The organism is Azospirillum doebereinerae, from assembly GCF_003989665.1.
GTDB classification, from domain to species: Bacteria; Pseudomonadota; Alphaproteobacteria; order Azospirillales; family Azospirillaceae; genus Azospirillum; species Azospirillum doebereinerae.
The window spans coordinates 1-55,960 of sequence record NZ_RZIJ01000007.1 but is presented as its reverse complement, the minus strand read 5'-3'; the positions used below and the strand labels follow the sequence as shown (position 1 = coordinate 55,960).

The following is a 55,960-nucleotide window of genomic DNA, read 5'->3' as shown; positions in this document are numbered from 1 at the left end:
CAGGAAATCCAGCGCTGCTACGACCTGGGGGCGAACGTCTACATCACCAAGCCGGTGAACTACGAAAGCTTCGCCAACGCCATCCGGCAGTTGGGGCTGTTCTTCTCCGTCATCCAGCTCCCCGAGGCGGAGGCATGACGGAGCCCGCCGTTCGAGTCCTCTACATCGACGACGACGTTGCCCTGGCGCGGTTGGTGCAGAGGAATCTCGAGCGGCGCGGCTACGCGGTGGAGCACGCGAAGAACGGGCAGGAGGGGGTCGCCCGGTTGGAGCAGGGCGGCATCGCGGTGATCGGCCTGGATCACGACATGCCCGAGGCGATGGGGCTGGACGTCCTGCCCGTCCTGCTGGCGCGCCCCGATGCGCCGCCGATCATCTACGTCACCGGCGCCGGCGACACCCGGGTCGCCGTCGCGGCGCTGAAGGCGGGCGCGGACGACTACGTCCCCAAGGAAACCGGAGACGGCTTCTTCGATCTGTTCGTGGCGGCCATCGAGCAGGCTCTCGAAAAGGCCCGCCTGCGCCGGGAGCGGGAGCTGGCGGAGCAGGAGGTGCGCGCCGCGCGGGACCGGGCGGAGCTGCTGCTGCGCGAGGTCAACCACCGCGTCGCCAACAGCCTGGCCCTGGTGGCGGCCTTCGTGCAGATGCAGAAATCCGGCCTGTCCGACCCCGAGGCCCGCGCCGCGCTGGAAGAGACCCAGGCGCGCATCACCGCGATCGCCGGCATCCACCGCAGCCTCTACACGTCGGGCGACGTGCGCTCCGTCCGGATCGACACGTATCTGAAGACTTTGCTGGCCGAGATGCACATCGCGATGGCGTCCGCCCGCCGCCCGGACGCGTTCGTGGTCACCGCCGACGCCATCCTGGTGCCGACCGACACGGCGGTGTCCCTGGCGGTGATCGTGACCGAACTGGTCACCAACGCCTGCAAATACGCCTACCCCGACGACCGTCAGGGAAGCATCCGCATCCGGGCGGTGCACGCCCAGGGCCGGTTGTCGGTGAGCGTGGAGGACGACGGCATCGGCTGGACCGGCGAAGGCCCCCCTCAGGGAACCGGTCTCGGCACCCGCATCGTCCAGGCGATGGCGGCCAGCCTGGGGGCGATGCTGCACCACGACCCGCAGCACGCGGGCACGCGGGTCACGCTGTCGATGCCGTTTCAGCCGTTGCGATGAGACGATGAGGCGGGCTCCCCGGTTCAGGTGACGATCGGGAAGCGGACCTCCACGGTGGCGCCGCGCTCGACCGGCGGCCGCGTCACCGTCCCGCCGATCTGTCCCGCCAATCCGTTGATCAGCCGCGTGCCCAGGCTGCCCGGACGCGGCGGCCCCATCCCCACCCCGTCGTCGGCCACCGACAGCGTGGCCTCCTTCGTCGTCTGGTCGCAGCGCAAAGCGATCCGGATCGTGCCGACGCCGTCGGGAAAGGCGTATTTCACCGCGTTGGTCATCAGTTCGTTGACGATCAGCCCCAGCGGCACCGCATGGTCGAGCGGCACCGTGATCGCCTCGATGCCGGTTTCGATCCGGACGCCGCTGTGCTGCAGGCCGAGGTTCTCCGCAAGGCGGCCCACATAGGGCGCCAGCTCCACCAGGGCGTCCTCCTGATGGGCACTGAGCTGTTCGTGCGCCAAGCCGATGGCGGTCACCCGGTCCATCAGGCCGCGCAACCGTTCCTTGACGTAGGCGTCGCCGTGCTGGTGCTGCTCCAGCATCAGTATGGAGGAGACGAGCGCCAGATTGTTCTTCATCCGGTGCTGCATCTCGCTCAGACGCAGCGTCTGCGCCTCCGTTTCCTCCGATGCCGCCGCCTTCGCCCGGGCGACGGCCGCCCGGGCGGCCTCCTGGTCGGACGCCCGCTCGATCGCCACGCCCAGGATGTTGCCCATGGCCAGAAGGAAGCGCTCGTCGTCGGCGTCGAAGCGGCCGGGTTCCGTGCTGCCCATCTCCAGCAGGCCCCAAACCGCGCCGCCGCTGATGACGGGGACGACGACCAGCGACCGGACCCCATGCTCGCGCAGAAGGTCGGGCGTGCGAAGCTCGGCGCTGTCCACCAGATCGAGGACGCAGGTGGGAATCCGGGTCTGGTAGGTGCGGCCGGAAGGCGAGGCGGCGTCGATGACGAAGCGGGAGGTCCCGGTGCTCCCCGCCCGCCATCCGGTGCCGGCCTCCATCACGAGGTCGCCGCGGTCGCCGTCGAAGCGCAGAACCATGCTGTGGGTGACGCCGGCCCCGCGCACCAGCCGATAGGCGGTGAGGGGCAACAAATTCGCGAGCGGTATGTAGCTTGCCAGAAGACGGCTGTAGTCCTGGAGAGCGTGATGGTGATGCCTCAGCTTGGCGATGGTCGCGTCGGGGTTGAGCACTTGCTTTGACACCCTAAGGATCCTCCGCCCGGCCGAAATGGCCCGGCGCCTCGCTCGGATCAGAATTTAATAAGACGCACGTCATAGGTCGCGTCAATACCATGTGATAAGCGCAATCCGGCGCGCGATCCTGTAAGCTCGCCGCCTGCGCCACATTCCACGGTTTTGGAAATCCATGGCCCCGCTCGACCGCCTGCCCACCGGCATCGCCTCGCTCGACCTGATCCTCAAAGGCGGGTTGCTGCGCGGTGGTGCCTACATCGTTCAAGGGCATCCCGGCGCCGGCAAGACCGTGCTGGCCAACCAGATCGCCAGCCATCGCATCGGCCAGGGCGGGCGGGTCGTCTACCTCACGCTGTTGTCCGAGGGCCATGACCGGATGATGGCCCATCTTGCCCAGATGAGCTTCTTCCATCCCGAAGCCCTGGTGGGCCACCTCATCTACATCAGCGGCTACACCGAACTCGAAACGAACGGGCTGAGCGGCCTGTCGCGGCTGGTGCGGACGGAGGTCGAGCGGCACGGCGCCGAACTGGTCGTGCTCGACGGTCTGTTCGCCGTCGAGGAAACGGCGTCCTCCAGCCACGCCTTCCGCCGCCTCGTCCATGAGCTGCAGGCCCATGCCCATGTCACCGGCCAGACGATGCTGCTGCTCACCAACTCCCGGCACAATCCGGCAAGCCCGGAATACACCATGGTCGACGGCTGGATCGAGATGGCCGATGTCCGGGCCGAAGGTCGGGTCGTCCGCGAATTGGAGGTGCACAAATTTCGGGGGAGCGACGTCATCCGGGGCCGCCATCGCTACAGGATCACCCACCAGGGCATCGAGGTCTATCCACGCCTGGAAAGTCTGTCCGGCCTCCAACCGGCTCCCCCCCTCGACACCGCCTTCGCCAGCTCCGGCATGCCCAAGCTGGACCTCATGCTGCGCGGCGGCTTCGCCGCCGGATCGGCGACGCTCCTCGTGGGGCCGTCGGGAACCGGCAAGACCGTCGCCTCCCTTCACTTCGCCGGGACCGCCACGCCCGAGAACCCCTGCCTGTTTCTCGGCTTTTACGAGAGCCCCGAGCGGCTGCGGCACAAGGCTTCCGGAATCGGGGTGGATTTGGCGGCGCTGGAAACCGCCGGGGCGCTTCGTCTGCACTGGCGGTCGCCGGCCGAGATGCTGGTGGACGAGGTCGCGCGCTGGCTGCTGGACGAGATCGAGCGGACCGGGGCGCGGCGTCTGGTGGTGGACGGACTCGCCGGCTTCCAGCAGAACCTGATCGAAAGCGGGCGCATGGGCCGCTTCCTGACGGCGCTGGGCAACGAGTTGCGGGCGTTGCGGGTCACCACCCTCTACACCTCGGCGATGACCGGCAACGGGCAGTCCGCCGCCCCGGAGGCGCAGGGTGTTGCGGAATTGTCGCCGCTGATCGACAGCGTGATCTCGATGCGTCTGGTGGAGCGCAACGAGGCGATGAGCAAGCTGTTGTCCATCCTGAAGGTACCGGACCGCGACTTCGACGCGCGGATCACCACCTACACCATAGGGCCGGGCGGCATCGCCCTGGCCGGCTGAGGGGAACCCCGCGTGGCCAAAATCCTGCTGGCCGAGGATGAGGCCGTCATCCGGATGCTGCTTGTCGAGATGCTCGTCGACGATGGCCATCAGGTGATCGAAGCGGCGGACGGCGCGCAGGCTTTGGCGCTTCTGGAGTCCGATGTGGCCGTGCTGATCAGCGACGTGATGATGCCGCGCCTGACCGGGGACGAATGGGTTACCGCAGCGCGTGGCCGTCCGGGAATGGACATGGTTCCGGTCGTCTTCATGAGCGCCCTGCCCTTGCCGCCGGCGGCGAAGGCGCTGGCGACGGCGGTCCTTCAGAAACCCTTCCGTCCGACGGTTTTGGTGAAGCTCGTCCAGGAGATCCTGACGGGCGACACGCCGACGCCACACGCCGGTTCCGCGTTGCCGTGACCCTGGCGGCCCTCTTCTAAGGAGGGCGGCGAAGGCCGCTTCCCGATGGCCGCGCCGGCCCTGCGCATATGGGATTTCTTGGGGCGAGATGGCGTCTCTTTCCGCTTTTATAACAATCGGTTGTGCGGGTTTTAAATGTTAACGATATCACGAGAACACGCGAAAAATATGCGCAGGAATATCAGATGCTTGAGAACTAGTTTCGGATGGACTCGCTCCCCGGCTAAATCGACCGAAAAGTGAAGGGCCGCCCACCCGGCGCGTCCCTGTCGTGCGCGGGGGCGGAGTCATCGCCAGTGCGGAGAGGTCATGGCGCTCTCTCCTTCTTTGGCGGTCAGGCAGTGCGGATCGTCAGGCTTCCGACGCGAAAGCTCTTCGGGTCACCGCGAAAGGCGATGGTGGGTCCTTTCGGGCAAAGAAAAAGCCCGCTGGGGAAGGCGGGCTGCGAATGGGTTGGAGTTTTGTCGCTGTGATGCGATACGGCCCTTTAAGTATTGTTTTTCTTATCCAAGAGCAGACCAACACTGATCGCCGTTCTCCCATTTGGCAATGGGTGCGCGCCGTCAAACTGACAATCCCAGAACGACCGGAACTCGTGCGTTTCAGAAAGCATTTCCATCCAAATATTGAGGGCACAAACCCTTATAGGGAATTGCCAATTATGTGGATTGCCGACATTCTGTATACAATACATATCGGAAGTGTATTTCATATTATTTGGGTGCATGATTGGCAAGCGGTTTATAATCAGCTTCAAATGTTGGATGTTTGACATTTTTCTAAAAAGACCCTTAGGGTCATCAAGATAGTGAAGCGATCCGCTTGCCAAAATTAAATGATAGTTATCGTCAGCATCATCTAAGGACTCAAAGAACCTAAGGGCCCCTCCATTCGCGTGTTGATTTCCCGCCTTTACAAGCTCCGGCATTTCAATAACGTGCCAAGCATCTATTTGTAAATTATTACATATTTCCATAATCCTCTTATAATGGACCCCGCTCCCTCCCCCGAAGTCCAGGACGCGAAGCCCCCCACTATAGGATCCCGAAACCGACATAATGCCCATTGCAATCTGAGCTTCCGTCTCGCTGATTTTCACATTTTTCTGTGAAGCCGACGAGAAGTCATCTGTGACTTGCCTCCCCAAGTCAGTTACCATTTTCTCGTATGCCTCTTTATTGCAATTTTCCATTGCATCATGGATACTTTTGTAATTTCCGCTATATCTGTTCATCTCATTTGCCAGTTTGTGTGGTTTCTATTTTCACCCAGCGGTGTGGGGAAAATTATGCCATCCGCCCTATTGGTTGTCGATGTGAAGAGCGTCAAAAGGGCAATCAGGACCAACCGAAGGTAATGTCCACGGCCAGCACCTTGGACGCTGTCTCGACCGCTTCGATGGCGGCGATCAAGTCCAACCCGCGCTCAAAGCACGCATGGACATGGTCTGATACAGCGTCCCCGATGCCGATGACCTCGGCGCTGGTCAGCGTCACCTCGGCACCGTCTGCGCCCTTCCATCGGTGCAGGCGGTCTGGGTATTTCTCGGCCGTCCGGTATTTGCCATTGAGGAGGGTCTTGGATCGGTCGTCGGTGGCGATGATCTGCCGTCGGGCAAACCGATGCCACCGGTCTCCTTCTCCCAGCGCAGCGCTTCAAGGGCATTCTTGCGCGCGGCCCTGATTTCCTCCATCGGGATTGGCTCAACGTCTCAGGCGCGGACGATCCTGTTGTTGGCCAGGTCCGGCGTGTCGGTGTAGGTGGCGACCTGCCGGTGCGTGGCCGCGCCGAAGGTTGGAGTTTTTAAGATTTCCATGGGTCGCCTCAGAATGGGGTAAATCCGGCGGGGGGCGCGTAAATCAACCCAGTATTGATGCGCATGGAGACAGCGCCTCCAGCTGCGCCATCCAAATAGCAGGCTGGATAATAGACATATCCGCTTTGAATGCTGAATGTCGGGCTAGTGCCCATCGCGGGGTCGCCGCCGCCTTGCCAAACTCCATTCTTAGAAAACCAGATCATATTGGTGGTAGTATTGACGGCAACGCCGACTACATCTCCCGATGTGAACGTTGCTCCAAAGGTGTTGGCGGAAGCGTTATTGGCCTTGGTGCCGTTGCTGTTGTAGCCATAGCCCCGCACATCGCCGACGAAAGACGTGTGAGTCAGGGTCGCGCCCGCGACGCAGATGCCGGCTGTTCGCCCGCCCGTGCCGGCCGAAACATCGGTCAGCTCGAAATACTTGGATCCGGAGATGGCGTTCAACCCAAGTACAGATCCGTAATCTGCCGATGACACTGTTTTATAGGCATCCGACAATACAAGACCGGTGCCGATTTGAGCCGGGTCCCACGTCCAATTGCCGTCCGTGGCGGGGATGCCAATGGTCTGCCAGCCCGCGCCGTCGCAAACGAGGATCACCGACGCACGCTGCATAACGTTGAGCGCCGCGCCGCCATTGACGGTCTCGCTGCCAGCCGGATCGACCGTAATTGTCCCGTAGGCCGTATTCTTGAGGGTAATCGCGAAGCCGGCCTTGGCGGTCGCAACGGTTGGCAGTCCCAGTGTCCAGGTCCCAGACGCCAAGATGAGGGCTCCAGCGTCGGCGGTGGTGACCGTGTAAGCTGAGGCCTTGGTCGAGACGGCCGAGAAGTTGAGGCCCGTAGGCGCCGCACCTGCCGCGCGGGTGTAGGCGATACACCGCCAGTTGCCGCCACCCAAGCTCTCGAACAGCGCCGCATCGCCGGCCGCCGTCGTGATGTTGGCCACGCCCGGCAGGATGAGCGACGCCGCGTTGTGGGTCAGGGTCAGCGCCCCTGAGAACGTGACCCGCCGGAGCGCGCCAGCCTGCGCCGTCCCGAGCGCCGTGATCGTCGTGGTACCGGTCACCCGGACCGCGTTGCCCGCCGCGCCGCCGATGTCGGTCGTCGCCGCGCTCGCCACCGTCACGGCAGTCTCGTTGAGCGCACCCGTCAGGTTGCCACCGGTCATCTTCAGGAACGTCGCCGTCGCGCCGGCGGGAGTGACGGCCTTGGTGCTCGACGCCCCTGCTGAGGTTTCCGAACTCGACGCCGCCGGCAGACCGTCGCTCAGGAGGCGCCAGGAAGACCCGTCATAGGTGACAACGTATTTGGTCCCGGCGGCGACCTCACCACCGGTCAGCGCCGTCCCGTCCGCCTTGCGGACCGCCGTCGCTGCCGTACTGCCCACCGCCAAGGTCAGGGCACTGGTGTTGGAATGGCCGGCGATCCATTCCGCCGACGCACCGGCCGTGAGCGCGGAGAGCGACGCCGGAAGCACTTGCGCGTTGGCCGAACCGGAGGACGTGCCACCCCAAACAGGCCCCGGGCCCTGCGCGCCCGTCGCACCCTGAGGACCGGTTTCGCCCTGAGGACCGACAGGCCCCTGTGGACCCGCATCGCCCTGCGGCCCCTGCAAGCCGGTCGGCCCCGCCGGCCCCTGTGGGCCAATCTCACCCTGGGGGCCGATTTCACCCGAAACACCCTGCGGGCCGGTCGGTCCCATGTCGCCCTGCGGACCAATGGCGCCTTGCGGTCCCTGTGGTCCCGCTTCACCCTGGACGCCCTGGAGGCCGATAGGACCCGTTGCTCCCTGAAGGCCGATGTTATCCTGCGGCCCCTGGGGACCAACCTCGCCCTGGGGGCCTTGCGGACCGATCGGTCCGGTCGCGCCCTGGGGACCGACGGATCCCTGCTGACCTTGCGGGCCAGCAACACCCTGCGACCCCTGGGGACCGGCGGGACCAGCCTCACCCTGCGGACCAGTTTCGCCCGGAAGGCCTTGCGGTCCGGTCTCGCCCTGGGTACCACGAGGGCCGGGCAGGCCGGTCTGACCGCTGACGCCGATCAGCCAGGACGACGGGGTGCCGCCGCCGCGCACGTCCTCGATCTCGATCATCAGGGCGCCGGTCGAGGGATTATAGTCCACCACACGGCCAGCCATCGTGTTGGCGGCGTTGGCGGCATCGCTGGCGATGACCCACATGGAAGGTTCAAAGCCCTTCTTCATGTCCGCCATCAGCAGCTTCGGCCCGAGGCCCAGGGTCACGCTGCTGGTCAGGGATCGCGCGCTGAGCAGGCCGTTCGCTGTCACCGGCAGCCCGACGAGGGTAAAGTTATTCTCGTGTAAATCTGATCTCCTCAAAGCATGGGAGTGCCATGGCGATGCGCAAGGCACGGCCTTATGGCGTTCCGTTGAAAAAAGGATGGCGGGAGTGTCGGGTCGGTCGGCCCAATGACCGAGACCCGCTCGGTTGCTGGCTTTCAAAGCCGAACCGATGGGGGAAAATATACCTCGAAAAGTCATTAAAAAAGGTTTATTTGCACATTTTTTCTGCGCCGAAGCCTCCGGGGCACCGGGCATGAAAAAGACCGCACGCGGCGGCCGGGTCGGACTGGGTTGTTGTCGCGGGGGTCAGTCGGGCCAGAGCAGCGCCGGCAGTTTGGCGATCATCTCGGCCGGGGTGAGCGGCGCCCGGCCCTTGGCCTGGAAGCGCGGCACGGACGCCTCGCCGGCATAGGTCAGGCCGTTCGCCATGTTGCGCAGCACCATCACATGCCCACGGCTGGAGTGGCAGCCGAGCCGGCCACCACCTCCCTGCGACAGCGCTAGTGCTGCCGAATAAGTTTCGGGATTTTTTAGGATGCCACAAGATATCACATTGATTAATAAAACTTTTTTCCCCGGCATATATGGGATTTATACGCCAAGGGCCCGCCGTCCCTCCTCGAATTTATATGCGCCTCCGCTGCATCCTCCACAGGCCGGGCACGCCTGCCCCCCGCCGTCCCGCACGCGACAGCGTCGGGACGCGCCTTCCGGAGACCAACCATGCTCGACATCCTTGTCCTGGCGCTGACCGTCGGCTTCTTCGCCGGGTCGGTCGCCTACGTCCACGCCTGCGACCGGCTGTGAGGAGGCATCCATGATCCTCGACCACGCGCTGGCCGGTCTCGTCACCGCCGGCCTGCTGGCGTATCTGGTGTACGCCCTGATCCGCCCCGAACGGTTCTGAGGAGCCTCCCATGACCGTCAACGGCTGGATCCAAATCCTCGTCTTCATCGCGCTGGTCGTCGCCTTGACGCGCCCGCTGGGCGGCTTCATGACCGGCGTCTTCAACGGCGAGCGCAATTTCCTCTCGCCGGTGTTCGGTCCCGTCGAGCACGGCCTCTACCGCGTCGCCGGCGTGAACGCCAAGGCCGAGCAGCATTGGGTGACCTACGCCGTCTCCATGCTGCTGTTCAGCCTGGCCGGCATGCTGCTGCTCTACGTCCTGCAACGCCTTCAGGCGGTCCTGCCGCTCAACCCGCAGGCGATGGCGGCGGTGCCCGCCGACCTCGCCTTCAACACGGCGGCGAGCTTCGTCGCCAACACCAACTGGCAGAGCTACGGCGGCGAAAGCACCATGGGCCATCTGGTCCAGATGGCCGGGCTGACCGTGCAGAACTTCGTCTCCGCCGCCACCGGCATCGCGCTCGCCGTCGCGCTGGTGCGCGGCTTCGCCCGCGCGTCCGCCCGCACGGTGGGCAATTTCTGGGTCGACCTGACCCGCGCCACCCTCTACGTGCTGCTGCCGCTCGCGTTCCTGATCGCGCTGTTCCTGGTCTGGCAGGGCGTGCCGCAGACGCTGGCCGGGGCGGTGGACGCCACCACGCTGGAAGGCGCGAAACTGAACCGCGCCGGGTTTGTCGGAGGCCATTTGGTTTGAGTCACGCCGCGATAGCGACGGCCTCGGTTTGAGCATAGTAGCGCGCTTCAGCCTCGGCGGGCGGAATGTTGGCGATGGGTTCGAGAAGGCGCCGGTTGTTGAACCAATCGCTCCATTCCAGGGTGGCGAACTCGACGGCCTCCAGGGTGCGCCACGGTCCTCGGCGCCGGATCAGTTCGGTCTTGTCGAGGCCGTTGATGGTCTCGGCCAAAGCATTGTCATAGCTGTCGCCGACGCTGTCGACAGACGGTTCGACGCCGGCGTCGGTGAGACGCTCGGTGTACCGGACAGCGACATATTGTTTGCATCCCAGACCCGTCGGATGGCCAAACCCAGCTCCGCGTCGCTTCGCGAGCGGGCCGGCACCCTGGACGGATCGGCCCGCCGGGCGGCATGGGCGTGGTAGGTGGACGGGGTGATCGGCAGCACCTTGCAGATCGGCTCGACCCCGTGGACGGCGCGGTGCGCGTCGATGAAGACGATCATTTCTTGAACGGGCGGTCGAACTCCGCCTGGGCGAAATACGCCGACGCCTTGTGCAGGATCTCGTTCGCCTGGCGCAGTTCCCGAACCTCACGCTCCAGCGCCTTGATCCGCTCCTGCTCGTCCCTGCTCGGGGCGGGTTGCTTGCCTTGGTCGCGCTCAGCCTGCCGGCCCCAGCCCCGCAGCGTCTCGGCCGTGCAGCCGATCTTCGCCGCGATCGAGCCGATCGCCGCCCACTGCGAGGCGTGATCCCCCTCGTGCTCGAACACCATCCGAACCGCGCGCTCGCGGACTTCAGGGGCGTATTTGCGTGATGCCGGTTTCGTCATGATGACCCCATCCTCTCAAGAAACGGGGCCTCCAGGAAACCCGGGGCGGTTCACTGGTCGGCGAGCCGATGCTGGCGCACAAGGCCTCGGCGCAAGGGGCGATGGTGGCGGAAATCGTCGCGGGGCACCGCCGCCGCTTCGACCCGGCCGCCATCCCGGCGGTCTGTTTCACCGAACCGGAGATCGTCAGCGTCGGGCTGACGGCGGCGCAGGCCGCCGAGCGGGGAATCGAGACGGTGACCGGCCATTTCCCCTTCCTGGCGAACGGCCAAGCGCTGAGCATGGACGCGGGCCAGGACGGAGGCTTCGTCCGGACGGTCGCCCGGCGGGACGACGGGCGTTGTCTCGGCGTGCAGGCGGCCGTCGCCCATGCCTCCGAGCTGTCGGGCGCTTTCGTGCTAGCGCTGGAGATGGGCGCCACGCTGGAAGACATCGCCGGCACCATCCACGCCCACCCGGCCTTGGGCGAGGCGTTCCACGAATCCGCCCTGAAGGCTTTGGGGCATGGGAGCCATTTTTAGGAAGAACGCCTCAAGCGCCCAGAGCCTCGGTCACACAGACACGCAGGTCGCCGCGCGTCGCTTCAATACAGGAACAGACAGCCTCCCAGGCCACCGTGTCGGAGCGTAGCCTGCTCAATCAGCACCAGGACCGGGCCGAGATCGATGCCGGAAGCCGATGCATGGACGGATGGTTGCGATACACGACGTTCGCCTCGCGACTTCAACCCGTCCCGTTCGGTGAAGCCGGTCCTAAAGCGAATGCGTATCCTCCCGAGAAACCGGGACAGACAAGCGATGCAATGGCGCAGGTTCGCTGACGGCTGTCGTCATCGAGTGACCCCCTACTCGATCAGGATGATTTGCGACACCAAATCCGCCGCGTTCTTGGCTCCGACCTTTTTCATCACCTGCGCGCGATGGGCCTCGACCGTCCTGTGCGAGATGTTGAGGATGTTGGCGATCTCCTTGGACGTGTGGCCGTTCACGATGTACCGGGCGATTTCCTGCTCCCGCGCCGTCAAGGACACCGACTTCACGACGTTCTCGGCGATGATGACGAAGCTCCATATCATCAGGTCGAACGGCGTTTCCGGCGACAAGGTGACACCGCACGCCCTCACCCAGAAGATGTTGGCGTTCCGCTTCTGCATGAAGCGCTCGTCCTCATAATACTTCTGGGTTTGCAGCGCCTTTTCGCAACGCTCCCCGATCGCGTCGTAGTCCGCCGTGCTTGGGTAGAGCTTGCGGACCGATTGGCCGACCAACTCGGCGCGGGAATAACCGAACATCCGCTCCACGGCCTTGTTGCATTCCATGATGCGCCGCCGGGCCAGCACGAGCTGGGCGGTGGGAGATTCCAGGAAGCCCATCTGCATCATCGAGTCCGACGCGAGAACACTCACGCGATCCTCCCTCACAATCCCACCAACCTCGTAAAACTACGCAGCTCCCTACGTGGAACTACGTAGATTTATAGGTATTTGCACGAATAGAGGCAATCTGTTTTTGGTCGTAAAGATTTGTCATCCAAACAATAGGAGACGGCCAGTGATCAGCCCCGAGGTTTGCATCGTCGGAAGCGGCCACACGGCTTTTGGGAAATTGACCGGGCAAACCCTGGAGGATCTCATCGTCGCTTCGGCGCGGGAGGCCGTCGACGAGGCCGGAATCGATCCTTCGACCATCGACGCCGTGTTCCTCGGGCATTTCAATTCCGGGCTCGTCCCCGACGGTTTCGCGTCCTCCCTTGCCCACCAGCTGTCGCCGTCCCTCCGCTTCAAGCCGGCCGTCCGCTGCGAGAACGCCTGCGCGTCGGGGGCGGCGGCGATCCACGCCGGCCTTCACGCGATCCTGGCCGGGCGGGCGGAAACGGTGCTGGTGGTCGGCGCGGAAAAGATGACGCATCGCTCCACGGCGGACGTCACCCAGTCCCTGGCGGGAGCCGGGTACCAGAACGACGCGACCGAAGCCGCCCTCAGCTTCCCCCAGGTGTTCGGGCTTGCCGCCCGGCAGTACCAGGAACGCTACGCCGACCCGCTGGAAGCGATGGCGCTGATCGCTTCGAAGAACCATACGAACGCGCTGGCGAATCCCCTGGCGCAGATGCGCCGGGCGATGGATTTCGAGACTTGCAACACGGTCAGCGAGAAGAATCCCCTGATCGCTCCGCCGCTGCGCCTGACCGACTGCTCGCTGGTCACCGATGGGGCCGCCGCCCTCGTCCTCACACGGGCCGGCAACGCCACGGCCTTCAAGCGCAGCGTGCGCTTCCGCGCCGCGGTGCATGTCAGCGATTACCTGCCGATGGCCAAGCGCGACTTCCTGGCTTTCGAGGGGCCGGAGCGGGCGATCCGAACCGCCTACCGGGACGCCGGCATCGGCGTGGAGGATCTGCATTTCGCCGAGGTCCACGACTGCTTCACGATCGCCGAGCTGCTGATCTACGAAGCCATGGGGCTTGCGGACAAGGGCAAGGGCATTCGCGCGCTGAAGGACGGCGTGGTCCATCGCGGCGGGCGAACGCCAGTCAACCTCTCGGGCGGCCTGAAGGCGAAGGGGCATCCGGTCGGCGCGACGGGGGTGTCCATGCACGCCATCGCCTACCGCCAGCTCACGGGCCAAGCCGGCGATTTGCAGCAGCCCGGGGCTGGGCTGGGGTTGGTCTTCAACATGGGCGGCGCCGGCGTCGCCAACTACGCCTCCGTCCTGGAAGCCGAGCACGTGTGAGAGACCGCATCATGAACATTGCGACTTGGCTGTACGCCTCCGCCACGGCAACCCCCGACGCGCCGGCCATCTTTCATGGCGAGGCGCTGCACGCAACCTACGGCGCGTTCGCCGAACGCAGCCGACGGCTTGCCGCCGCCCTCACGGAGACCTACGGCGTGAAGCCCGGCGACCGGGTCGCCCTCTTCCTGAAGAACGGCCCGGATTATCTGGAGATCCTCTACGCGGTGTGGTGGGCCGGCGGCGTGACCGTTCCGGTGAACAACAAGCTGCACCCCAAGGAGGTCGCCTGGATCGTCGAAGCCTCCGGGTCGTCGGTGGTCTTCACGGATGACGGTGCGCTTCACGAGGCCTGCACCCTGCCGGGCTCCTGCGCCGAGGTCGGTATCCGGTCGCCCGAGTACCGCGCGATGCTTGAAACCGCCGCGACAGCGGACAAGCCGCACCCAACCCGCAAGGACGATGTGGCGTGGCTCTTCTACACCTCGGGCACCACGGGACGGCCCAAGGGGGTGATGCTGACGCATTGGAACCTGGCGGTCATGACCTTCTGCTACGGGCTCGACGTCGACCGCGTCGAACCGACGGACCAGGCGTTGTACGCGGCTCCTCTGTCCCACGGAGCCGGCCTCTACAACTTCGCCTATGTCCGTGTCGGCGCGCGCCACGTCGTTCCGGTCTCGCAAGGCTTCGATCCGGAGGAGATCATCGGCCTCGCGCGCCATCACCGGCGCCTGTCCTTTTTCGCGGCGCCGACCATGGTCAAGCGGCTGACGGAGACCTCCAGAGCGCTCGGTTACGACGGCGACGGCATCAAGCTGGTCGTCTACGGCGGCGGCCCGATGTACGCGGCCGACATCGACGACGCGTTGTCGGTGCTGGGCCCACGCTTCGTCCAAATCTATGGCCAGGGCGAGAGCCCGATGACGATCAGCGTCCTGCCGCGTCATGTGGTGGCCGACGAGAGCCATCCCCGCTGGCGGGAGCGGCGCGCCTCGGTCGGATACGCCCAGGCCTGCATCGCCATCAGGATTGTGGACGACGACCTGCGCGAGGTCCCGGCCGGAACGCCCGGCGAGATCCTGGTGTCCGGCGACACCGTGATGAAGGGCTACTGGAACAACGAGGAGGCGACCGACCAGACCATCGTCGACGGATGGCTGCGCACCGGGGATATCGGCCGGCTGGACGGGGACGGGTTCCTGACCCTGACCGACCGCTCGAAGGACGTCATCATCTCCGGCGGAACCAACATCTACCCTCGCGAGGTGGAGGAGGTGCTGGCGCGGCACCCGGCGATCCTCGAAGTGTCCGTCATCGGCGTGCCCGAGCCGGAATGGGGCGAGCAGGTCGTCGCGTTCGTCGTCCGTCGCGACGGAATGGCGTGCGGCATCGACGACCTGGAAAGCTGGTGCCGCGCGGAGATCGCCTCCTTCAAGAAACCCAAGCATTACGTGTTCCGCGATGAATTGCCCAAGAACAGCTACGGCAAGATCCTGAAGACCGCCCTGCGTGACGAGTTTTCAAAGCAGCGCCCCCTGACCCGGCACGCCTGAACACACAAGCCCTCGATCGGCATGCCCCTGCTCCGCCCCGATGGGGCGGACATGGATGAGGGCGGACATCATCTTGAGCGTTCCCCGGATCGATGGACATCGGGTTATGCGGCCTGAAGCTCGGCCTGCTCAGGGGTTCTATGGCGCGCAGGTCTCTGTAATCATTGATACAAAAAGAGTCACACAAAAGTCCTAGCATTTTGTCGGCAGGGGACAGCCGTCCCCCTTCGCCATCCCGACGTGGTTCGGTACCGCCCCCTCCGGTGCCATGCCCCAAATCGCTGGAAAGCCGACATGCCTGACCTGTCCACCCTCTCACGCCGGAAGGCCCTGCAACTGCTGGCCGGCGCCCCGATGCTGCCGCTCGCCGCCTCGTCCTCGCTGCTGACCGGGTTCGTCACCGCCGCCACCGCCGCCACGCCGGCGACGGGCGCGCGCTTCGCCTCGGCCGTCTTCACCGGCATGGCCGCCCCGACCCTGAGCGACGCCGCCGCCATGGCGACCACCAGCGTGGGCTCCAGCCTGGCCGTGACGCTGAGCGACGGCAGCACGCAGATCTTCAAGCTGGCCTATCAGCCCTTCTTCATCACCGGCGACATGGTCTCCGACGGCAAGGGCGGCACCATCCTGGCCGGCGGCTACGTCGACATCGACGGCAAGCCCATCATCGACCGATCGGTGCCCGGCAAGGAGCGCCAGATCTTCTCCGATTCGCCGGACGGCACCTCGTTGCTGGCGCTGCCCGAAACGACGGTTCCGGGCATCAAGGGCAAGGCGGTCTTCGCCGTCGTCCAGTTCGAATACACCTCCACCAACCAGGCCGGCGCCGACACCTACGGCACCTTGCCGTCGCCGATCGCGGTGCTGACGCTCGACCAGGACCAGACCACCGGCAAGCTGACGCTGGTGCGATACCACAACGTCGACACCTCGAAGGTCCATGGCCTGTGGATCACCTGCGGCGCCAGCCTGTCGCCGTGGAACACCCACCTGTCGAGCGAGGAGTACGAGCCGGACGCCGCCTTCATCGAGTCGAACAAGACGTTCAAGGCCTACAGCGCCAACCTCTACGGCGACGAGGCCAAGGCCAACCCCTACCATTACGGCCATCTGCCCGAGGTGACGGTCAACCCGGACGGCACCGGATCGATCAAGAAGCACTTCTGCATGGGCCGCATCTCGCACGAGCTGGTGCAGGTGATGCCGGACAACCGCACCGCGCTGATGGGCGACGACGCGACGAACAGCGGCCTGTTCCTGTTCGTCGCCGACCGCGAGACGGATCTGTCGTCGGGCACGCTCTACGTTGCCAAGGTCGGCGAAGGCTTCTCGATCGACCCGGCCGACGCCGGCGCCACGCTGTCCTGGGTCAAGCTGGGCCACGCCACCAGCGCCGAGATCGAGGCGCTGGCCAGCAGCTTGAAGCCCGCCGACATCATGACCGTCCTGAAGGAGGACCCCAACGACGCCTCCTTCACCAGGATCTTCTCCAACGGCGCCGCCAACTGGGTCAAGCTGAAGCCCGGCATGGAAAAGGCGGCCGCCTTCCTGGAAACCCACCGCTACGCCTACCTGATGGGCGGCAGCATGGGCTTCACGAAGATGGAAGGCACCACCGTCAACATCAAGGACAAGGTCGCCTACTCCGCCCTCCAGAACATGGTCGATTCCATGGTCAAGGGCGGCAAGGGCTGGAACGCCGCCAGCGGCATCGCGCTGGAGAAGCCGCTGGTCGCCGGCGGCATCATGGCGCACAGCCTGGCCGGCAGGCAGAAGGACCAGACCGGTGCCGCGATCGACAGCGAATGGGTGCCGGTGCGGACCAGGGCCCTGCTGGTCGGCGAGGACATCCCGGCCGACGCGCTCGGCAACCTGGCGAATCCGGACATGATCGGCAATCCGGACAACCTGAAATTCTCCGAAAAGCTGCGCACGCTGTTCATCGGCGAGGACAGCGGCAGCCACGTCAACAACTTCCTGTGGGCCTACAACGTGGACACCAAGGCGCTGTCGCGCCTGATGTCCATCCCGGCCGGCGGTGAATCGACCGGCCTGCACGCGGTCGACGAACTGAACGGCTGGACCTACATCATGAGCAACTTCCAGCACGCCGGCGACTGGGGCAAGACGCTGCACGGCAAAGTGCAGGCGACCCTCGATCCTCTGGTCCGGGCGAACTACAAGGACCGTTTCGGTGCCGCGGTCGGCTACCTCACCGCCGAAAACACCAGCCTTCAGCTGTCGAAAGCCTGAGCGGGTTCAGAAACACCGCCGGTGATCTCAGCAAGACAGGGTAAAGTTCAACTCATGGAGCCCTTGTCCTTTTGGGACAAGGGCTTCTCTTTGCCGGACTGGAAGCGGGCGGCCCCGCCGACGTGGCGCGCGCCCGCCGTGTCGTGGAAGAAGCCGTTGACCAGCGGGGCGTCGATCAGCCCGTCCAGCTCGGCCGCCACCGCCCGCCCCTCGCGCCGCCCGTCGAGCACGGCGCGGAAGGCTTCGGCGACGCGCACCATGTCGACGGCGTGCGGCGACAGGCGGAAGCGGCCGACGCCCATGGCGGCCAACGCCTCCAGCTCCGCCGCCAGGCAGAGGCAGCCGTGCGAAAGGGTCTGCGTCCCGTTGACGGTCAGGAAGGGCTGGCCGTCCATCGTCGCGACCGGCAGCCCGTCCGGATCGTTGCCGCAGACATACTGGCAGCCGTCCTTGTGCAGCCCGTGGGCGCGCGCGTGGTAGCAGCGGGCGGAGATGGCGAGCGGCGCCCGTCCCCACACCTGCACCTCGACCGCCACCCCGAGGTCGCACCCGGCTTTGGCCAGGGTGGCGACCGAGGCCGCCGGCAGTTCGGCCGGCAGCGAGACCGACACCGCGCCGCGCCCGGCCAGCCACGCCAGCGTCGCCTCGTTGTAGAGATTGATCATCGGGCCGACCGCGTGCGGGCGTCCCGCCAGCCGGGCAAGCGCGCCCATGTCGTTCGCCTCGATCAGGGTCGCCCCGGTCGGAACCGCATCGTCGCCGTCGGCGGCGGTGAGATCGCGCATCGCCGCCAGCTCGCGCTCGCTGCCCACCAGGATCGGGCTGGCGAGCCAGACCGTCTTTCCGGCGGCGGTCAGCCGGTCGACGACCGCGTCCATCGCCGTGGCGAAGAACGGCGCGCGCTTGAAGCAGACGATCTCGCCGAGGATCACGGTGTCGACCGGGGCCTCGTCGGCGATGCGGGCGTAGAAGTCGCGCCAGCGGTCGACCGGCCAGTTGAACAGGACCGGCCCCAGGGTGAGTGACGGTGTCATGCGGTCGTTCTCCTCAGCGCCATGCGCGCTTGTAGGCGCCGGTCGTCTGGGCTCCCCCCTCGACCATCGCCTGCAGGTCGGCGGATCGTGGGACGGGCCGTCCGGCGGCGAAGGCGTCCAGCGCCTCGCGGTAGGCGCGGACGACCGCGCCGATGTAGGCCTTGCCGCGCTGCCGCCCCTCGATCTTCAACGCGCGGACCCCGGCCGCCTTCAGGTCGGGCAGCAGGTCCATGGCGTTGAGGCTGGTCGGCTCCTCGAAGAGGTAGGCCGGGGTGTCGCGGGCGACGAAGCGGCCTTTGCACAGGGTGGGGTAGCCAGCCGGCTCGTCCGCGCCGAAGACGTTGATGGTGAAATCGCCGAGCGTCGAGGCCAACGCCGCGCCGCGCGGCTCGTAGCGGACGTGGCTGGCCGGCGAGCAGACCCCCTGCTTGTTGGGCGATAGTCCGGTCGCGTAGGAGGACAGCGAACAGCGCCCCTCCGCCATCGGGCAGAGGCCGCCGAAGACGAAGACCTCGGTCTCCACGTCGACCTGGGCGTTGAGCCGGGCGATCTCCGGCACGGTCAGCACGCGCGGCAGCACGACCCGCCGCACGCCGAAGGCCTCGCGGTAGAGCTGGATCGCGTCGGCGTTGGCCGCCGACGCCTGGACCGACAGGTGCAGGCGCAGATCGGGGTGGCGCCCGGCGGCGTAGTCCAGCAGCCCGAGGTCGGCCAGGATGACCGCGTCGACCTTCAGCCGCGCCGCGTCGTCGACCGCGCGCCGCCAAGGGCCCAGGCCGCCCGCCTGCGGATAGGTGTTGATCGCGACGAAGACCTCGACCTTGCGGGCGTGGGCGTAGGCCACGGCCTCGGCCACATCCTCGCGGGTGAAGTTCAGGCCGGGGAAGTTGCGGGCGTTGGTCTCGTCGCGGAAGCCCAGATAGACCGCGTCGGCGCCGGCATCGACCGCGGCGCGCAGGGCGGCCGGGGTGCCGGCGGGGCAGATCAGCTCGAACCCGTCCATCGCCCTAGGCCTCCGGCGCCGGCGCGAGGCCGGACAGGCGCGCCTCCACCCGCGCGAGGCCGCGCCGCAAGGGAGAAGGCAGCAACCGGCGCGCCGCGTCGAGCCGGTCGAGGATGGAGCCGGCGTTGCGGCGCAGCACCGGCAGCGCGTGGGCCAGCGGCCCCGCGAAGGACATGGCGTCGGCCAGCAGGTCCATCTCCTCTCCGTCCAGCGTGTTGCGCAGGGCGAGGATCAGCGCGGTGTCGCCCACGATGGTCAGTTCGCGCCGGAAGAACAGGGCGTCGCCGTCGATGCGGCCTTCCAGCAGATCGAGCAGCTGGGCGTAGGGGCCCCGGACCACGGCGTCGGCCGTGACCCCGCCAACGTCGCCGGGCGCCGCCGCCCCGCGCCGGAGCGCGCGCAGGGACAGGTTCGGCCCGACGCGCAGCAGGAAGGCCATCGGTGTGTCCACCGGCTCGATCAGGAGGCAGGCGTCCGGCATCGCGCGGAAAGCCGTGAAGGCGCGGGGATGGCGGATCGTCAGCAGATGGAGGAGGCGGTCGAACAGCCGGTCGCTCACCCGCCGTCCCATCCTCGGGACGAGTCCGAGCCCCGCGCGGCTCAACTGCGTTTCGATCCGACGGGCGCGCTCGTCGGCTGTGGCATGGGCTGTGGCGTCGGAATCGCGCATGGGCGGTTTCCCTCCTCTCGATCGTTCCACACCCATGAAGCCCAGTCGCCGGCCGCCGCCCTTGATCATGGTCAAGCCCAAGATGGAAAGCGGCGGCGCCAGGGCGAGCGACAGCCTCGAACGCGCCTTGGCCAGCGGCGTCGCGCTGGAGGTGCGCACCACCGTCCATCCCGCACTGCTCGATGCGGGGGCACTCTCCGGCCTGACCGGCGATCTGTTGGGCTTGGGGGTGGTGCGGCCCTGCGCCCTGCAGCCTTCCATGCGCTGGGCTGCGGCGATGCCTCTTTCCTGGCGGCCTCCTCTCCGCCATTCAGCACAGTCCAGCTCATCGGCTTCGGCATGTCGGATTCGCAGCGGCTGGCCGGAATCTTCAACGCCCCGTCACCCGTCCGGAAAACACCCTGCGCTGGCATTGGTCGCCGGGTGACGTGGCGATCGGGGGCAGCGTGCGACAATCCACCGCGCCGTCGCCAAGAAGCCGTGCCTCGCGGCATGACTTGGAATCCCTCGACCGACGGCTTGAACTCAAGCCATGGCTGCGCTTTACACTCCATGACGGCCGTGCAATATCCATCGCCATGCGGGACGTGGAGCACCATGCGCCGGTCGCTTGGCCGGTAAAATTCCATGAGCGGATCGGTGGGCATGCCGATGCCGATGCCTCCCGCATGCGTTTCCGGAACCGCTCCCGATGAGCGGCGGCGGCATCCGTCAAAGGGCGCGCCGTATCGGCTTGACGGCCGGGGCGCTGGCGTTGCTGTTCCAGCTGTTCGCCTGGACGCTGACCATGCCCGCGACCTTCGCTCCGCTCAACGAGATCGCCGTCTGCACCGCCGAGGGGCTGGTTCACCTCGACGTGGAGGGGCCGCCGTCTGGCGCGGAACTGCCAACCGAACATCCGGCCAAACATCCGGATGGGGGAAGCTGCCCGCTGTGCCCGCTGGTCGGCGGGCTTCACCTGCCGCCCCCGCTTCATCTGGTGTCGCAGGACGCCGTGACCCGGCACAGCCCCGTGGCCTTGCCCGGCGCCCTGATCCTGACCGGCTGGTTCCTGTCCACCCTCCAGGCGCGCGCGCCTCCGGCCTGAGTCCGGGATTGCGGGATCGTTGCGCGGCCCGTCCGCGTTGCCGGCCGCGCTTGCCGTTCACCATGGTTTCCAGCCGCCGCATCGACCGCGCATCCGCCGCGCGTCGTGCGTCCGGCTGCCCCCGGATCGAGGTTCTTCATGACGTCGCGTTTTGCTGCGGCCGGCGCCTTGCGCGCGGCCCTGTTGTCGGGTGCTGCCCTGGCCGGGCTGTCGCCCGCCGCTGTTTCGGCCCAGACCATCCAACCACTGTCCACCCAACCGCTGGCTGTCCAATCCCTGCCCACCATCTCCGTGATCGCCAGCCCGGACGACGCCCTGCCCGCCGGCGCCGGCCTGGGCGGCGACGGGCTGGCCGCCCGCCTTCTCACCACCAGCGACGTCGCGGCCCTGCTGCGCGGCCTGCCCGGCGTCAGCCTCTACGGCAACGGCGGCGTATCGAGCCTGCCGGCGCTGAACGGGCTGGGCGCCGACCGCGTCAACGTGCTGGTCGACGGCGCTCCGGTCGCTCCCGCCTGCCCCAATCAGATGAATCCGGCCCTGTCCGCCATCGCCCCCACCCGCGTGGCCAAGGTGGAGGTGCTGGCCGGCATCACGCCGGTCAGCGCCGGCGGCGACAGCCTTTCCGGCACCATCTCCGTCGAAAGCGCCCCTCCGGTCTTCGCCGCGCCGGGCGAGGCCGTGCGCACCGAGGGCAAGCTGTCGGGCTTCTACCGCTCCAACGGCCGTGGCGTGACCGGGGCCGCCGAGGCGTCCGTCGCCGACGACACCTTCAGCCTCGGCTACAACGGATCCTGGAGCCGCGCCGACAACTACAAGGCGGGCAACGGCCAGACCGTCCGCTCGACGCTCTACAACGTGCAGGACAACGCCGTGACGTTCGGCGCGCGGCGCGACGGGCATCAGTTCACCCTGCAGGGCGGCCTCCAGACCATGCCCTACCAGGGCTTCCCCACCCAGCGCATGGACCTGACCGACAACCGCAGCGTCTTCGTCAACGGGCGCTACGAGGGAAGCTTCGACTGGGGAACGCTGGACGCGCGGGCCAACTGGCGGCGGACCCGCCACACCATGAACTTCCTGGACGACAAGGGCGGCTATGCCGCCGGCGGCGGCATGCCGATGGACACGCTGACGACGGACGCCGGCTACTCGGTCAAGGCGACGCTGCAACTGTCGGCGCGCGACACCCTGCGAGTCGGCAACGAGTTCCGCCACACCCACTTGGACGACTGGTGGGACCCGGTGGCGGGCAGCATGATGATGAGCCCGCTGACCTACTGGAACGTCAACGGCGGCACCCGCAACCGCGTGGGAACCTTCGCCGAGTGGGAGGCGGGCTGGTCGCCGGCCTGGACCACACTGCTCGGCGTGCGCAACGACGTGGTGTGGATGGACACCGGGGCGGTGCAGCCCTACTCCTGGCAGAACCCGCTGGGCATGGGCATGATGGCGATGGCCAACCCGGACGCCGCCGACGCCCGCGCCTTCAACGCCCGCGGCCACGCCCGCACCGACGTGAATGTCGATGTGACGGCGCTGGTCCGTTACACCCCCTCGGACACCAGCGCGGTCGAGGCCGGCTACGCCCGCAAGACCCGCTCGCCCAACCTGTACGAACGCTACGCCTGGGGCACGGGCGCCATGTCCAGCAGCATGAACGGCTGGTTCGGCGACGCCAACGGCTATGTCGGCAACCCCGACCTCAAGCCCGAGGTGGCCAACACCGTCAGCGCCACCCTGTCCCTGCACGACGCCACCCACAAGGGGTGGGAGGTCAAGCTGACGCCCTACTACACCTATGTGCAGAACTTCATCGACGTCGAGAGGATCGGCGCGCTGAGCAACGGCTTCGTCAAGCTGCGCTTCGCCAACCACGACGCGATCCTCTTCGGCGCCAACCTGTCGGCGGCGGCGAACGTCTATCAGGACGAGCACGTCGGCGCGTTCCGTCTGTCCGGCGTGGTCGGCTGGGTGCAGGGCCGCAACCTCGACACCGGCGACGCGCTGTACCACATCATGCCGCTCAACGCCCTGCTGACCGCCGAACACCGTCTGGGCGGCTGGTCCAGCGCCGTCGAGCTTCAGGCGACCGCCCGCAAGGAGCGGGTGCAAGCGCTGCGCAACGAGCCGGAGACGCCGAGCTACGCGCTCGTCAACCTGAGGACGGGGTACGAGTGGGGCGACGTCCGGATCGACGCCGGCGTCGAGAACCTGTTCGACCGGACCTATTACCCGCCGCTGGGCGGGGTCGGTTACGCCGACTACCGGGCCGGGGGAAGCCAGGGCACGGTTGGACCGTTGCTGGGGGCGGGACGTTCCTTCGTCGCCGGCATGACCGTAAAGTTCTGAAAACAGCCGCCCCCTCCCGGACCGGTCAGTCCGCGACGGGCAGCGGGGCCGCCGGATCGACCAGCCCGGCCGCGCGCAGGTCACGCCAGAAATCGGCGGGGACCGCCTCCTCCAGGGCGGCGCGATCCTCCGTGATCCGGTCCGGCCGGCTGGCGCCGGGGATCACCGCCGCGACGGCGGGGTTGGCCAGCGCGAACTGCAGCCCCGCCGCCTTCATGCTGACTCCGTGACGGTCGGCGATGCCCTTGATCCGCGCAACCTTGGCCAGGATCGCCGGCGTGGCGGGCGCGTACTCGAAGTTCGGCCCACCGACGAGCGCGCCCGAGCTGTAGGGACCGCCGACGACGATCCCCAGGCCACGCTCCGCCACCGCCGGCATCACGCGCTGCAACGCGCGGCCATGGTCCAGCAGCGTGTAGCGGCCGGCCAGAAGAAAGCCGTCGGGCCGGTGGCCTTCGAGCCCGAGCAGCAGTTCGATCGGCTCAACCCGGTTGACGCCCAGGCCCCAGGCCTTGATCACGCCCTCGTCGCGCAGGCGGTCGAGCGCCGTGAAGGCTCCCTTGCGCGCGCTTTCGAAAACGCCGAGCCACTCGTCTCCATAGAAATCCTGCGCGACGTCGTGGACCCAGACGATCTCGACATGGTCGGTGTTCAGGCGCTTCAGGCTGTCCTCGATGGACCGCAGCGTCGCGTCCGCCGAATAATCGTTCACGATCCTGTTGGGGAGGCCATGCTTGAAGACGTCCCCCTTCTCGCCCTGGTCGCGGGCGGCGACGTCCTCGACCTCGTCGAGAACCAGGCGGCCGACCTTGGTGCTGAGGACGTAGTCGTCGCGCGGCCGCCCCGCCAGCGCCTCGCCCATGCGGATCTCCGCGAGGCCGGCGCCGTAGAAGGGCGCGTTGTCGAAATACCGGATGCCGTCGTTCCAGGCGGCGTTCACCGTGGCCTGCGCTTCCTCCTCGGGAATCGCGCGGAACATGTTGCCCAGCGGAGCCGTGCCGAAGCCGAGGCGACCGGGCAGGATGTCTTTCAGTGCCATTGTCTTATCCTTTGCAGAAAGGGGAACGCAAGATCGGGTCGGCAACGGGACCGGGTCGCCGGAACCGGCGGCCGTCAGAGCAGGCCGAGGACCAGGTTGGCCACGGCGGCCGAGGATTGCGGGTTCTGGCCCGTGACGAGGCGGCCGTCCTTGATGGCGTTGGACGCCCAGTCTGCCGCCGGATGGTGCGTGGCGCCAAGCTCCTTGAGCCGGCTTTCCAGCAGGAAGGGCACCTTGTCCACCCCCTGCACCGCCCGTTCCTCCGCGTCGGTGAAGGCGGCGATGGTGCGGCCGGCGATGAAGGGGGTGCCGTCGGGCCGGCGCATGCCGGCGAAGACGGCGGGCGCGTGGCAGAGGCTGGCGATCACGCGGCCGGTCGCATCGAAGCGGAACAGCAGATCGTGGAGCTTCCGGTTGTAGGGCATGTCGAAAACCGTCCCGTGACCGCCCGGCAGGTGGACGGCATCGAAGCCGTCCGCGTCCAGGGTATCGAAGGCGGGGGTGTCGGCGAGCCGGTCGATGGCGTCCTTCCAGGCGTCCGCCTGCGCAGGCGTCGGGGCGCTCTTCGGATCGACGGGAACCCGGCCGCCGGCCATGGAGGAGACGACCACCTCATGACCGGCCCCGGTGAAGGCAAGCCAAGGCACCGCGTGCTCCTCCAGCCAGAGGCCGGTCGGCTCGCCGTTCAGCATGCGGTCGTGGCTGGTGAGGATGAACAGGATTTTCGACATGGGAGCGTTCCTCGCTGGGATGCCCGATGATGTCCCCGCCCGATTCATTCCGGAAATTTATTTCTTCGATTCCAGATATTCATACAGGATTATAAGTGATGCGCTACGACCTGAACCTGTTGCCGACCTTCCTCGCCCTGATGGAGGAGCGCAGCGTGACCCGCGCCGCCGAACGGCTGGGGATCACGCAGCCGGCGCTCTCGAACGCTTTGGCGCGCCTGCGCACCATGATGCGCGATCCGCTGTTCATCCGGGAACGCTACGGCATGCAGCCGACGCAGAAGGCGCAGGAATTGGCGCCGGCGATCGCCGCGGCGCTGGCCGCGCTCGACGACGTGATCCTGGGCCAGCAGGATTTCGATCCGGCCCAGGCGGAACGGTTGTTCACCATCGCGCCCAACAGCTTCGTCGAATTCGCGCTGATGCCGGCGGTCGTGGCGCGGTTGGGCCGGGAGGCACCCGGCATCAGGCTCCGGCTGACGCCCTTCGGCAGCGACCTGGCCGAAACCGGCGTCATATCCGGCTCCACGGCGCTGGTGCTGGGCCGCGTCGCCGATCCGCCCGACAACCTCGTCGTGCAGCACCTGATGGATGACGGTCTCGCCTGCGTCGTGCGGGCCGACCATCCGCAGATCGGCGACAGCATGTCCCGCGACCAGTACGAGCGGCTGAAGCATGTGAACATGCTGCCGCCCGGCCGGTTGCGCGTCGGCCTGTTCCAGGCGCTGGAGCGGCAGGCCCTGCGGCGGGAGGTCGCCGTCTCGGTGACGCATTTCCTGGCCATCCCGGAACTGATCGCGGTGACGGATTACTGCACGACGCTGCCGCACCTGATCTGCCGCCACTTGGCCCGCGACCCGCGCTTGAAGATCGTGCCCTCCCCCGTCGATCTCGGCCGTTTCCCGGTGGAGATGGCTTGGCATGTCCGTTACCGCCACGATCCGGCCCATCGCTGGCTCCGCTCCCTGATCGGCGAGGTGGCGCGGACGGTGTCCGTGGAGCCCGGCCCGGTTGGGTGAGGCACCCGGCCGACCAGGTCACAGGAGCTTGTCGAGCGTGATCGGGAAGTCCCTCACCCGCCGGCCGGTGGCGTTGTAAACCGCGTTGGCGACGGCGGCCCCCGTGCCGGTGATGCCGATTTCGCCGATGCCGCGCGCGCCCATCGGGGTGTGCGGATCGGGAATGTCGGTCCAGATCACGTCGATCTCCGGCACGTCCAGATGCACGGGCAGGTGATAGTCGGCCAGGGTCCGGTTCATGATCCGGCCCGTCCGCCCATCGACCTGCGTCTCCTCCATCAGGGCCAGCCCCAAACCCATGATGATCCCGCCACGGAACTGGCTCGCGGCCGTTTTCGGGTTGACGATGCGACCGCAGTCGAAGGAGCCCAGGAAGCGGCTGACGCGCGTCTCGCCGGTGACCGCGTTGACGCGCGCCTCGCAGAACATCGCGCCGTGGGAATGCATCGACCAGTGCATCGTCTCCAGCGGCATCGGCGCGCTGCCTTCCACGACCAGTTCGCCACGCCCGGCCCTCCCCAGGATCGAGGCGTAGCTTTCGAAACGGCCGGGATCGTCCAGCTTGCGCAGGCCGGCGTCGGCGCTCTCCACCTCCTCGGCGCCGAGGCCGGCGAGCGGGGAATCGTTGCCGGCCAGCTTCAGCAGTTCGCCCACCAACTCCCGATGGGCCATCATCACCGACAGGCCGACCGACGCCGTCTGCTGCGACCCGCCGGCCAGGATGACGCCGGGCAGCGAGGAGTCGCCGTAGCGGACGGTCACCGCCTCCAGCGGCAGGCCGAGCCGGTCGGCGGCGATCTGCGCCTGGGCGGTCGCGGTGCCCATGCCCATCTCGTGCGCCGCGACGTCGATGCGGGCGCCGCCGGCGTCCAGCGTGATGCGGGCCGCACCGCCCGGCATGCGGTGATAAGGGTAGGTCGCGGTGGCGCAGCCCATGCCGACCAGCCATTCGCCCTCCCGCCGCGACCGGGGCACCGGGTTGCGCCGGTCCCAGCCGAAGCGCTGGGCGCCGAGCCGGTAGGCCACCGCGAGGTTGCGGGAGGAGAAGGGACGACCGGAGACGGGATCCGTCTCCGGCTCGTTGCGGAGCCGCAGTTCGATGGGATCCAGGCCCAGCTGCTCGGCCAGCTCGTCCATCGCGCATTCGAGCGCCACGGTGCCGACCGCCTCGCCGGGCGCCCGCATGAAGGTGTTGGCGACCAGGTCGAGGTCGCAGGTCCGCACCTCCAAGGCGATGGTCTTCGCCGCGTAGGCGCTCTGGGTCGGCAGGATGAAGGGCTCCGGCATCGCGCTGTGGGGCGTCTTCGGCGTCACGCCGCGATGGATGATCGCCGTCAGGCGCCCGTCCGCATCGGCGCCGAGCGCCACCCGCTGCTCGGTCGGGCTGCGGCCGCCGACGACGCGGTAGACACCCTCCCGCGACAGGGCGATGCGCACCGGCCGGTCGGCCAGCCGCGCCGCTGCCGCCGCGAGGATCTGGTGCTGCCACAGCGTCTTGCCGCCGAAGCCGCCACCGACATAGGGGGAGCTGACATGGACCTGGTCCTCCTCCAGGCCGAAGATCCGGGCCAGCGACCAGGCGGTGTGCGCGACCGCCTGGGTGGCGTCGTGGACGAACAGCGCGCCGTCCCGCCAAACCAGCGTGGCGGCGTGCGGTTCCAGGGCGTTGTGGTTGTGGGGTGGCGTGCGGTAGACCGCGTCGACCTTGTGGGGAGCGGCGGCGAAGGCCGCCTCGGCGTCGCCGATCTTGGCGCTCAGCGGCTCGCCCATGAAGGTCCCGACCTCATGCGCGCCAGCCGTTGCCAGGGAGGTCGCCGCCGGCTCCTCCGCGTAGGTGATCCGGATCAGGGAGCGGGCGTGGTCGGCCTGCTCCTGGGTCTCGGCGAGCACCAGAGCGACCGGCTCGCCGTTCCAGCGCACCCGGTCGTCCTGCATGACCGGCACGTCGTCGCCCGCCGCCGCCTTCGCCGCGCTGAGGAAGCGGGGCGGCGGGGCGAGGCGCGGCGCGTTGCGGTGGGTCATCACCAGCACCACGCCCGGCGCCGCCTCGGCCCGGCCGGCGTCGATGGTCAGGATGCGCCCCTTGGCGATGGTGCTGTGGGCGAGCGCGGCGTAGACCATGCCCTCCAGCGCGACCTCCGCCGCGAAGGGGGCGGCGCCCCGCACCTTCAGCGGGCCGTCAACGCGGCTGACCGGCCGGCCGATCTGGCCGTGCTGGCGCCGGATCAGCGGGTCGGGCCGCCCGCCCGGCAGAAGGCTGTCGGGCGCCAGCTCGACGGCCTTCTTCATCACCGACTGCGCGGCGCCCTGGATGGCGCGCTTGCCCTTGCCGACGATGCTCATGCTCCGTCTCCCGTCCGATCATGTCCTGCCAGCTCGCCGAGCACGGCGACGATGGTGCGTTGCGCCAGTTCGATCTTGAAGCCGTTGTCCCGCAGCGGCTGGGCCGCCGCGAGTTCGGCCGCCGCCGCCGCGCGGAAGGCGGCCTCGGTCGCGGGCTGGCCGCGCAGTGCCTGTTCCGCCGTCAAGGCGCGCCAGGGCTTGTGCGCGACGCCGCCGAGCGCCAACCGGACGTCGGTCACGGTCCCGTTCTCGACGGACAGCGCCGCGGCGACCGAGACCAGGGCGAAGGCGTAGCTCGACCGGTCGCGGACCTTCCGGTAGGCCGAGTTCGCGGCCAGCGGAAGGGCCGGCAGCTCCACGGCGGTGATGAGGTCGCCGGGCTCCAGCGCCGTGTCGCGGCCGGGCTCGTCGCCGGGCAGCCGGTGCAGCTCGGTGAAGGGCAGGCGGCGTTCGCCGTCGGCGCCGCTCAGATGGACGGTCGCGTCGAGGGCGGCCAGCGCCACGCACAGATCGGAGGGATGGGTCGCGACGCAGGCCGGCGAGGCGCCGAGGATGGCGTGCATCCGGTTGAAGCCGTCGATGGCGTCGCAGCCCTGGCCGGGCTCCCGCTTGTTGCAGCGCGATCCGGCCCGATCGTAGAAATAGGCGCAGCGCGTGCGCTGGAGGATGTTGCCCGCCACCGTCGCCATGTTGCGGATCTGCGGGGAGGCGCCGGAGACGATGGCGCGCGACAGCATCGGGTAGCGCTGGCGGACCAACCGGTGCTCGGCCAGGGCGGTGTTGCGCACGGCGGCACCGATCAGCAGGCCCCTGTTCCCGTTGGCATCCCCGGTCTCGGCGATCCGGTCGGACAGGCCGGTGACGTCCACCAGCGTGCCGGGCCGCTCGATCGTCTCGCGCATCAGATCGACCAGATTGGTGCCGCCCCCCAGATATTTGGCGGCTGGATGTTCGACACCCGGATGTCCGGCGCCCGGATGCCGGGCATGGACGCCGGCGAGTTGGAGCGCGGTATCCGCGTCGGCCGCCCGCAGATAGCTGAAAGGGGTCATTCGGCGGCCTCCGCGTGGGTGGTTTCGGCGTAGGTTTCGGCGATGGCGTCGATGATGCCGTTGTGGGCGCCGCAGCGGCACAGATTGCCGCTCATCCGCTCGCGCAATTCCTCCCGGCTGTGGGGGATCGCGCCCGCCGCGAGGTCGGCGGTGACGTGGCTGGGCACCCCGCGCCGCAGTTCCCCGATCATGCCGACGGCCGAACAGATCTGTCCGGGCGTGCAGTAGCCGCACTGGAAGCCGTCATGCTCGATGAAGGCGTGTTGCAGTGGGTGCAGCGCGCCATCGGCGCCGAGCCCCTCGACCGTGGTGACGGAACGGCCCTCGCACTGCACCGCGAGGGTGAGGCAGGAAAGGACGCGCTGGCCGTCCAGCAGCACCGTGCAGGCCCCGCAGGCGCCTTGGTCGCAGCCCTTCTTGGTGCCGGAAAGGTGGAGCGTCTCCCGGAGCAGATCGAGCAAGGACACGCGCGGGTCGTCCGGTGGTTTCACGGCGCTTCCATTCACGGCAATACTCATCGGTCCTCTCCCAGCCAGCCTCTGGGGCGGTCGATGATGAACGGCCACCCGCATGAACCGGGTTAACAGGGGATCAACGCTTTCGTGCCGGGTGCCCGTTTGGGGTGATGGGGTGCCGAGATGGGGGGTCGCTGTGCCCCAACTTGGTCACCCTGGAGAAGACGCCATCGGCAACGGGCACGCCGATCCCATTGGAAACGACGCACACAAACCGATAAAGGCCAGCCGTAGTACTAATTGGCGCTCCGCATCAACGCCGCAATCGACACGTTGGCCGACATGCCGACGCGGACGTTGCGCCCTTGTTGTTCCGTCAGTGGCGGCAGATCGACGCGGATGGCGAAGGTGGCGTTTGGAGAGCCGTTGTCCGAAACGGTCGCCTGTTGCGCCACCCAGCCGATGCGGCCCAGCAGAGGACCATCCGCAAGGGCATCGCTGGACACCTCGACATCCTGTCCGACGTGAAGGCGGCCGACGTCCATTTCATCCACCCGCGCCGCCACCGACAAACGCTCCAGGTCGGCCAGGACGAGAAGGATCTGATTGGCGGCCAGCGCCCCGCCGGCTTCGATGGCGGTGGCCGCCGATGGCCCGGACGACGCGCCGGCCGGCGGCTTCAGCGCCAATCCGGACGCCGGCGCCGTCACGGTCGCGCGGTCGAGCAGCGCCTTCAACTCGCCGGCTTTCGCCTTGGCGTTGGCGAGCTCCAGCTCCGCCACGCGCCGGGCGTCCCGGTCGCCCTTCTTCGCGACGACCGCCAGATCCTCCCGTGCCGCTGCCAGATTGGCCGCCTGGGCGGTCGCCTGACGGCGCAGATCCTCGTACTCCTGCCGGGGAATGATGCCCTGGTCGATCAGGGGCTTGGCCTCCCGCAGCCGCTGCTGCGCCTGTTCGGCCTCGCGTTCGGCCGCCGCCGCCTGCCGTCTCGCGCGGGAGACGTCGGCGCCGTTGGCCCAATCCGCCACCTCCTCCAACCGCTGGCCGGCTTTCAGCAAGGCCCCTTCCGCGTCGCGCATCCGCATCTCGAGTTCGAGCCCGTCGAGGACCAGCAGGCGGTCCCCCCGCTCGACCCGCGCGCCATAGTCGAAGCGCTTTTCCTTCACCGTGCCGGCGAAAGGGGCGATGACGTTGACGGTGCGCGACGGTTCGATGACCCCGACCACCGACAGGCGCGTCATCGGCGCCGCCGTCTGAACGGGGGCGGTCGGCGGGGGCGGGGCGGCGGTCGTCGCCGTCGCCACGGCGCCGGGAAGCGCCGCCGCCGCCCATCCCGCCACGGCGATCCCCAAGGCGGCGGTCGCCAGCCAGACCGGGCGCGCCATGACGGAGGGGCGGCGCAGCCATGGGGTCAACAGGATCAGCGCCGTTGAACCGTCCGATCCTCGTCGCGCCGAACCGGGCGGCAGCAGGGTCGCGGCGATGGGGGCGGAGCCGCGCTTCATCCGCAGCGGTGCGGTCGTCGTCGTCGCGCCGGGTCGCAGGACCAGCCGGTCGAGCGCCGCGCCGAAAGCCGGGTCGCCGATCCATCGCCCGAGCGCCGGCAGATCGCAGCCGGGCGGCGGTTCCCCGGTAACGCCCAACAGGGACGCGGCCGCCGGATTCAGCCTCGCGACCCGGCCCGCCGGGTCGAGGGCGATGACGGCCGTCGGCATGTCGAAGGCATCCGCCAGGACGGTCATGCGCCGCCGCCGCTCGCCGGCCGGTGGATCGGTTGTTTCTTCATTCTGCGCTCCGCCCCTGAAACAGCCGTGTCAGGCCGTGATGTCGATCTTGTGCCCGCTCGTGGCCGAGGGATTTGGAGCGTTCGCCGCTTTCAACTGTTCGGACAATTGCACCGCCTGCTTGTACTGGGGTGTGTCCTCCAATTGTTGGGAAGAATCGCCTGACTGCCTCAACCGATCGAGGCCCCCCTTGATCAGCTTGACGATTGGATTCTCGCTGTCGAGGTTCTCCGGTTCTTTTCCCTCTCGCTCCGACAGAAAATCGTAAGTGAATTGAGAAGAAGCCCGCCGCTTTGCCCAATCAATACTGGTCTTTTCCTCGTCGCTGACTCCCTCAAGGAACTGTATTTCCGATTTTGACATAGCTGAGTTCTGGTTGGCGGCAGCGGCCAGATTGTCTAATCCCATTGCCGCATCCACCTGTTTGCTCATGGTGTATTTAGCAAGCCCCTGCTCCAAATCACTGAAATTCCCACCTTGATTGCTGGCGATGGCATAGAGAGCGCGCCGATCAAGGCCCGCGACAGCCGTTTTCCATTCCGCATCCGTGGTGTGGTTGTCGGCGGTTCTGCCCATCTTTTCAAATGCAGTGTCCAGACTGGCCCGTGCGTCCTTAGCGACGGTGGCGAAATCCTTCTTGCCCATGGAAGGTTCCTTGGCGGCAGTGGTCGCCGCCGTAGCGGTGGCGGACAAGCTCACCACAGTGGCGACAACGGTCGAGGCCGGACCGGGTTTCGCCGTCGCGGCGGCAGGCTGGCTGTTGGTCTGGGCACTCCCCGCACTACCCCGTATAGCAACGGTGGCGCTGGTTGCAGCGGAGGATTGGGCGGCGTTGATCGAGGTCATCTACGGCTCCTATGCTGGCGAACCGGTTCCGCTCAAGCCGTGATGTCGAGCTTGTGCCCGCCCGTGGCCGAAGAGTTTGCGGTGTTCGCCGCCTTCAACTGTTCGGACAATTGAACCGCCTGCTTGTACTGGGGCGTGTCCTCCAGTTGTTGGGAAGAATCGTCCGTCTGCCTCAGCCGATCAAGGCCGCCCTTGATCAGCTTGACAATTGGATTATCGCTGTCGAGGTTCTCAGGTTCCTGCCCGTCTCGTTTGGACAAAATCTCATAACCGAATTGAGCGCTCGGCCGTCGCTTCGCCCAGTCGAAGCTGGTCTTTTCCTCGTCGCTGACCCCTTCAAGAAATTGTATTTCTGCTTTGGACATAGCTGAGGTCTGGTTGGCGGCAGCAGCCGGATTGTCCAGTCCCATTGCCGTATCCACCTGCTTACTCATGCTGGTTTTTGCAGCCCCCTGCTCTATCTCGTTGAATTGACCGCCTTGATTGCTGGCTATGGCATAAAGAGCGCGCCGATCAAGGCCGGCGATAGACGTTTTCCATTCCGCATCCGTCGTATACATATCCGTAGTTCTGCCTATCTTTTCATAAGCAGCGTCCAGACTGGCCCGAGCATCCTTGGCGACGGTGGCGAAATCTTTTTTACCCGTTGAGGGTTCCTTAGAAGCGGCGGTGGTTGCTGCCGTGGCGGTAGCGGATAGGCTTAATACAGTGGCGGCCGCGACGGCGACTGGGCCGGTTTTCGATGTCGCGGCGGTCGGCTGGCTGTTGGTCTGAGTGCTCCCCGCGCTATCCCTTACAACAACGACGGCGCTGGTCGTGGCGGGAGATTGGGCGGCGCTGATTAGGGTCATCTGCGGCTCCTGTGCTGGCGAACCGGGAAGATAACGTGTGGACCCGGCGAATTGGCTGACGGCTAGCGGTTGCTGACAATCGCCAGCCGTCGCTCTGATTTAGGATCTACCCATCAATGAACCCTTAAATTGGGTAAGCCGCTTGGCTTACGGCGCGATAGTCAGACTGACCGACCAGTTGCCGCTGGCATCGACCGAGGTAATGCTGCTGGTACAGGTCACGCCAGTCGAGCTTTTGGTGGTGGTGACGGTGGGATAATTCCACGGGCCGGTCAGCGAACTGCGGGTCCGCGACAGCACCCAGTTGCAATAACGGGAATTGTCAGCACGAGTGTAGCGGATCGAACAGCCGTTGGATGTCGAGAAAGGGCTGATGATATTGGAGGTTTGCGACTGATTGCTGAGCAAACTCCCAAACGTATTCGTCCCCTGACAACCCGAGGGCGAGGAAAAGGTTGTCGTCACCGGGGTGGTATTTTTCGCCGTTGCCGTAAGGATACTCTGAGCCGACGCGGTGCCGGACAGGGTGGCGAGGATGGACGCGCCCAGGAGCGCCAGAATTTTACCGTTCATGTTTTCCCCCAAGGTTGAATGTCGCGGTTTTGGTTGGCGCCGCGACATGGACGATGTTCGGCGGGGTGATTGAGACATCCGGAACCGCGTTGCCTCCGAAGGGGCGCGGGCTTCCGGTGTCCGCCACGGGCCGCCTTCCCGTGGTCATATCCGGCCCGCCGGCAATCTTAAGGGACGAAGTTTGTCGTCAGTCTTATTTTTCAGAGAATACTTAGGCTTCTAACTTCTTTTGCGAGATGTTTTGACAATTTCAATAAACCTATAGATGATATCTTTCGGAAAGAAAATCGGAATCATCGGCCAATGTGGCGGTGGTGATCGCGCTGTGGGGGTTGCCCAGGCAGCCCGCCGAGCGGGCTGCGGGGCGCGGGCGTCATTCGGCGCGCAGGGCGACGATGGGGTCGAGGCGCGAGGCGCGGATCGCCGGGTAGAGGCCGAAGAACAGGCCGACGGCAAGCGACATGCCGATCCCCAGCGGCGGCGCGGCGGCCGACAGGATGAAATCCCAACCGGCGGAACGGGCGTAGACGGCCGCCGCCGCCAGCCCCAGAAGGGCGCCCAGACCGCCGCCGGCAACCGACAGGGCCGTCGCCTCGATCAGGAACATGGCCCGGATGTCGCGGGGCCGCGCGCCCAGCGCCAGCCGCAGGCCGATTTCCCGCCGCCGCTCCACCACGCTCATCAGCATGACGTTCATCACCCCGACGCCGCCGACGACCAGGGAAATGCCGCCCACGGCGGCCAGCAGCAGGGCGTAGACCTCCATCTGTTCGGCCATGGCGGCGATCATCTGGCGGGCGGTCTGGACCGCCACCGGGCGCGGCCGGGGCGGGGCGGCGAAATGGCCGGCGACGGCGGCTCCGGCGGCCCGGTCGTCCGTCTCCGGCGGTTTGCGCAGCACGATGCCGGCGATGTCGCCGCCGGCGGCCACCCGCCGCATGCCCTCCAGCGGGACGAAGACGGCGTTGTCGGTGTCGATGGGCAGCAGGGGATTGGCGACCGTCGGCTCCAGAACGCCGACGATCGTGTAGTTGTAGCCGCCCAACCGAATCCACTGGCCCACCGCCGGGGGCGCGCCCTCTCCCGCCAGTTGCCGGACGGCGCCGGAGCCCAGCACGACGCTGGTTTGCCGGGCGTCGAGCGGGGACAGGACACGGCCGGCGGCGGCGGTCAGCCGGGTCAGCCGGAAGAACTCGGCGGTCACTCCGGCGACGCCGAGGGAGACGCGGGCGCGGCCCCGGACGATCTCCAGCCCGCCCACCGCCAGGGGGGCGGCGGCGTCGATTTCGGGCAGGGCGGCCAGCGCGGCCACGTCGTCCAGGGTGAAGGCGGGGGGCTGGCCGAGGGCCGAGAACTCCCGCCGCACCGTCAGAAGGTCGGTTCCCATGGCCTGGAACTGGCTCAGCGCGTGGTGCTTGGCGTTGTCGCCGATGTTGACCAGGGCGATCACCGCCGCCGTGCCGATGACGACGCCCAGCAACGCCAGCAGCGACCGCTGCCGCACCGAACACAGGTTGCGGAAGGCGTCGGCGACCAGCTCGCGGAGACGGCCGCCGCCGTGCCGCTCATCGGGCGGATGGTCGGGCGGATGGTCGGGCGGAGCGTCGGGCGGATGGTCGCTGGGCGGCGTCACGGCGGGTCCCGTCCGTCGGCCGTCAGCCGGCCGTCGTCCATGGTCAGGCGGCGCGGACAGCGGGCGGCGATGCCGGGGTCGTGCGTGACCAGGACGACGGCGACCCCGGTCTCGGCGTTCAGTTCGAAGAACAGGTCGATGATGCGCCGCGCCGCGCCGCTGTCGAGGTTGCCGGTCGGCTCGTCGGCCAGCAGCAGGGCCGGCCGCCCGACCAGGGCGCGGGCGATGGCCACCCGCTGGCGCTGGCCGCCCGACAGTTCCTCCGGCCGGTGGCCGGCGCGGTCGGCCAACCCGACCCGTTGCAGCATCGCCGCCGCGTGTCCACGGCAGGCGCGCGGCGACAGCCCGCGGTACAGGAACGGCAGGGCGACGTTGTCCAGCGCCGTCAGCCGCGGCAGCAGATGGAAGGATTGAAAGACGAAACCGATCCGCCGGCTGCGCAGGCGGGCCTGCCGGTCGGGGGTGGCGCGCGCCACGTCCTCCCCTTCGAACAGCAGGCGCCCGGAATCCGGCCGGTCGAGCAGCCCGATCAGGTTGAGCAGGGTGGATTTGCCCGATCCCGAGGCTCCGGTGATGGCGCAGACCTCCCCCGGCGCGATGGCGAAGGACACGTCGCGCAGCACCGGCACCCGGTTGGGGCCGTCGCCATGAGCCTTGTGGACGCCGGAAAGATCGAGAAGCGCCATGGGCGGACTACCGTCCCTCACGGCAGACGGCCGCGTCCGCCGTCCAGCGTCATCGACACCGGCGCTTCGGCCAGCGGCGTGACGTAGGCGGGCAGAGGCGGCGACGCTTGCGACGGAAACGCCATGGTCGGGGCGGCCAGGGGGTCGGGCAACGTGTAAGGTCCGGCACAGCCGCCCACGGCGCCCAAGGCGGTCGACGCGACGGCAAGGACAAAGCGCGCCGGGGTCATGGCGCGGCGTCGTTCAAGTGAACGCTCCAGGTGTCCAGGGTGGTGCCCAACAGCTGGTCGAGGGTGATCAGCGCGTCGAGATAGGCGACCAGCGCGGTCAACTCGCCGTTTTCCGCCCCGCGCAACTGCTCCTGGTACGAAACGACCTGGAAGTTGCCCGACCGCCCGGCCCGCAGCTTGACCATTTCGTTCGCCAGGGTTTGCGCCGACAGCTCCCGGACCTGCCGGCTCAACGTGTATTGGCGCCAGGCGATGTCGACGGTCCGCACGCCGTCCCGCACCTGCTGGTCGACCTGCGCGCGAATCTGTTCCAGCAGCACTTCGCCTTGGCGCAACCCGACCGTGGCCTGGACTTCGCGTTGCCTGACCGCCGGGTTGTTGATGGGAATGGTCAGTTGCAGCCCGGCCCGCAGATCGGTTTTTGTGTTGGGCAGACCTTCGGTGGCGCGCCAGCCGGTGCGCCCTCCGCCGGGCGTGCTGACGCCGATCCCCAGCGACAGATCCCACTCCTGCTGGTTCGTGGCGATGACCAGACCGATGCGGGCGCTTTCGATGGCGATGAGCTGGGAGAGATAATCGGGGCGGTTGTCGAACGCCAAGGCCGTCACGGTTTTCAAGTCGACCCGCACCGGGCTGGCGGTCAGCGTGTCGGCCGGCAGGATCCGCGTTTCCGGGTCGATCGCCAACAGGGTCAGCAGCGCGAGCCGCGTCGCGTCGAAGGCGTTTTCCGCCTGGAGCGTCGCCAGTTCCTGCGCCGCTACGGTCGATTGTGCCTGCACCAACTCGATCTCCGCCATGCGTCCGGCGGCGATCAGCGCCCGGTTGGCGCCGTCCAGTTCCCGCGCGCGCTGCAAGGCGCCTTTGGCCAGGATGACTTGCTGCCGCGCCTGAATGAACTGATGATAGGCGCGGGCGATGCCGGTGATCGTATCGGCGACCGTGGCTTTCAGGCGAAGCTGGTTGTACCGCTCCTGCAACCGCGCTTCGCGGACCGGGGCCATGTTGACCTCGTAACCGGCCCCTTTCAGCAAGGGCTGGATCACCGACAAGGTCAGCGCCGAATCCCCGGTCAGCAGGCCGTTGTCGCGTTGGCGCCGGCTGCTCTGTCGGAGGTCCCAGCCAAAATTGATCGCCGTGCCCAACGGGGTGAGCACTTGCACGCTCGGCGCCAGTTGGCCGAAGCCGTTCAGGCTCGCCCCGGTGCGGTCGGCGTTGACGGACGCGACGATGCCGCCCTTGGGCGAAAAGGCGGATTCCGAGACGGACAGATTGTATTTTTCAAGGACCCGTTGCAGATAGGCGCTGCGGATGGCGGGGGCACGGCGCAGCCCCAGATAGACCGCTTCCGGCAGCGTCAGCCGCACTTCCGGCCCTGTCGGCGGTGCGGTCGGTGCAGCCCCCGCTTGCGCATAGCGCGGCGTCGGCGTCATTTGCGCCCAAGCCAGCCCCGGCCACGACGTCGCGACGATGGCGATGAGGCCAGCGATACCGTTCGCCGCTCGACTCAAAGTGCTGAAGCTCCCTTTTCATGGCGCCGCTCACAATGGCGATGGCGCCCAACCATAAGAGAAAAATCATATGGAGACAACAACCATTGAGTATGGTTAACAGTGCCAATCGTCAAGATACGTGTGACCTCGGATGGCTCTGTAAGTTTCCATGGATTTCATCTCGTTGCACTGAGGGATTTGGTCTCAGGCGATCGGCAAGCTTCCACCATGTCCGTGGACGCCATCTTCCCGGTTACCGGCCGGTTCCCGTCGGTCTGAGATCGACCGTGCTCGGCAGACGCTCCAACAGCAGATGGCGCTGGACCTTTTGCGTCGCGGTCTTTGGGATCTCCGGCCGCGTCTCGACGAAGCGGGGGATCATGAAGCCCGGAACGCGGCCTTGCAGGAAGGTTTCCACATCGCGTGGAACGAAACCGGGCCGGGGAACCACGACGGCCTTGATCTCCTCGCCCATGACGTCGTCCGGCACGCCGACGACGGCGCAATCCTGCACGGCGGGGTGCTTCAACAGGGCAAGCTCGATCTCCGCCGGTGCGATCATCTCGCCGCCGCGCCGGATCAGTTCCTTCATTCGGCCGTCGAAATGCAGGAAGCCGTCCGCGTCGAAGGCGCCGCGGTCGCCGGTGTGCAGCCACAGGTTCCGGGTCGCCGCAACGGTCGCCTCCGGCTTCTTCCAATAGCCGTCGAACATCAGGCCGGGGCGACCGGGCCGCGTGACGATCTCGCCCTTCACGCCGGGAGGAACCGGGTTGTCGTCCGCGTCCACCACCTGCACCTCGGTGTCGGGGCGGGGGGCGCCGACCGAGCCGAAGCGCGACGCGGCGGCGGTGTTCATCGTCACCCAGCCCCCGGTCTCGGTCATGCCGTAGAGTTCGCGGAGCGCGATGCCCAAACGCTCCTCGATGTCGCGCCAGACGCTGGGCGGGGCGCCGCCGCCGACCGCCCAGCGCAGCGTGTGGTCGTGGTCCGCTTCGGTCAGCCGCTTGGCCAGGATGCTCAGCACGGTTCCGACATAGGTGAAACCGGTGGCGCCGTAGCGCCGCACGTCGTCGAGCAGCCGCGACGCCGAGAAGCGCGGCAGCAGCGCCAGCACCGCCCCGGCGTGCAGGCAGGACATCACCCCGTACATCTGCGGGTTGGCGTGGAACAGCGGCAGGAAGACGAGGATGCGGTCGGCCTCCGTCAGCTCCAGCGCCGCCGCCATGTGCGCGCCGGCCAGTTCGTAGCAGGCGTTGGAGATGACCGCGCCCTTGGGCAGCCCCGTGGTGCCGGAGGTGTAGAGAATGGCGTTCGCGGTGCCGCCGGACAGGGCGAGGCGCTGGCGCGGTGTCCACGCCGTCGCGGCCGTCTCCTCGAAGCGCTCGTCCATGGGGACCAACGGAGGGGCGAGCGCCGGCAGGCTGTCCCGGAAGGCGTCCTCCGCGATCAGCAGGGAGGCTTCGCTCTGTTCCAGCAGATAGCGCAACCCCTCGCCGACCAGCGCGGTGTTGATCGGCACGGCGATGGCGCCCAACTCCGACAGGGCGAACCAAGCGACGAGGAAGCCCGGCCGGTTGCCGACCATCATCGCCACGGTCTGCCCGGCGCGCACGCCCTGCCCGGCGAGGCGCTTGACGGCGGCGTCCACCAGGGCGGCCATGGCGCCGTAGGTGATGGTGCGGTCGCCGAACAGCAGGAAGGGGCGGTCCGGCGTGGCGGCGGCGCGGGCGTAGAGGGGGTCGGCGATCACGGGCGTGCCTCCCGGCTTCCGGCCATTCCGCTTGCCGCGTGCTGCTGCAGGCGTTTGGCGATGGTGTTCTTGAGGATTTCCGACGAGCCGCCGGCGATCTCGTAGGCCTTGGCGTCGCGCAGGTAGCGCCCGAAGCGCGCCGATTCCATGACGCCGTAGGCGCCGCAGATCTGCACCGCGCGGGCGGCGGTGTCGGTCGCGACCCGGCTGGCCAGCAGCTTGGCCTCGCTGCCGAAACGGGCGATGTCGTCGTGGTCGTCCAGCGCCCGCGCCGCCGCGTAGGTCAGCAGGCGGGCGGCGTCGATCTCCGCCAGCATGTCGGCGAAGTACCATTGGATTCCCTGGAAATCCAGGATCTTGCGGTCGAAGGCGCTGCGCCCGGCGGCGAAGGAAAGGGCACCGTCGAAGGCGGCCCGCGCGATGCCCAGGCTGATGGCGGCGGCCATCGTGCGCGAATAGTCCAGCGTCGTCACCGCCTGCCGCACGCCCTTGCCCTCCACCCCGATCAGGTGGTCGGCCGGCAGCGCCACGCGGTCGAGGACCAGATCGACGTGCGGGCCGTTGCGCAGGCCGAAGGTGGCGGCGTTCGGCCCTTCCTCCGTCGAGACGCCCTCCATGCCCTGGCGCACGAAGAAGACCGACACGCCGACCGGCGTCTCCGCCAGGATCACGTAGGCTTCCGCCGCCGAGCCCGACGTGATGAAGGATTTGCGCCCGGTCAGGATCCAGCGGTCGCCGTCGCGCACCGCCTTGGTGTCCAGGCTGCGGATGTCGCTGCCGTGGTTCGCCTCGGTCAGGGCGTAGGAGGTGATCAGGCCCTGCCCGAACTCCGGCAGGACGGCGGCCTTCAGGCTGTCGGCGGCGAAGAGGCGGATGATCGTCTGGGCCTGGAGGATGGTGATCAGGCTGATGCCGACGGCGGCGCTGGCGTAGGACGCCTCCTCGAACAGGGCGGCGCAATGGGCGAAGCCGAGGCCCCGGCCGCCCTGGTCCGCCGGCAGGGTCAGGCTGTTGTAGCCGTGCCGGGCCAACGCCTTGATCGCCGCGACGGGGTAGACGTCGTCGCGGTCGATGGCGTCGGCCTGCGGCTCCACATGTTCGGCCACGGCGCGCCGCAGCGGTTCGAGAAACTCGGTTTCGACCAGATCGACCCAGAGCGCCATCGTCCCGATTCCTCCCTTCCAAGCCGTCCGCGCGCCGGTTCCAGGCCGCCCCCGCTCGTGGCGTCGGCGCCTGGAGAACCGCGTTTTTGGTTCGTCACGCGGATCGTTCAGATTCTGATTGAACTCGTTTGCATACGATAATACGCTACCGATATATCGGCTGAACATCAACAATATCTTGAAATTCACCGCGAGGAGGAAGCCATGAGACTGACGGACGCCCAGATGGCCGAGTATGAGGAGCGCGGGTTCCTGGTGTTCCCCGGACTGGTGTCGCGCGACGAGGTGGAGGCGCTGCGCCACGACCTTCTGCGGGTGGCGGGGGTCGAGGCCGAGGGCGTGATCCGCGAGAAGAGCGGGACGGTCCGCACGGTGTTCCGCGTCCACGACGAGGAGAGCCCGACCGCCTCGCCGCCCTTCCAGGCGCTGGCGACGCTGCCGCGCGTGCTGGACCCGGCCCGTCAGGTGCTGGGCGACGAACCGGTCTACGTCTACCACACCAAGTGCAACCTGAAGGACGCCATCGACGGCGCCATCTGGCAGTGGCACCAGGATTACGGCTACTGGAAGACCGACGGCGTGGCCCGCTCGGATATGACCACCTCGCTGCTGATGCTGGACGAGGCGACGGAAATCGGCGGCTGCCTGTACTTCATCCCCGGCAGCCACAAGCTGGGCCGGCTCGACCCCGAGATGGACGAGACGACGACCTCCTACAAGCTGTGGACGGTGCCCAAGCAGCAGGTCATCGACATCATGACCACGTTCGGGGATCCGGTGGCGATCACCGGAAAGCCGGGCACCGTGGTGCTGTTCCACCCGAACCTCGTCCACGGGTCGGGCCACAACATGTCGCGCCATTCGCGCTGGCACATCTACACCGTCTACAATCAGGTCTCCAACCGGCCGCAGGCGATCGAGAACCCACGCCCCGAATGGGTGGTGGCCCGCCGCTGCGACCCGCTGGAGACCGGCAGCGACGACGGCATCCTCCGGCACGCCGTGGCGGCGGAGTAGAGGGGGATGGCGGGATCGCCCTTCCGGGCGGCGGTGCTTCGCGAGGTCGGGGCGCCGCTGTCCATCGAACGCCTGACCCTGGCGCCGCTGGAGCCGAACGACGTCCTGATCCGCGTGCACGCGGCCGGGCTCTGCCACACCGACCGCGAGGCGATGACCGGTGCCTTCGCGGTGCCGGTGCCGGTGGTGCTCGGCCATGAGGGCGCCGGGGTGGTCGAGGCGGTCGGCTCGGCGGTGCAGCGGGTGAAGCCGGGTCAGCGCGTCGTCTGCACCATCTACGCCGCCTGCGGCCAATGCTACTACTGCCGCCACGACCAGCCGATGCTGTGCGAGCTGGTGGTCCCCAACCACCGTGCCGCCACCCTGTCGGCCGGGCGCAAGCGCCTGCGGGCCGCCGACGGGGAGGAGGTCGGGCATTTCCTCAGCGTCTCGTCCTTCGCCGAATACGCGGTGGTGCCCGAGGCGGCGGCCATTCCGGTGCCGGACGCGATGCCGTTCGACCGGGCCTGCCTGCTGGGGTGCAGCGTCATCACCGGCGTCGGCGCCGCGCTGCGCGTGGCGAAGGTCGGGCTCGGCGACAGTGTGGTGGTGGTGGGCTGCGGACCGGTCGGGCTGAACGTGGTGCAGGGCGCCCGGCTGGCCGGCGCGGGGGCGATCGTCGCGGTCGACCGCCGGGCCGACAAGCTGGAACGCGCCCGCAAATTCGGTGCCACCCACACGATCCTGGCGGAGGAAGGGATGAACGTGGCGGAACAGATCCGCGCGCTCACCGGCGGGCGCGGCGCCGACCACGCCTTCGAGGCGGCGGGGGTGGTCGGCTCGCTCCAGGACTCGGTCGACGCGACCCGGCCGGGCGGCAGCGTGACCATCCTCGGCAAGACCGATCCCAACCGCCTGATCGAACTGCGCTTCGGCTCGATCACCGGGGAGCGGCGCATCCTGCGCTCCAGCCTGGGCGGGGCGCGGGCGGCGGACGATTTCCCGGCCTACGCCCACGCCTATCTGGACGGCCGGCTGTGTCTGGACGAGCTGATCGACCGCCGCCTGCCGCTGGAGGCGATCAACGACGCGTTCGAGGAGGTGGAGCGCGGCGACGTGATCCGCGCCGTGGTGGTGATGCATGAGTGAGCGGGACGAGACCGCCGGCACCGTCCGGCTGGAGCGCCAGGGCGCCGTCGCGGTGCTGACGCTGGACGCGCCGAAGACCCGCAACGCGGTGACCGACCCGCCGGTGCTGGACCCGCTGGTCGCCGCGCTGGAGGCGGTCGGGGCCGACCGCGGCGTCCGGGCGCTGGTGGTGACCGGGGCCGGCAAGGCGTTCAGCGCGGGCGGCAACATCCACGACATCCGCAACCGGCGCGGCATGTTCGGCGGCCCGGCCGATCAGGTTCGCAACGCCTACCGCGCCGGGGTGCAGCGCATCCCGCGCGCCATGGCGAACCTGGAGATTCCGGTGATCGCGGCGATCAACGGCCCGGCCTATGGCGCGGGCTGCGATCTGGTCTTCATGTGCGACCTGCGCATCGCCGGGGCGTCCGCCCGCATCAGCTCGAACTTCGTCAAGCTCGGGCTGATCTCCGGCGACGGCGGGCTGTGGTTCCTGTCGCGGATCGGCGGACCGGCGGTCGCCGCCGAGATGGCCTTCACCGGCCGGGCGATCACCGCCGAGCAGGCCCTCGCCTGGGGGCTGGTCTCGCGCGTCGTCCCCGACGCGGAACTGATGCCCGCCGCCCTGGCCCTGGCCCAGGAGATCGCGGCGAACCCGCCCGAAGCGGTGCGGATGACCAAGCGCATGCTGCAACAGGCCGGGCGGGTCGATCTGCCGACCATGCTGGACATGGCGGCGGCCCTGCAGGGCATCTGCCACGCCGGGGAGGAATCGCGCCTCGCCATCGCGGCGGCGTCCGAGGCCGCGACCAGGGCGGCGCCGTAACGGCGCGCGCTCCGGAGGCCCGAAAAGGGCGACACGAAAACACGAAGAGGGAGGAACGATCCATGACGAAACCCATCACCCGCGCGCTTCTGGCGGCCACGGCCGTTTTCGCCCTGTGCGCGTCCCCCTGGCTGGCCGCTCCGGCGGCGGCCCAGACCGCCGCGCCGACGGCCGCCCCGGCGGCGCCCGCCGCGACGGGGCCGATCCGCATCGGCGTGCTGACCGACCTGTCCGGCTCGCTGGCCGACCTCAGCGGCAAGGGCAGCGTCGAGGCGGTCAAGATGGCGGTGGAGGATTTCGGCGCCTCGGTCCTCGGCCGCCCGGTCGAGGTGCTGTCCGCCGACCACCAGAACAAGGCCGACATCGGGTCGCAGATCGCCGCCGACTGGTACGACAACAAGAACGTCGAGGTCATCATCGACCTGCCGAACTCGGCGGTGATGCTGGCGATCCAGGAGCTGACCCGGCGCAAGAACAAGATCGTCTTTGGCACCGCCGGCGGGTCGTCCGACTTCACCGGCAAGGCCTGCTCGCCCAACGGCGTGCATTGGGTCTACGACACCTACGCGCTGGCCGCCGGCACGGGCAAGACCATGGTGAAGCAGGGCGGCGACAGCTGGTACTTCATCACGCTGGACTATTCCTTCGGCCTGTCGCTGGAGCGCGACACCGCCGCCTTCGTCACCGGGGCGGGCGGCAAGGTGCTGGGCGCCGCGCGCCACCCGCTGAACAGCGCCGATTTCTCGTCCTACCTGCTGCAGGCGCAGTCGAGCAAGGCGAAGGTCATCGGGCTGGCCAACGCCGGCGGCGACCTGATCAACACCGTCAAGCAGGCGGCCGAATTCGGTGTCACCCGCCAAGGCCAGAAGCTGGCGGGGCTGCTGATGTTCCTGTCCGACATCCACGCGCTCGGGCTGGAGACGGCGCAGGGGCTGGTGCTGACCGAATCCTTCTACTGGGACCAGAACGACGCCACGCGGGCCTTTTCCAAGCGCTTCTTCGAGCGGACCGGACGGATGCCGACGATGGTCCAGGCCGGCGACTACGGCGCCATCACCCATTACCTGAAGGCGGTGAAGGCCGCCGGCACCGCCGAAACGGCGACGGTGATGAAGACGATGCGCGACACGCCGATCAACGACTTCATGACCAAGGACGGGCGCATCCGCGAGGACGGCCGGGTGCTGCGCGACATGTACCTGTTCGAGGTGAAGTCCCCGGCGGAGTCGAAGGGGCCGTGGGACTACTACAAGCAGCTCGGCGTCATCGCGGCGGCCGACGCCGCCCGCCCGCTGGCCGAGAGCGAATGCCCGCTGGTCGCGAAGGCCGTGAAGGCCGAAAAGCCCTGACGGCATCCCCGCCGCGTCTTGCGCCCCCCGCCGGAGCGCGCTAAGCCAGGGCGGGGGCGCCAAGGCGTCGGACAGGGCCGGGGACGAACCCGGCCGGGACAAAAGGGATGGGGCGGTGCCGTGACAGATCCGGGCAACCAGACCGAAGCCGGCCAGACCGCCGTTGGAGCCGCCGAGCTGGGATCGATGGCCGATCAGGCCTACGCCGGGATCGAGGAGTTGATCGTATCGGGCACGCTGCCGCCGCGCGGCTTCGTGTCTGAAAAGCAGCTCAGCGCCCAACTCGGCATCGGGCGCACCCCGGTCCGCGAGGCGCTGAAGCGGCTGGAGATGGACGGCCTGGTCACCATCGTGCCCTCGCGCGGGATCATGGTGACCGAGGTGGACATCAAGCTCCAGCTCTACGTGCTGGACGTCCGCCGCGAGCTGGAGCGGCTGATCGCCCGCCGCGCCGCCCGCTACGCCCTGCCCGACGAGCGGGAGCGCTGCCGGGCCATCGCCGAAGCGATGCTCGACGCGGCCCGGTCGGGCGACGGCATGCGCTTCATGCATCTGGATCAGGAGGTCAACCAGATCCTCGACCAATGCGCCCGCAACCCGGTGGCGGCCCAGACCATCCGGCCCCTGCGGTCGCTGTCGCGGCGGTTCTGGTTCCAGAACTACCACACCCATTCGGGCAGCCTGGAGGACGGCGCCAGCACCCACGCCGACCTCATGCTGGCGATCCACAAGGGCGACGTGGAGGCCGCCGCCGCCGCGTCCGACCGTTTGATGGCCTATGTCGAGAACTACGCGCGCGCGACCCTGCGCTACCCGTTCGGGGATTTGGCCGCGCAGTAGGCGGCCTCTTCAAAACAAAGCCGACACGCGCCGCAGATCGGGAATCAAGCCCGAACGCGCTCTACTGAGATGATGTGGTGGACGGCCCTTTCACCGGGAAACGGTGTCAAGCTGAGGTCGTTGAAGGAACCACCTTACAGGAGCGGCTGATGACCACTCTGGTGACGGTCGGTCTGGATCCGGCAAAGAATGTCTTCCAGGTTCATGGGGTCACCGCCGAGGGAAAGGTTCTGGTTCGCCGGCAACTGCGTCGTGGCGAGATGCTGAAGTTCTTGCAGGGTGTGCCGTCGTGCCGGGTCGGGATCGAGGCTTGCGGCACGGCGCACCATTGGGCCCGGGAAATCGCGGCGCTCGGGCATACGGTGAAGTTGATGCCGCCCGCCTACGTCAAGCCCTATGTGAAGCGCGGCAAGACGGATGCGGCGGACGCCGAGGCGATCCGCGAAGCGGTGACCCGGCCGACGATGCGGTTCGTCGCCATCAAGACGACCGACCAGCAGGCGGCTTTGATGCTGCACAAGACCCGCGATCTGCTGGTCCGGCAACGGACGATGCTGGTCAACGGGCTGCGCGGACACCTCGCGGAATTCGGCATCATCGCGGCGAAAGGGCTTGGCGGCGTGAAGACCATCGTCGAAGCCCTGCATGAGGCACAGGATCAGTTGCCGAGTTGGCGCGGCTGGCGCTGCACGGGATCGTCGAGCAACTTCGCCACCTCGGCGCCGAGATCGAACGACTGGAGGAGCGCATCCTGGTTTGGCATCGGGCCAGCGATGTCAGCCGACGGTTGGCTACCACTCCCAGCATCGGTCCGATCACCGCGAGTGCGATCGCGGCGGCCGTGCCGGACGGAAGCTTGTTCCGATCCGGCCGCCAGTTCGCCGCGTGGCTTGGCCTGACGCCGAAGGCGCACAGCGGCGGCGCCACGGCGGTCATGCGGTTGGCCCGCAAAGACAACGCCAGCCGAAGCTGGGCGACGAAGCTGTCGGAGCGCAAGCCAGCGAAGCTGGCCGCCGTGGCCTTGGCCAACAAAACCGCCCGCATCGCCTAGGCGGTGATGACACGGGGAAAAACCTACGAGGCACCGGTCGCCGCGTAGTCGCTGTTCACCCGGCAAAGCGGGAGATTGCTCGGCGGGTGGATGTGCCAGGGTGGTGAGACGTGATGACGAACCGGCTGGGCCGGGGATTATCAAACCCACGGGGACCAAGCGCCTTCGAGCGCGTTGAGGTGATTTGGGCTTCGGTCCGCGGAATTCATCAAGGCCAACAGCCACGGCTGCGAAAACAGGCCGGACACATGGATGCATCCCCTCCGACCACCGAACCCGTCACGGCCTTCCTCGGAGCCCTTTTCCTTTCCCAACCCGCCTGCCTCTTCTCAGCCGGCAGCGCAGGCATTGGGTGAAATATCGTTTTGTGGCAAGCCTTGACACTGCAAGAAAGTTTCCGCTGCTGTCGTTCATGATCCCACACCGCACCCGAGGTCGCCGTGCTGGACGTCAACATCGCCGGCGAGAAGGTCTACCCGGTCGCGGAAGCGCTGAGCGAACATGGAGTTCCGTTCATCGTCTCCACCGGCTACGGCGTTGCCGGCCTCGACGATGCCTGGAAGAGCCACCCGGTTCTTCAGAAGCCTTATCAGGAGCTGGATCTCGCACGGGCGCTGACGAATGTCGCTGAAAAGCGGGTGAGCAACCGGCCTCCCGCTGGCGCGCCCGCGCTTGCGCTATCTGCCAGGTCGGCTCCCCGCACCGAAGGCGACGATCCGTGGGATCGCATAAGGATCAACGTCTCGTCATACAGCTCGTGCGCCTCGTCCACCAGCGGCGCTGGGGAACTTGCAACCACGACGGAGACGCTGATCAACTCCGCTTGACGCGCCGCCTTTCATGTAACAATGTATGATACATGAGCCGCGATACTCGTTTATCCGGTGTTCTCCATGTGCTGCTGCACATGGCCGAGCACCAGGGGCCGGTCACGTCCGAGGTGTTGGCGCGGGCGATGCAAACCAATGCCGTTGTCATTCGCCGGACCATGGCGGGACTGAGGAAGCGGGGTTATGTCCGATCGGAGAAGGGGCATGGTGGCGGCTGGAGCTTGGCGTGCGACCTGAACACTGTGACCCTGGCTGATGTTTACGAGGCCCTGGACCGCCCGCCGCTCTTCGCGATCAGCAATCGGAGCGAGGCGCCGCAGTGCCTAGTGGAGCAGGCGGTCAACGCTGCACTGGACCGAGCCCTCCATGAGGCGCAGGAACTTCTGCTGGCCTCCTTCCAGGGTGTGACCCTGGCGGCGCTCAGCGCCGACTTCCACCGGCGCCTTGAGCGTCATCCATCCAAACGGATCGGGATCGACCATGTCTGACGATAGCGCGAATGGCGCGAATCACTTCCTGAAGACCTTCTCCGATCCGGACGCGGTTGCCCGCTACGCCGAAGGGCCAAAACGTTTCGTGCCGGGGCTGGACGGGCTGCACGGAATGGCCGGGGTGCTCCTGGCGGAAAGAGCGCCGCCCGCTGCGAACGTGCTCGTGCTGGGGGCCGGCGGTGGGCTCGAACTCAAGGCGCTGGCCGACGCTCATCCCCACTGGCGCTTCATCGGCGTCGATCCGGCAGCAGAAATGCTGCGGCTGGCGGAGCGCACGCTTGGGCCGCACATGGACAGGGTTGAGCTTGTCGAAGGGTATATCGACGACGCTCCCGAAGGACCATTCGATGCGGCGACCTGCCTGCTGACGCTGCACTTCCTGGCGGTGCCGGAACGCGAGAGGACGGTCCGCCAAATCCATCGGCGGCTCGTCCCAGGTGCGCCGTTCGTGGCCGCGCACGGCAGCTTCCCGCAAGGGCCGGGCGAACGCGGCCTCTGGCTGGATCGCTACGCCGCCTATGCCGTCGCTTCAGGGGCTGCTCCCGAACAGGCAAACGCTGCTCGCAACGCCGTGGAGGCGAGTGTGCAGATGCTGAGCCCCGAGGAAGACGAAGCGGTTCTGCGAAAGGGTGGCTTTATGGATGCCCAATTGTTCTACTCGGCGTTCACATGGCGCGGTTGGGTCGCTCACGCATGAAGCGTGCGCCGTATCTGGGCGCTGAGCAGTGCGCAAAGTCCTTGATGGGCCGACATAGGGCCGTGAACCGCCTTGATCCCGGCGACGTGAGCTATGCGGGAAATTGGGGGAGGGTCTGATCAGGCGGCGTTCTCTGACGCGACTTCGGTGACCTCGACGCCGTCGCGGAATGTGACGCCGCGGATGATCTTGGGCAACAGGTTTTCGCCTTGGAGGCGGCGCAAGGTTATTGCCACGGCGGTGATCAGCTTGAACACCATCAGCTTGGCGGTGTCCTGTTCGGGCAGGCTTCGTCACCCGCCTCGATCCGCCGCCCTCTTCAAACCGTCATCACCCAGATTCCCGCATAGCTCCAAGAAATGGAGCCTTCGACAAACCCGGCGCGGTTCAGCCGCGAAGTCGGCTTGCAACGGGCCCTTGGTGCCCTGGCGCCAGGACAGCCGCCGGAACGCCGCTGCCGGCAGCGCGGCGGCAATGGTGTCGGCGATGCTGCGGCTGTCTGCCGAGGGGACCGGGTGCTTGGCCGGGCGCCCGGTGACCCGGCCCAGCGCCTCCTCGACCCCGCCGAAGGGGGTTTCGGAGAAGGACACGACCCAGTGGTTGAACACGACGTTGCCGCACTTGATGAAAGCGGCCAGTCGGCCGGCCGTCGCGAGGTCGCGGGCGAAGGCGTAGGAGGCGAGGCCGGGCGGCAGCCGGTTCGCCTACGCCACCGTGTCGTCGAAATCACGGAACGGGGCGACCGGCGCCAGCGGGCCGAACGGTTCCTCGCTCGTGGCGCGGCAGGCCGGCGCCCCCGTCAGGACGGTCGGCTGGAAGAGGAAGCCTGGCCGGTCGATGCGGGCGCCGCCCGTGACGGCTGTGGCGCCGTGCGGTTGCGCGGCCGCCACGGCGAAGCGGTCATGAATCGATTCATGACCGTAGAACCGCAGCGGGGCAAGCGTGGGATAGCCGTCGACCCAAGCCAGAGCTTGAGGGAAGCCTGAACGGCATCCAGCCGCCGGTCAGGCCATCGCTCCGGGGCCGGGGGTGGCGCCCGGCGGGCATTTGCCGAGGATGATCATCCCCAGCACCTCGTCCTGGGTCACGTCGGACACTGTCGCCGTGCCGACCAGCTTGCCGTTCTTCATGACGTGGATGCGGTCGGCCAGATCGAACACGTCGTGGATGTCGTGGGAAATCAGGAAGATGCCGATGCCTTCCTGCTTCAGCTGCTTCACCAGTTCGCCCACCTGCCGGGTTTCGGCGGGGCCGAGCGCCGCGGTCGGCTCGTCCATGATCAGGACGCGGGCGTCGAAATGGATGGCGCGGGCGATGGCGACCGACTGGCGCTGGCCCCCCGACAGCGCCTTCACCGGCTCCTTGAAACGGCGGAAATGCGGGTTGAGGCGGCCCATCACCGCCCGCGCCTCCGCCTCCATGGCGTGGTCGTCCAGCGTGCCCCAGGCGGTCAGCTTCTCCCGTCCCAGGAAGATGTTGGCGGCGGCGTCGACGTTGTCGGCGAGCGCCAGCGTCTGGTAGATCGTCTCGATGCCGCAGCGCTTGGCGTCGCGCGGGCTGGCGATGTGGACCGGCTCGCCGTTCACGCGGATCTCGCCATGGTCGGCGGCGTAGGCCCCCGACAGGATCTTGATCAGCGTCGATTTGCCCGCCCCATTGTGGCCGAGCAGCCCGACCACCTCGCCGGCGTGGAGGTCGATGCTGACGCCGTCCACCGCCTTGATGCCGCCGAACGCGATCGATACGTCGCGCATCTCCACCAGCGGGACCGGCGGCTCCGGCGCCACGGGCGCGGGCAGGCTGATCTCCGTCATTTCACACCTTTGCGATAGAGCGTGTCGATGTAGACCGCGGCGACCAGGACGACGCCGACGACGATGTTCTGCATCGGCGCGTCGACCCCCAGCAGCACCATGCCGGACTGGAGCGACTGCATCACCAGCGCCCCCAGCATGGCGCCGTGGATGGTGCCGACACCGCCGGCCAGCGAGGTGCCGCCGATGATCGCGGCGGCGATCACGTACAGCTCGTCCAGCGTGCCGTTGGCGTTGGTGGCGGCGTTCAGCCGCGCGGTGGCGATGCAGGCCGACAGGCCGCACAACGCGCCCATCAGCCCGAACACCATCACCAGGACGCGCCGGGTGTTGATGCCCGACAGCTCCGCCGCCTCCGGGTTGCCGCCGATGGCGAAGACGTAGCGGCCGAAGCGGGTGCGGCTCGCCAGGAAGGTCACCGCCACGCCCACCGCCAGCGCGATCAGCACCGGGATGGCGAAGCCATGGGCGATCGGCGGCAGCGGCCCGTCGGTCGACAGCCCCTGCGCCTCCACCATCCGCCGCACGACGGGCAGCGGCAGCGGGTAGGCGTTGACCACCAGCACCGACCCGACGATGGCGGCGGCCACCAGCAGGATCACCGCCGCCTCCGCCCACCAGGGCCGCACCGGGAAGCCGAAGCCGGCGCGCCGCCGCCGGGTCAGCAGCAGCGCCGCCACCGCCAGCACGATCGCCGCCGCCCCGACCAGCCAGCTCGGTCCGGCGCCGATGGCGCCCTCGAAGCCGCCGCCCAGCCGCTTGAACAGCCCGTCCATCGGCGCCACGGTCTGGCCGGTCGTCACCCACCACGCGGCCCCGCGCCAGACCAGCAGCCCGCCGAGCGTGACGATGAAGGACGACACGCCGAGATAGGCGACGATCGCCCCTTGCAGCGCGCCGACCACCCCGCCGACGGCGATGCCGGCCGCCACCGCCGCCGCCCAGGTCAGGGGGTGGTCGAAGCCCCACAGCTCCGGCAGCAGCCGCGCCTGCAGCACGCCGACCACCATGCCGGTGAAGCCCAGGATCGAGCCGACCGACAGGTCGATGTTGCGGGTGACGATGACCAGCACCATGCCGGTCGCCATCACCCCGACCGACGCCGCCTGCACCGAGAGGTTCCACAGGTTGCGCGGGGTGAGGAAGGCGCCGCCGGTCAGGACGTCGAAGCCGATCCAGATGACGGCGAGCGCGCCGATCATCCCGACCAGCCTCGTGTCCAGTTCCAGCGCGCGCAGGGCGTCGCCGATGCCAAACCGGCCAATGCCGGACCGGCCGGCGGCCGTGGCGGCCGGCACTTCCCCCGGCGCCTCGGTCCGAGGCGCCGGGGACGACAGGGTGGACGGCTCGGCCATCAGTCGCAGACCTTGACCGCGCCCTTCTTGACGCCCTGGCAGACCACGTCCTTCGTCACCCAGCCGGCGTCGATCACTTGGTTCAGGTTGTCCCTGGTGATGGCGACCGGCGTCAGGAACAGCGAGGTCATCGCCTGCTTCTTCGGCCCGCCGTTGAAGCTGGTCGCGCCGTCGACGGCGCTCATCTTCTTGCCGCCGGCCAGCTCCAGGGCGATCTCCGCCGCGCGGCGGCCCAGCTCGCGCGCGTCCTTCCACACCGACACCGTCTGGGTGCCGAGCGCGATGCGGTTGAGCGCCGCCTTGTCGCCGTCCTGGCCCGACACCGGCACCGACCCGGCCAGCCCCTGCGCCGCCAGCGCCGCCACCACGCCGCCCGCCGTCCCGTCGTTGGAGGCGACCACCGCGTCGACCTTGTTGCCGGTCTTGGTCAGGATCTGCTCCATGTTCTGCTGGGCGATGGCCGGCAACCACTTGTCGGTGTAGGCCTCGCCGACGTTCCTGACGTCGCCGCGGTCGATGGCCTCCTTCAGCACCTCCATCTGGCCGGCGAACAGGAAGTCGGCGTTGGGATCGGTGGAGGAGCCCTTGATGAAGGCGTAGTTGCCCTTGGGCTTGGCGGCGAAGACGCTGCGGGCCTGCAACCGGCCGACCTCCTTGTTGTCGAAGGTGATGTAGAAGGCCGACGGGATCTCGATCAGCCGGTCGTAGCCGACCACCGGGATGCCCTCCGCCGCCGCCTTCTCCACCGCCGGGCGGATGGCGTCGCCGTCCTGCGCCAGGATGATCAGCGCGGTGGCGCCACGGGCGATCAGCGATTCGATGTCGGACAGCTGCTTGGCCGGCGAGGATTGCGCGTCGGCCGAGACGTAGGTGCCCCCGGCCTTCTCGATCACCGCCTTGATGGCCGCCTCGTCGGTCTTCCAGCGCTCCTCCTGGAAGTTGGACCAGGACACGCCGACGGTCGGCCCGGCGGCGAGCGCGACGGTGGCGGTCGTGCCGGCGGCCAGCGTCAGGAACAGGCCGGTGGCGGCGGTCGCGATGGGGGTGGCGAGGCGGTGCTTCATCGTGTTCCCTCCCTGTGAGGCCGTCCGTGCGGCGGCCCTTGTCGATTAATGATGAGCGGTGGGCGCGGCTCAGACGTAGCGGTTGACGACGGTCTCCAGACGCTCCTGCCGGCCGGAGCGCGGCTGCGGGTTGACGCCGGTGGCGAGCGCGCGGTCGGCCAGCGTGGCGAGATCGCGCTGGCCGGCCAGGATGGCCCGGCCCTCCGCGCCGTCCCAGCCGGCGTAGCGCTCGGCGAGCGGGGCGGTCAGCGCCTCGTCCTCCAGCATCGCGGCGGCTTGCAGCAGGGCGCGGGCGCAGGTGTCGATGCCGCCGACATGGCCATGCAGCAGGTCGGCCGGGTCGATCGACTGGCGCCGGATCTTGGCGTCGAAATTCAGGCCGCCGGTGGTGAAGCCGCCGCCTTTCAGGATGTCGTGCAGCACCAGCGTGGTCTCGCCGACGTCGTTGGCGAACTGGTCGGTGTCCCAGCCCAGCAGAGCGTCGCCGCGATTCATGTCGAGCGAGCCGAAGATCCCCAGCGCCAGCGCCAGCCCCACCTCGTGCTGGAAGCTGTGGCCGGCCAGGATGGCGTGGTTCTGCTCGATGTTCACCCGCACGTCGGCCAGCAGGTCGTAGCGCGCCAGGAAGCCGTAAACGGTGGCGACGTCGAAGTCGTACTGGTGCTTGGTCGGCTCGCGCGGTTTCGGCTCGATCAGGATCGGGCCCTTGAAGCCGATCTTGTGCTTGTGCTCGACCACCATCGACAGGAAGCGGCCCATCTGGCCCAACTCGCGGCCAAGGTCGGTGTTCAGCAGCGTCTCGTACCCCTCGCGCCCGCCCCACATGACGTAGTTGGCGCCGCCCAGCGCGTGCGTCGCCTCCAGCGCCGCGCGGACCTGCCCGCAGGCGTAGAGGAAGACGTCCGGATCGGGGTTGGTCGCCGCGCCCGCCATGTAGCGCCGGTGCGAGAACAGGTTGGCGGTGCCCCACAGCAGCCGGACCTTGGCGCTCTCCATCCTGGCGGCGAACAGTTCGGTGACCGCCTTCAGATTGTCGGTGCTTTCGGCCAGCGTGGCGCCTTCGGGGGCGGCGTCGAGGTCGTGGAAGCAGAAGAAGGGGATGTCGAGCAGGCGGAACATCTCGAAGGCGACGTCGGCCTTGTCGCGCGCCGCCGCCATCGGGTCGAGGCCGGGGCGCATCCACGGCCGCAGGAAGGTCTCGCCGCCGAAGGGATCGCCGCCCGGCCAGCAGAAGCTGTGCCAGTAGCAGGCGGCGAGGCGCAGATGCTCCTCCATCCGCTTGCCCATCACCACGCGATCCTTGTCGTACCAGCGGTAGGACAGCGGGTCGCGGCTGTCCGGCCCCCGGTACGCCACCGGGGACAGGTCGCCGAAGAAGGGGACGGTGCTCAAGACGCGAACTCCTTGGCAAGGGGGTAGAGCCGGCGCCAGCGTTCCCACGCACGGGTGTAGGCGTCGGCGCGGACCGGGTCGGGGGAGAAGGATTCCAGGCGGCGGGGCTTGCGGCAGACGGTGGCGGGATCCGCGCCGGTCGCCGCCATGCGGCCGAGATGGGCGGCGCCCAGCGCGGCGCCGACCTCGCCGTCCTCGATGCGGTGGACGGTCAGGCCGAGCGCGTCGGCGCAGATCCGCGCCCACAGCCGCGAGCGGGAACCGCCGCCGGCCAGATCGATGGATTCCGGCCTCTGCCCGAGCGCCGCCAGATTGTCGCGGGCGGCGAAGGCGACGCCCTCCAGCACCGCCTGCACCAGCGCGTCGCGCCCGGTGTCGGCCGCCAGCCCGGCGAACAGGCCGCGCACGGTGGCGTCGTTGTGGGGGGTGCGCTCGCCCGACAGGTAGGGCAGGAAGGCGACCGGCGACGGGCCGTCCACCGCATCGCCCAGCGGCGCCAGCAGCTCCGCCTCCCCGGCGCCCGCCCCTGCCCCCAGCGCCGTCGCCGCCCAGGCCAACGAGGCCGCCGCCGACAGCATGACGCCCATCTGGTGCCAGACGCCGGGCAGGGCGTGGCAGAAGGCGTGGACCGCCAGCGCTGGGTTGGGCAGGAAGCGGTTGGTCGTCGTCCACACCACCCCCGACGTGCCGAGGCTGAGGAAGGCGTCGCCCGGCGTGATGGCGCCCAGCCCGACGGCGCTCGCCGCGCAGTCCCCCGCCCCACCCGCCACCACCGGCGGCGCCTTCATGCCCCAGCGCCGGGCGAAATCGGGGGACAGCCGGGCGACCGGGGCCGAGCCTTCGGCGAGATCGGGCATGTGGGCGCGGGTCAGGCGGGTCACGGCCAGCAGCTCGTCCGACCAGTCGCGCCGGGCGACGTCGAGCCA

The 55,960-nt window shown here is 68.0% G+C and carries 50 protein-coding genes, 5 pseudogenes and 1 other annotated feature (1 of these 56 cut by a window edge); of the genes and pseudogenes, 23 read left to right on the top strand and 32 right to left on the bottom strand.

The window, feature by feature from the left end; genetic code table 11:
- Both EJ913_RS10845 and EJ913_RS10840 read left to right on the top strand, forming a co-directional pair.
- Positions 1–138: the end of a response regulator gene (locus EJ913_RS10845; protein ID WP_126997648.1), read on the top strand. Its footprint begins 279 nt before the window's first position; only the last 138 of its 417 coding nucleotides appear in the window; its start codon lies beyond the left edge, outside the window; its stop codon occupies positions 136–138.
- Positions 135–1,181, top strand: coding sequence for a sensor histidine kinase (locus EJ913_RS10840; RefSeq protein WP_126997646.1), 1,047 nt, complete (start codon positions 135–137; stop codon positions 1,179–1,181). The genes EJ913_RS10845 and EJ913_RS10840 overlap by 4 nt, the downstream gene beginning before the upstream one ends.
- A 23-nt stretch (positions 1,182–1,204) precedes the next feature.
- Here the strand turns inward: EJ913_RS10840 and EJ913_RS10835 are convergent, their stop codons facing one another.
- On the bottom strand, positions 1,205–2,383 hold the full coding sequence (locus EJ913_RS10835; protein ID WP_126997644.1) for a sensor histidine kinase: 1,179 nt from the start codon (positions 2,381–2,383) through the stop codon (positions 1,205–1,207).
- Between the two features lie 163 nt (positions 2,384–2,546).
- Between EJ913_RS10835 and EJ913_RS10830 the strand changes: the two genes are divergently transcribed.
- Both EJ913_RS10830 and EJ913_RS10825 read left to right on the top strand, forming a co-directional pair.
- Complete coding sequence (locus EJ913_RS10830; protein ID WP_126997642.1) at positions 2,547–3,935, top strand: DUF7125 family protein; 1,389 nt, start codon at positions 2,547–2,549, stop codon at positions 3,933–3,935.
- A gap of 12 nt (positions 3,936–3,947) precedes the next feature.
- On the top strand, positions 3,948–4,334 hold the full coding sequence (locus EJ913_RS10825; RefSeq protein WP_126997640.1) for a response regulator: 387 nt from the start codon (positions 3,948–3,950) through the stop codon (positions 4,332–4,334).
- A gap of 487 nt (positions 4,335–4,821) precedes the next feature.
- On the opposite strand, the gene EJ913_RS10820 is transcribed toward EJ913_RS10825, so the two are convergent.
- The 4 genes from EJ913_RS10820 to EJ913_RS31600 all read right to left on the bottom strand — a co-directional run bounded on the left by EJ913_RS10820 (position 4,822) and on the right by EJ913_RS31600 (position 8,906).
- A complete protein-coding gene (locus EJ913_RS10820; protein ID WP_126997638.1) occupies positions 4,822–5,568 on the bottom strand; it encodes a methyltransferase, TIGR04325 family in 747 nt (248 codons plus the stop codon).
- Between the two features lie 103 nt (positions 5,569–5,671).
- The gene (locus tag EJ913_RS10815) at positions 5,672–5,935 is read right to left on the bottom strand and encodes a DUF4376 domain-containing protein (RefSeq protein ID WP_238519294.1); all 264 of its coding nucleotides are present in this window, start codon (positions 5,933–5,935) and stop codon (positions 5,672–5,674) included.
- A gap of 223 nt (positions 5,936–6,158) precedes the next feature.
- Positions 6,159–8,717 carry an SPRY domain-containing protein gene (locus EJ913_RS10810; RefSeq protein WP_126997634.1) on the bottom strand — a complete coding sequence of 853 codons (2,559 nt, stop codon included), beginning with the start codon at positions 8,715–8,717 and terminating at the stop codon, positions 6,159–6,161.
- A 51-nt stretch (positions 8,718–8,768) separates the two neighbouring features.
- The gene (locus EJ913_RS31600) at positions 8,769–8,906 is read right to left on the bottom strand and encodes a hypothetical protein (RefSeq protein ID WP_185909743.1); all 138 of its coding nucleotides are present in this window, start codon (positions 8,904–8,906) and stop codon (positions 8,769–8,771) included.
- A gap of 373 nt (positions 8,907–9,279) precedes the next feature.
- Between EJ913_RS31600 and EJ913_RS10805 the strand changes: the two genes are divergently transcribed.
- Positions 9,280–9,369, top strand: a complete 90-nt coding sequence (locus EJ913_RS10805) for a K(+)-transporting ATPase subunit F (RefSeq protein ID WP_126997632.1) — start codon at positions 9,280–9,282, stop codon at positions 9,367–9,369.
- A 10-nt stretch (positions 9,370–9,379) separates the two neighbouring features.
- Positions 9,380–10,018: pseudogene (locus EJ913_RS10800) on the top strand (potassium-transporting ATPase subunit KdpA); the annotation flags it as partial.
- Positions 10,019–10,064: 46 nt separating this feature from the next.
- On the opposite strand, the pseudogene EJ913_RS10795 reads toward EJ913_RS10800, so the two are convergent.
- Positions 10,065–10,875: pseudogene (locus EJ913_RS10795) on the bottom strand (transposase).
- Positions 10,475–10,591: a sequence feature (AL1L pseudoknot), on the bottom strand. Its footprint overlaps the pseudogene before it by 117 nt.
- A 68-nt stretch (positions 10,876–10,943) precedes the next feature.
- Between EJ913_RS10795 and EJ913_RS10790 the strand changes: the two are divergent.
- Positions 10,944–11,396, top strand: coding sequence for an oxidoreductase dimerization domain-containing protein (locus EJ913_RS10790; protein ID WP_126997630.1), 453 nt, complete (start codon positions 10,944–10,946; stop codon positions 11,394–11,396).
- Positions 11,397–11,719: 323 nt separating this feature from the next.
- Here EJ913_RS10790 and EJ913_RS10785 read toward each other — a convergent pair whose 3' ends face one another.
- Positions 11,720–12,280, bottom strand: coding sequence for a LuxR family transcriptional regulator (locus EJ913_RS10785; protein WP_211098923.1), 561 nt, complete (start codon positions 12,278–12,280; stop codon positions 11,720–11,722).
- Between the two features lie 145 nt (positions 12,281–12,425).
- Here EJ913_RS10785 and EJ913_RS10780 point away from each other — a divergent pair, with 145 nt between their 5' ends.
- The 3 genes from EJ913_RS10780 (at position 12,426) to EJ913_RS10770 (ending at position 17,413) form a co-directional block, all read left to right on the top strand.
- A complete protein-coding gene (locus EJ913_RS10780) occupies positions 12,426–13,604 on the top strand; it encodes an acetyl-CoA acetyltransferase (RefSeq protein WP_338019031.1) in 1,179 nt (392 codons plus the stop codon).
- Between the two features lie 11 nt (positions 13,605–13,615).
- Positions 13,616–15,160 (top strand): class I adenylate-forming enzyme family protein, encoded by a 1,545-nt coding sequence (locus EJ913_RS10775; protein ID WP_126997628.1) that lies wholly within the window; start codon positions 13,616–13,618, stop codon positions 15,158–15,160.
- Positions 15,161–15,454: 294 nt separating this feature from the next.
- Positions 15,455–17,413, top strand: coding sequence for a PhoX family protein (locus EJ913_RS10770; RefSeq protein ID WP_126997626.1), 1,959 nt, complete (start codon positions 15,455–15,457; stop codon positions 17,411–17,413).
- Positions 17,414–17,460: 47 nt separating this feature from the next.
- Here EJ913_RS10770 and ubiV read toward each other — a convergent pair whose 3' ends face one another.
- From ubiV to ubiT, 3 genes are read right to left on the bottom strand one after another with little or no spacing between them, the layout of a single operon-like run.
- A complete protein-coding gene (gene ubiV / locus EJ913_RS10765) occupies positions 17,461–18,447 on the bottom strand; it encodes a ubiquinone anaerobic biosynthesis protein UbiV (protein WP_126997624.1) in 987 nt (328 codons plus the stop codon).
- Positions 18,448–18,460: 13 nt separating this feature from the next.
- Positions 18,461–19,450 (bottom strand): ubiquinone anaerobic biosynthesis protein UbiU, encoded by a 990-nt coding sequence (gene ubiU, locus EJ913_RS10760; protein WP_126997622.1) that lies wholly within the window; start codon positions 19,448–19,450, stop codon positions 18,461–18,463.
- Positions 19,451–19,454: 4 nt separating this feature from the next.
- Positions 19,455–20,120, bottom strand: coding sequence for a ubiquinone anaerobic biosynthesis accessory factor UbiT (gene ubiT, locus EJ913_RS10755; protein WP_126997620.1), 666 nt, complete (start codon positions 20,118–20,120; stop codon positions 19,455–19,457).
- A gap of 61 nt (positions 20,121–20,181) precedes the next feature.
- Between ubiT and EJ913_RS31595 the strand changes: the two genes are divergently transcribed.
- The 3 genes from EJ913_RS31595 (at position 20,182) to EJ913_RS10735 (ending at position 23,556) form a co-directional block, all read left to right on the top strand.
- Positions 20,182–20,547: a hypothetical protein gene (locus tag EJ913_RS31595; RefSeq protein ID WP_185909742.1), complete on the top strand. Its 366-nt coding sequence runs from the start codon at positions 20,182–20,184 to the stop codon at positions 20,545–20,547.
- A gap of 264 nt (positions 20,548–20,811) precedes the next feature.
- Entirely contained in the window at positions 20,812–21,207 is a 396-nt protein-coding gene (locus EJ913_RS10740; protein WP_126997618.1) for a DUF2946 family protein, read from the top strand.
- Between the two features lie 138 nt (positions 21,208–21,345).
- Positions 21,346–23,556, top strand: coding sequence for a TonB-dependent receptor (locus EJ913_RS10735; RefSeq protein ID WP_126997616.1), 2,211 nt, complete (start codon positions 21,346–21,348; stop codon positions 23,554–23,556).
- 25 nt (positions 23,557–23,581) lie between these two features.
- On the opposite strand, the gene EJ913_RS10730 is transcribed toward EJ913_RS10735, so the two are convergent.
- Both EJ913_RS10730 and EJ913_RS10725 read right to left on the bottom strand, forming a co-directional pair.
- Complete coding sequence (locus EJ913_RS10730; protein ID WP_126997614.1) at positions 23,582–24,595, bottom strand: aldo/keto reductase; 1,014 nt, start codon at positions 24,593–24,595, stop codon at positions 23,582–23,584.
- Between the two features lie 74 nt (positions 24,596–24,669).
- On the bottom strand, positions 24,670–25,326 hold the full coding sequence (locus tag EJ913_RS10725; RefSeq protein WP_126997612.1) for a type 1 glutamine amidotransferase domain-containing protein: 657 nt from the start codon (positions 25,324–25,326) through the stop codon (positions 24,670–24,672).
- A 98-nt stretch (positions 25,327–25,424) separates the two neighbouring features.
- Between EJ913_RS10725 and EJ913_RS10720 the strand changes: the two genes are divergently transcribed.
- Complete coding sequence (locus EJ913_RS10720; protein WP_126997610.1) at positions 25,425–26,345, top strand: LysR family transcriptional regulator; 921 nt, start codon at positions 25,425–25,427, stop codon at positions 26,343–26,345.
- A gap of 18 nt (positions 26,346–26,363) precedes the next feature.
- On the opposite strand, the gene EJ913_RS10715 is transcribed toward EJ913_RS10720, so the two are convergent.
- The 13 genes from EJ913_RS10715 to EJ913_RS10660 all read right to left on the bottom strand — a co-directional run bounded on the left by EJ913_RS10715 (position 26,364) and on the right by EJ913_RS10660 (position 41,201).
- Complete coding sequence (locus EJ913_RS10715; protein WP_126997608.1) at positions 26,364–28,688, bottom strand: xanthine dehydrogenase family protein molybdopterin-binding subunit; 2,325 nt, start codon at positions 28,686–28,688, stop codon at positions 26,364–26,366.
- Positions 28,685–29,740 (bottom strand): FAD binding domain-containing protein, encoded by a 1,056-nt coding sequence (locus EJ913_RS10710; protein ID WP_126997606.1) that lies wholly within the window; start codon positions 29,738–29,740, stop codon positions 28,685–28,687. Before EJ913_RS10710 ends, EJ913_RS10715 begins: the two co-directional genes overlap by 4 nt.
- A complete protein-coding gene (locus tag EJ913_RS10705; RefSeq protein WP_126997604.1) occupies positions 29,737–30,258 on the bottom strand; it encodes a 2Fe-2S iron-sulfur cluster-binding protein in 522 nt (173 codons plus the stop codon). The genes EJ913_RS10710 and EJ913_RS10705 overlap by 4 nt, the downstream gene beginning before the upstream one ends.
- 233 nt (positions 30,259–30,491) lie before the next feature.
- Positions 30,492–31,937 (bottom strand): HlyD family secretion protein, encoded by a 1,446-nt coding sequence (locus EJ913_RS10700; RefSeq protein WP_126997602.1) that lies wholly within the window; start codon positions 31,935–31,937, stop codon positions 30,492–30,494.
- 72 nt (positions 31,938–32,009) lie between these two features.
- Positions 32,010–32,825 carry a hypothetical protein gene (locus EJ913_RS10695; RefSeq protein WP_126997600.1) on the bottom strand — a complete coding sequence of 272 codons (816 nt, stop codon included), beginning with the start codon at positions 32,823–32,825 and terminating at the stop codon, positions 32,010–32,012.
- A gap of 32 nt (positions 32,826–32,857) precedes the next feature.
- Entirely contained in the window at positions 32,858–33,676 is an 819-nt protein-coding gene (locus EJ913_RS10690; RefSeq protein WP_126997598.1) for a hypothetical protein, read from the bottom strand.
- A gap of 147 nt (positions 33,677–33,823) precedes the next feature.
- The gene (locus EJ913_RS10685) at positions 33,824–34,249 is read right to left on the bottom strand and encodes a hypothetical protein (protein WP_126997596.1); all 426 of its coding nucleotides are present in this window, start codon (positions 34,247–34,249) and stop codon (positions 33,824–33,826) included.
- Positions 34,250–34,622: 373 nt separating this feature from the next.
- Positions 34,623–35,882: an ABC transporter permease gene (locus tag EJ913_RS10680; protein ID WP_126997594.1), complete on the bottom strand. Its 1,260-nt coding sequence runs from the start codon at positions 35,880–35,882 to the stop codon at positions 34,623–34,625.
- Entirely contained in the window at positions 35,879–36,568 is a 690-nt protein-coding gene (locus EJ913_RS10675) for an ABC transporter ATP-binding protein (protein ID WP_126997592.1), read from the bottom strand. Before EJ913_RS10675 ends, EJ913_RS10680 begins: the two co-directional genes overlap by 4 nt.
- Positions 36,569–36,585: 17 nt before the next feature.
- Positions 36,586–36,720, bottom strand: coding sequence for a hypothetical protein (locus tag EJ913_RS32970; protein WP_274389712.1), 135 nt, complete (start codon positions 36,718–36,720; stop codon positions 36,586–36,588).
- 74 nt (positions 36,721–36,794) lie between these two features.
- A complete protein-coding gene (locus tag EJ913_RS10670) occupies positions 36,795–38,306 on the bottom strand; it encodes a TolC family protein (RefSeq protein WP_238519204.1) in 1,512 nt (503 codons plus the stop codon).
- Positions 38,307–38,541: 235 nt separating this feature from the next.
- Positions 38,542–40,038: a class I adenylate-forming enzyme family protein gene (locus tag EJ913_RS10665; RefSeq protein WP_126997590.1), complete on the bottom strand. Its 1,497-nt coding sequence runs from the start codon at positions 40,036–40,038 to the stop codon at positions 38,542–38,544.
- The gene (locus EJ913_RS10660) at positions 40,035–41,201 is read right to left on the bottom strand and encodes an acyl-CoA dehydrogenase family protein (protein ID WP_126997588.1); all 1,167 of its coding nucleotides are present in this window, start codon (positions 41,199–41,201) and stop codon (positions 40,035–40,037) included. The genes EJ913_RS10665 and EJ913_RS10660 overlap by 4 nt, the downstream gene beginning before the upstream one ends.
- A 204-nt stretch (positions 41,202–41,405) precedes the next feature.
- Here EJ913_RS10660 and EJ913_RS10655 point away from each other — a divergent pair, with 204 nt between their 5' ends.
- From EJ913_RS10655 to EJ913_RS10615, 9 genes and pseudogenes are all read left to right on the top strand, one after another.
- Positions 41,406–42,218 carry a phytanoyl-CoA dioxygenase family protein gene (locus EJ913_RS10655; RefSeq protein WP_126997586.1) on the top strand — a complete coding sequence of 271 codons (813 nt, stop codon included), beginning with the start codon at positions 41,406–41,408 and terminating at the stop codon, positions 42,216–42,218.
- Between the two features lie 6 nt (positions 42,219–42,224).
- Positions 42,225–43,346: an alcohol dehydrogenase catalytic domain-containing protein gene (locus EJ913_RS10650; protein ID WP_126997585.1), complete on the top strand. Its 1,122-nt coding sequence runs from the start codon at positions 42,225–42,227 to the stop codon at positions 43,344–43,346.
- Positions 43,339–44,151, top strand: a complete 813-nt coding sequence (locus EJ913_RS10645; RefSeq protein ID WP_126997583.1) for an enoyl-CoA hydratase-related protein — start codon at positions 43,339–43,341, stop codon at positions 44,149–44,151. The genes EJ913_RS10650 and EJ913_RS10645 overlap by 8 nt, the downstream gene beginning before the upstream one ends.
- A 62-nt stretch (positions 44,152–44,213) precedes the next feature.
- The gene (locus EJ913_RS10640; protein ID WP_126997581.1) at positions 44,214–45,500 is read left to right on the top strand and encodes an ABC transporter substrate-binding protein; all 1,287 of its coding nucleotides are present in this window, start codon (positions 44,214–44,216) and stop codon (positions 45,498–45,500) included.
- A gap of 120 nt (positions 45,501–45,620) precedes the next feature.
- Positions 45,621–46,340, top strand: a complete 720-nt coding sequence (locus tag EJ913_RS10635; RefSeq protein WP_126997579.1) for a GntR family transcriptional regulator — start codon at positions 45,621–45,623, stop codon at positions 46,338–46,340.
- A gap of 149 nt (positions 46,341–46,489) precedes the next feature.
- Positions 46,490–47,391, top strand: a pseudogene (locus tag EJ913_RS10630) (IS110 family RNA-guided transposase).
- A gap of 440 nt (positions 47,392–47,831) precedes the next feature.
- A complete protein-coding gene (locus EJ913_RS10625) occupies positions 47,832–48,218 on the top strand; it encodes a response regulator (RefSeq protein WP_126997577.1) in 387 nt (128 codons plus the stop codon).
- Positions 48,219–48,250: 32 nt separating this feature from the next.
- Positions 48,251–48,709 (top strand): Rrf2 family transcriptional regulator, encoded by a 459-nt coding sequence (locus EJ913_RS10620; RefSeq protein WP_126997575.1) that lies wholly within the window; start codon positions 48,251–48,253, stop codon positions 48,707–48,709.
- Positions 48,702–49,409, top strand: a complete 708-nt coding sequence (locus EJ913_RS10615) for a class I SAM-dependent methyltransferase (protein WP_126997573.1) — start codon at positions 48,702–48,704, stop codon at positions 49,407–49,409. Before EJ913_RS10620 ends, EJ913_RS10615 begins: the two co-directional genes overlap by 8 nt.
- Positions 49,410–49,528: 119 nt before the next feature.
- Here EJ913_RS10615 and EJ913_RS10610 read toward each other — a convergent pair.
- The 7 genes and pseudogenes from EJ913_RS10610 to EJ913_RS10575 all read right to left on the bottom strand — a co-directional run.
- Positions 49,529–49,687 (bottom strand): annotated as a pseudogene (locus tag EJ913_RS10610) (IS256 family transposase); the annotation flags it as partial.
- 15 nt (positions 49,688–49,702) lie between these two features.
- Positions 49,703–50,299 (bottom strand): annotated as a pseudogene (locus tag EJ913_RS32965) (aldehyde dehydrogenase family protein).
- A gap of 114 nt (positions 50,300–50,413) precedes the next feature.
- Complete coding sequence (locus EJ913_RS10595) at positions 50,414–51,223, bottom strand: ATP-binding cassette domain-containing protein (protein WP_126997567.1); 810 nt, start codon at positions 51,221–51,223, stop codon at positions 50,414–50,416.
- Complete coding sequence (locus EJ913_RS10590) at positions 51,220–52,578, bottom strand: sugar ABC transporter permease (RefSeq protein ID WP_126997565.1); 1,359 nt, start codon at positions 52,576–52,578, stop codon at positions 51,220–51,222. The genes EJ913_RS10595 and EJ913_RS10590 overlap by 4 nt, the downstream gene beginning before the upstream one ends.
- The gene (gene xylF, locus EJ913_RS10585) at positions 52,578–53,642 is read right to left on the bottom strand and encodes a D-xylose ABC transporter substrate-binding protein (protein ID WP_211098921.1); all 1,065 of its coding nucleotides are present in this window, start codon (positions 53,640–53,642) and stop codon (positions 52,578–52,580) included. Before xylF ends, EJ913_RS10590 begins: the two co-directional genes overlap by 1 nt.
- Positions 53,643–53,711: 69 nt before the next feature.
- Positions 53,712–55,034 carry a xylose isomerase gene (gene xylA, locus EJ913_RS10580; RefSeq protein WP_126997563.1) on the bottom strand — a complete coding sequence of 441 codons (1,323 nt, stop codon included), beginning with the start codon at positions 55,032–55,034 and terminating at the stop codon, positions 53,712–53,714.
- On the bottom strand, positions 55,031–55,960 hold a 930-nt coding region (locus tag EJ913_RS10575), incomplete at its 5' end, for a xylulokinase (RefSeq protein ID WP_244939317.1). The genes EJ913_RS10575 and xylA, both read right to left, overlap by 4 nt.

What these genes read in the sequence shown, in the direction of transcription:
- EJ913_RS10840 (WP_126997646.1), top strand. Translation starts at nt 135, where the DNA reads ATGACGGAGCCCGCCGTTCGAGTCCTCTACATCGACGACGACGTTGCC.
- EJ913_RS10830 (WP_126997642.1), top strand. Translation starts at nt 2,547, where the DNA reads ATGGCCCCGCTCGACCGCCTGCCCACCGGCATCGCCTCGCTCGACCTG.
- EJ913_RS10820 (WP_126997638.1), bottom strand. Translation starts at nt 5,568, where the DNA reads ATGAACAGATATAGCGGAAATTACAAAAGTATCCATGATGCAATGGAA.
- EJ913_RS10810 (WP_126997634.1), bottom strand. Translation starts at nt 8,717, where the DNA reads ATGCCCGGTGCCCCGGAGGCTTCGGCGCAGAAAAAATGTGCAAATAAA.
- EJ913_RS31600 (WP_185909743.1), bottom strand. Translation starts at nt 8,906, where the DNA reads ATGGTGCTGCGCAACATGGCGAACGGCCTGACCTATGCCGGCGAGGCG.
- EJ913_RS10805 (WP_126997632.1), top strand. Translation starts at nt 9,280, where the DNA reads ATGATCCTCGACCACGCGCTGGCCGGTCTCGTCACCGCCGGCCTGCTG.
- EJ913_RS10790 (WP_126997630.1), top strand. Translation starts at nt 10,944, where the DNA reads ATGCTGGCGCACAAGGCCTCGGCGCAAGGGGCGATGGTGGCGGAAATC.
- EJ913_RS10775 (WP_126997628.1), top strand. Translation starts at nt 13,616, where the DNA reads ATGAACATTGCGACTTGGCTGTACGCCTCCGCCACGGCAACCCCCGAC.
- EJ913_RS10770 (WP_126997626.1), top strand. Translation starts at nt 15,455, where the DNA reads ATGCCTGACCTGTCCACCCTCTCACGCCGGAAGGCCCTGCAACTGCTG.
- ubiV (WP_126997624.1), bottom strand. Translation starts at nt 18,447, where the DNA reads ATGACACCGTCACTCACCCTGGGGCCGGTCCTGTTCAACTGGCCGGTC.
- ubiU (WP_126997622.1), bottom strand. Translation starts at nt 19,450, where the DNA reads ATGGACGGGTTCGAGCTGATCTGCCCCGCCGGCACCCCGGCCGCCCTG.
- ubiT (WP_126997620.1), bottom strand. Translation starts at nt 20,120, where the DNA reads ATGCGCGATTCCGACGCCACAGCCCATGCCACAGCCGACGAGCGCGCC.
- EJ913_RS10740 (WP_126997618.1), top strand. Translation starts at nt 20,812, where the DNA reads ATGAGCGGCGGCGGCATCCGTCAAAGGGCGCGCCGTATCGGCTTGACG.
- EJ913_RS10735 (WP_126997616.1), top strand. Translation starts at nt 21,346, where the DNA reads ATGACGTCGCGTTTTGCTGCGGCCGGCGCCTTGCGCGCGGCCCTGTTG.
- EJ913_RS10730 (WP_126997614.1), bottom strand. Translation starts at nt 24,595, where the DNA reads ATGGCACTGAAAGACATCCTGCCCGGTCGCCTCGGCTTCGGCACGGCT.
- EJ913_RS10725 (WP_126997612.1), bottom strand. Translation starts at nt 25,326, where the DNA reads ATGTCGAAAATCCTGTTCATCCTCACCAGCCACGACCGCATGCTGAAC.
- EJ913_RS10720 (WP_126997610.1), top strand. Translation starts at nt 25,425, where the DNA reads ATGCGCTACGACCTGAACCTGTTGCCGACCTTCCTCGCCCTGATGGAG.
- EJ913_RS10715 (WP_126997608.1), bottom strand. Translation starts at nt 28,688, where the DNA reads ATGAGCATCGTCGGCAAGGGCAAGCGCGCCATCCAGGGCGCCGCGCAG.
- EJ913_RS10710 (WP_126997606.1), bottom strand. Translation starts at nt 29,740, where the DNA reads ATGACCCCTTTCAGCTATCTGCGGGCGGCCGACGCGGATACCGCGCTC.
- EJ913_RS10705 (WP_126997604.1), bottom strand. Translation starts at nt 30,258, where the DNA reads ATGAGTATTGCCGTGAATGGAAGCGCCGTGAAACCACCGGACGACCCG.
- EJ913_RS10700 (WP_126997602.1), bottom strand. Translation starts at nt 31,937, where the DNA reads ATGACCGTCCTGGCGGATGCCTTCGACATGCCGACGGCCGTCATCGCC.
- EJ913_RS10695 (WP_126997600.1), bottom strand. Translation starts at nt 32,825, where the DNA reads ATGACCTCGATCAACGCCGCCCAATCCTCCGCTGCAACCAGCGCCACC.
- EJ913_RS10690 (WP_126997598.1), bottom strand. Translation starts at nt 33,676, where the DNA reads ATGACCCTAATCAGCGCCGCCCAATCTCCCGCCACGACCAGCGCCGTC.
- EJ913_RS10685 (WP_126997596.1), bottom strand. Translation starts at nt 34,249, where the DNA reads ATGAACGGTAAAATTCTGGCGCTCCTGGGCGCGTCCATCCTCGCCACC.
- EJ913_RS10675 (WP_126997592.1), bottom strand. Translation starts at nt 36,568, where the DNA reads ATGGCGCTTCTCGATCTTTCCGGCGTCCACAAGGCTCATGGCGACGGC.
- EJ913_RS10660 (WP_126997588.1), bottom strand. Translation starts at nt 41,201, where the DNA reads ATGGCGCTCTGGGTCGATCTGGTCGAAACCGAGTTTCTCGAACCGCTG.
- EJ913_RS10655 (WP_126997586.1), top strand. Translation starts at nt 41,406, where the DNA reads ATGAGACTGACGGACGCCCAGATGGCCGAGTATGAGGAGCGCGGGTTC.
- EJ913_RS10650 (WP_126997585.1), top strand. Translation starts at nt 42,225, where the DNA reads ATGGCGGGATCGCCCTTCCGGGCGGCGGTGCTTCGCGAGGTCGGGGCG.
- EJ913_RS10645 (WP_126997583.1), top strand. Translation starts at nt 43,339, where the DNA reads ATGAGTGAGCGGGACGAGACCGCCGGCACCGTCCGGCTGGAGCGCCAG.
- EJ913_RS10640 (WP_126997581.1), top strand. Translation starts at nt 44,214, where the DNA reads ATGACGAAACCCATCACCCGCGCGCTTCTGGCGGCCACGGCCGTTTTC.
- EJ913_RS10620 (WP_126997575.1), top strand. Translation starts at nt 48,251, where the DNA reads ATGAGCCGCGATACTCGTTTATCCGGTGTTCTCCATGTGCTGCTGCAC.
- EJ913_RS10615 (WP_126997573.1), top strand. Translation starts at nt 48,702, where the DNA reads ATGTCTGACGATAGCGCGAATGGCGCGAATCACTTCCTGAAGACCTTC.
- EJ913_RS10595 (WP_126997567.1), bottom strand. Translation starts at nt 51,223, where the DNA reads ATGACGGAGATCAGCCTGCCCGCGCCCGTGGCGCCGGAGCCGCCGGTC.
- EJ913_RS10590 (WP_126997565.1), bottom strand. Translation starts at nt 52,578, where the DNA reads ATGGCCGAGCCGTCCACCCTGTCGTCCCCGGCGCCTCGGACCGAGGCG.
- xylF (WP_211098921.1), bottom strand. Translation starts at nt 53,642, where the DNA reads ATGAAGCACCGCCTCGCCACCCCCATCGCGACCGCCGCCACCGGCCTG.